58 protein-coding genes and 1 pseudogene (2 of these 59 running past the window's edge) are annotated in these 55,962 nt (G+C 55.5%); 28 read left to right on the top strand and 31 right to left on the bottom strand.

Going from position 1 to position 55,962, the window contains the following annotated elements:
- Together L1047_RS10440 and glyS are read left to right on the top strand one after the other, a co-directional pair.
- Window positions 1-1,823: the 3' portion of a cation:proton antiporter domain-containing protein gene (locus L1047_RS10440; RefSeq protein ID WP_235278791.1), read on the top strand. It extends 250 nt beyond the left edge of the window; the window shows 1,823 of its 2,073 coding nt (coding positions 251-2,073); its start codon lies beyond the left edge, outside the window; its stop codon occupies window positions 1,821-1,823.
- Between the two features lie 85 nt (window positions 1,824-1,908).
- Window positions 1,909-4,086: a glycine--tRNA ligase subunit beta gene (glyS, locus tag L1047_RS10435; RefSeq protein ID WP_235278942.1), complete on the top strand. Its 2,178-nt coding sequence runs from the start codon at window positions 1,909-1,911 to the stop codon at window positions 4,084-4,086.
- A gap of 28 nt (window positions 4,087-4,114) precedes the next feature.
- Here the strand turns inward: glyS and L1047_RS10430 are convergent, their stop codons facing one another.
- On the bottom strand, window positions 4,115-5,023 hold the full coding sequence (locus L1047_RS10430) for a fructosamine kinase family protein (RefSeq protein ID WP_235278790.1): 909 nt from the start codon (window positions 5,021-5,023) through the stop codon (window positions 4,115-4,117).
- 30 nt (window positions 5,024-5,053) lie between these two features.
- Window positions 5,054-5,503 (bottom strand): hypothetical protein, encoded by a 450-nt coding sequence (locus tag L1047_RS10425; RefSeq protein ID WP_235278941.1) that lies wholly within the window; start codon window positions 5,501-5,503, stop codon window positions 5,054-5,056.
- A 167-nt stretch (window positions 5,504-5,670) separates the two neighbouring features.
- On the opposite strand from L1047_RS10425, the gene gatA reads away from it, so the two are divergent.
- From gatA to L1047_RS10405, 4 genes are all read left to right on the top strand, one after another.
- Window positions 5,671-7,170 (top strand): Asp-tRNA(Asn)/Glu-tRNA(Gln) amidotransferase subunit GatA, encoded by a 1,500-nt coding sequence (gene gatA / locus L1047_RS10420; protein ID WP_235278789.1) that lies wholly within the window; start codon window positions 5,671-5,673, stop codon window positions 7,168-7,170.
- Between the two features lie 56 nt (window positions 7,171-7,226).
- Window positions 7,227-7,679, top strand: a complete 453-nt coding sequence (locus L1047_RS10415; RefSeq protein ID WP_235278788.1) for a helix-turn-helix domain-containing protein — start codon at window positions 7,227-7,229, stop codon at window positions 7,677-7,679.
- A gap of 26 nt (window positions 7,680-7,705) precedes the next feature.
- On the top strand, window positions 7,706-8,029 hold the full coding sequence (locus L1047_RS10410) for a hypothetical protein (RefSeq protein ID WP_235278787.1): 324 nt from the start codon (window positions 7,706-7,708) through the stop codon (window positions 8,027-8,029).
- 421 nt (window positions 8,030-8,450) lie between these two features.
- Window positions 8,451-9,275, top strand: coding sequence for an arylamine N-acetyltransferase family protein (locus L1047_RS10405; RefSeq protein ID WP_235278786.1), 825 nt, complete (start codon window positions 8,451-8,453; stop codon window positions 9,273-9,275).
- Between the two features lie 262 nt (window positions 9,276-9,537).
- Here the strand turns inward: L1047_RS10405 and L1047_RS16790 are convergent, their stop codons facing one another.
- Both L1047_RS16790 and L1047_RS10400 read right to left on the bottom strand, forming a co-directional pair.
- Window positions 9,538-9,798, bottom strand: a complete 261-nt coding sequence (locus L1047_RS16790; RefSeq protein WP_443081692.1) for an energy transducer TonB family protein — start codon at window positions 9,796-9,798, stop codon at window positions 9,538-9,540.
- Between the two features lie 27 nt (window positions 9,799-9,825).
- Complete coding sequence (locus L1047_RS10400; RefSeq protein ID WP_235278785.1) at window positions 9,826-10,026, bottom strand: hypothetical protein; 201 nt, start codon at window positions 10,024-10,026, stop codon at window positions 9,826-9,828.
- Window positions 10,027-10,355: 329 nt separating this feature from the next.
- Between L1047_RS10400 and L1047_RS10395 the strand changes: the two genes are divergently transcribed.
- On the top strand, window positions 10,356-11,996 hold the full coding sequence (locus L1047_RS10395) for a 2-isopropylmalate synthase (RefSeq protein ID WP_235278784.1): 1,641 nt from the start codon (window positions 10,356-10,358) through the stop codon (window positions 11,994-11,996).
- Between the two features lie 206 nt (window positions 11,997-12,202).
- Here the strand turns inward: L1047_RS10395 and L1047_RS10390 are convergent, their stop codons facing one another.
- From L1047_RS10390 to apcA, 4 genes are all read right to left on the bottom strand, one after another.
- Entirely contained in the window at window positions 12,203-13,246 is a 1,044-nt protein-coding gene (locus tag L1047_RS10390) for an ABC transporter ATP-binding protein (RefSeq protein ID WP_235278783.1), read from the bottom strand.
- A gap of 135 nt (window positions 13,247-13,381) precedes the next feature.
- Window positions 13,382-13,585, bottom strand: a complete 204-nt coding sequence (locus L1047_RS10385; protein ID WP_235278782.1) for a phycobilisome linker polypeptide — start codon at window positions 13,583-13,585, stop codon at window positions 13,382-13,384.
- 172 nt (window positions 13,586-13,757) lie between these two features.
- Window positions 13,758-14,243 carry an allophycocyanin subunit beta gene (apcB, locus tag L1047_RS10380; RefSeq protein ID WP_235278781.1) on the bottom strand — a complete coding sequence of 162 codons (486 nt, stop codon included), beginning with the start codon at window positions 14,241-14,243 and terminating at the stop codon, window positions 13,758-13,760.
- Window positions 14,244-14,306: 63 nt separating this feature from the next.
- Window positions 14,307-14,792, bottom strand: coding sequence for an allophycocyanin subunit alpha (gene apcA / locus L1047_RS10375; RefSeq protein WP_235278780.1), 486 nt, complete (start codon window positions 14,790-14,792; stop codon window positions 14,307-14,309).
- A gap of 258 nt (window positions 14,793-15,050) precedes the next feature.
- On the opposite strand from apcA, the gene hslO reads away from it, so the two are divergent.
- Window positions 15,051-16,010, top strand: coding sequence for an Hsp33 family molecular chaperone HslO (gene hslO, locus L1047_RS10370; protein WP_235278779.1), 960 nt, complete (start codon window positions 15,051-15,053; stop codon window positions 16,008-16,010).
- A gap of 40 nt (window positions 16,011-16,050) precedes the next feature.
- Window positions 16,051-17,055, top strand: coding sequence for a glycosyltransferase family 2 protein (locus L1047_RS10365; protein WP_235278778.1), 1,005 nt, complete (start codon window positions 16,051-16,053; stop codon window positions 17,053-17,055).
- A 30-nt stretch (window positions 17,056-17,085) separates the two neighbouring features.
- Here L1047_RS10365 and L1047_RS10360 read toward each other — a convergent pair whose 3' ends face one another.
- A complete protein-coding gene (locus L1047_RS10360; RefSeq protein ID WP_235278777.1) occupies window positions 17,086-18,336 on the bottom strand; it encodes a YcjF family protein in 1,251 nt (416 codons plus the stop codon).
- A gap of 130 nt (window positions 18,337-18,466) precedes the next feature.
- Window positions 18,467-20,539 carry a putative bifunctional diguanylate cyclase/phosphodiesterase gene (locus L1047_RS10355; protein ID WP_235278776.1) on the bottom strand — a complete coding sequence of 691 codons (2,073 nt, stop codon included), beginning with the start codon at window positions 20,537-20,539 and terminating at the stop codon, window positions 18,467-18,469.
- A gap of 345 nt (window positions 20,540-20,884) precedes the next feature.
- Here L1047_RS10355 and L1047_RS10350 point away from each other — a divergent pair, with 345 nt between their 5' ends.
- The 8 genes from L1047_RS10350 (at window position 20,885) to L1047_RS10320 (ending at window position 25,917) form a co-directional block, all read left to right on the top strand.
- A complete protein-coding gene (locus L1047_RS10350) occupies window positions 20,885-21,436 on the top strand; it encodes a Dps family protein (RefSeq protein ID WP_235278775.1) in 552 nt (183 codons plus the stop codon).
- Between the two features lie 179 nt (window positions 21,437-21,615).
- Complete coding sequence (locus L1047_RS10345) at window positions 21,616-21,903, top strand: Asr1405/Asl0597 family protein (RefSeq protein WP_235278774.1); 288 nt, start codon at window positions 21,616-21,618, stop codon at window positions 21,901-21,903.
- On the top strand, window positions 21,887-22,504 hold the full coding sequence (locus L1047_RS10340; RefSeq protein WP_235278773.1) for a (2Fe-2S) ferredoxin domain-containing protein: 618 nt from the start codon (window positions 21,887-21,889) through the stop codon (window positions 22,502-22,504). The genes L1047_RS10345 and L1047_RS10340 overlap by 17 nt, the downstream gene beginning before the upstream one ends.
- Window positions 22,505-22,662: 158 nt before the next feature.
- Window positions 22,663-22,785: a hypothetical protein gene (locus tag L1047_RS16520; protein ID WP_268836332.1), complete on the top strand. Its 123-nt coding sequence runs from the start codon at window positions 22,663-22,665 to the stop codon at window positions 22,783-22,785.
- Between the two features lie 110 nt (window positions 22,786-22,895).
- The gene (locus tag L1047_RS10335) at window positions 22,896-23,348 is read left to right on the top strand and encodes a hypothetical protein (RefSeq protein WP_235278772.1); all 453 of its coding nucleotides are present in this window, start codon (window positions 22,896-22,898) and stop codon (window positions 23,346-23,348) included.
- Between the two features lie 119 nt (window positions 23,349-23,467).
- On the top strand, window positions 23,468-24,796 hold the full coding sequence (locus tag L1047_RS10330; protein WP_235278771.1) for a gamma-glutamyl phosphate reductase: 1,329 nt from the start codon (window positions 23,468-23,470) through the stop codon (window positions 24,794-24,796).
- 94 nt (window positions 24,797-24,890) lie between these two features.
- Window positions 24,891-25,532: a hypothetical protein gene (locus L1047_RS10325; RefSeq protein ID WP_235278770.1), complete on the top strand. Its 642-nt coding sequence runs from the start codon at window positions 24,891-24,893 to the stop codon at window positions 25,530-25,532.
- A gap of 4 nt (window positions 25,533-25,536) precedes the next feature.
- Complete coding sequence (locus L1047_RS10320; protein WP_235278769.1) at window positions 25,537-25,917, top strand: DUF3493 domain-containing protein; 381 nt, start codon at window positions 25,537-25,539, stop codon at window positions 25,915-25,917.
- On the opposite strand, the gene L1047_RS10315 is transcribed toward L1047_RS10320, so the two are convergent.
- The gene (locus L1047_RS10315) at window positions 25,914-26,300 is read right to left on the bottom strand and encodes a hypothetical protein (protein ID WP_235278768.1); all 387 of its coding nucleotides are present in this window, start codon (window positions 26,298-26,300) and stop codon (window positions 25,914-25,916) included. The two genes, L1047_RS10320 and L1047_RS10315, sit on opposite strands and share 4 nt — an antisense overlap.
- Window positions 26,301-26,522: 222 nt before the next feature.
- On the opposite strand from L1047_RS10315, the gene psaC reads away from it, so the two are divergent.
- Complete coding sequence (gene psaC, locus L1047_RS10310) at window positions 26,523-26,771, top strand: photosystem I iron-sulfur center protein PsaC (protein ID WP_235278767.1); 249 nt, start codon at window positions 26,523-26,525, stop codon at window positions 26,769-26,771.
- Between the two features lie 76 nt (window positions 26,772-26,847).
- On the opposite strand, the gene nadD is transcribed toward psaC, so the two are convergent.
- Together nadD and ruvA are read right to left on the bottom strand one after the other, a co-directional pair.
- Entirely contained in the window at window positions 26,848-27,468 is a 621-nt protein-coding gene (gene nadD / locus L1047_RS10305; protein WP_235278766.1) for a nicotinate-nucleotide adenylyltransferase, read from the bottom strand.
- Window positions 27,465-28,079: a Holliday junction branch migration protein RuvA gene (gene ruvA, locus L1047_RS10300; RefSeq protein ID WP_235278765.1), complete on the bottom strand. Its 615-nt coding sequence runs from the start codon at window positions 28,077-28,079 to the stop codon at window positions 27,465-27,467. The genes nadD and ruvA overlap by 4 nt, the downstream gene beginning before the upstream one ends.
- Before the next feature lie 110 nt (window positions 28,080-28,189).
- Here ruvA and L1047_RS10295 point away from each other — a divergent pair, with 110 nt between their 5' ends.
- Window positions 28,190-29,125, top strand: a complete 936-nt coding sequence (locus tag L1047_RS10295; protein WP_235278764.1) for an alpha/beta fold hydrolase — start codon at window positions 28,190-28,192, stop codon at window positions 29,123-29,125.
- Here the strand turns inward: L1047_RS10295 and L1047_RS10290 are convergent.
- Both L1047_RS10290 and L1047_RS10285 read right to left on the bottom strand, forming a co-directional pair.
- Window positions 29,122-29,652, bottom strand: a complete 531-nt coding sequence (locus L1047_RS10290; protein ID WP_235278940.1) for an HNH endonuclease — start codon at window positions 29,650-29,652, stop codon at window positions 29,122-29,124. The genes L1047_RS10295 and L1047_RS10290 overlap by 4 nt on opposite strands.
- A 163-nt stretch (window positions 29,653-29,815) precedes the next feature.
- Window positions 29,816-31,276 carry a serine/threonine protein kinase gene (locus L1047_RS10285; RefSeq protein ID WP_235278763.1) on the bottom strand — a complete coding sequence of 487 codons (1,461 nt, stop codon included), beginning with the start codon at window positions 31,274-31,276 and terminating at the stop codon, window positions 29,816-29,818.
- Between the two features lie 188 nt (window positions 31,277-31,464).
- On the opposite strand from L1047_RS10285, the gene L1047_RS10280 reads away from it, so the two are divergent.
- Window positions 31,465-33,036, top strand: a complete 1,572-nt coding sequence (locus L1047_RS10280) for a photosystem II high light acclimation radical SAM protein (protein ID WP_235278762.1) — start codon at window positions 31,465-31,467, stop codon at window positions 33,034-33,036.
- A gap of 79 nt (window positions 33,037-33,115) precedes the next feature.
- The gene (locus L1047_RS10275) at window positions 33,116-34,006 is read left to right on the top strand and encodes a DnaJ domain-containing protein (RefSeq protein WP_235278761.1); all 891 of its coding nucleotides are present in this window, start codon (window positions 33,116-33,118) and stop codon (window positions 34,004-34,006) included.
- Here L1047_RS10275 and L1047_RS10270 read toward each other — a convergent pair.
- From L1047_RS10270 to L1047_RS10255, 4 genes are all read right to left on the bottom strand, one after another.
- A complete protein-coding gene (locus L1047_RS10270) occupies window positions 33,925-34,680 on the bottom strand; it encodes a chorismate pyruvate-lyase family protein (RefSeq protein WP_235278760.1) in 756 nt (251 codons plus the stop codon). The two genes, L1047_RS10275 and L1047_RS10270, sit on opposite strands and share 82 nt — an antisense overlap.
- 85 nt (window positions 34,681-34,765) lie before the next feature.
- Window positions 34,766-35,269: an AbrB family transcriptional regulator gene (locus L1047_RS10265; protein ID WP_235278759.1), complete on the bottom strand. Its 504-nt coding sequence runs from the start codon at window positions 35,267-35,269 to the stop codon at window positions 34,766-34,768.
- The gene (locus L1047_RS10260) at window positions 35,266-35,715 is read right to left on the bottom strand and encodes a Fur family transcriptional regulator (RefSeq protein ID WP_235278758.1); all 450 of its coding nucleotides are present in this window, start codon (window positions 35,713-35,715) and stop codon (window positions 35,266-35,268) included. The genes L1047_RS10265 and L1047_RS10260 overlap by 4 nt, the downstream gene beginning before the upstream one ends.
- Window positions 35,716-35,740: 25 nt before the next feature.
- On the bottom strand, window positions 35,741-36,064 hold the full coding sequence (locus tag L1047_RS10255; protein WP_235278757.1) for a DUF1825 family protein: 324 nt from the start codon (window positions 36,062-36,064) through the stop codon (window positions 35,741-35,743).
- Between the two features lie 131 nt (window positions 36,065-36,195).
- On the opposite strand from L1047_RS10255, the gene cobT reads away from it, so the two are divergent.
- Window positions 36,196-37,305 (top strand): nicotinate mononucleotide-dependent phosphoribosyltransferase CobT, encoded by a 1,110-nt coding sequence (gene cobT, locus L1047_RS10250; RefSeq protein ID WP_235278939.1) that lies wholly within the window; start codon window positions 36,196-36,198, stop codon window positions 37,303-37,305.
- Here cobT and clpS read toward each other — a convergent pair.
- From clpS to L1047_RS10235, 3 genes are all read right to left on the bottom strand, one after another.
- Window positions 37,266-37,571, bottom strand: coding sequence for an ATP-dependent Clp protease adapter ClpS (gene clpS / locus L1047_RS10245; RefSeq protein ID WP_235278756.1), 306 nt, complete (start codon window positions 37,569-37,571; stop codon window positions 37,266-37,268). The genes cobT and clpS overlap by 40 nt on opposite strands.
- A 120-nt stretch (window positions 37,572-37,691) precedes the next feature.
- Window positions 37,692-39,560 (bottom strand): hypothetical protein, encoded by a 1,869-nt coding sequence (locus tag L1047_RS10240; protein WP_235278755.1) that lies wholly within the window; start codon window positions 39,558-39,560, stop codon window positions 37,692-37,694.
- A 246-nt stretch (window positions 39,561-39,806) separates the two neighbouring features.
- The gene (locus tag L1047_RS10235; protein ID WP_235278754.1) at window positions 39,807-40,208 is read right to left on the bottom strand and encodes a hypothetical protein; all 402 of its coding nucleotides are present in this window, start codon (window positions 40,206-40,208) and stop codon (window positions 39,807-39,809) included.
- Between the two features lie 123 nt (window positions 40,209-40,331).
- Between L1047_RS10235 and L1047_RS10230 the strand changes: the two genes are divergently transcribed.
- From L1047_RS10230 to L1047_RS10220, 3 genes are all read left to right on the top strand, one after another.
- The gene (locus L1047_RS10230) at window positions 40,332-41,012 is read left to right on the top strand and encodes a RibD family protein (RefSeq protein WP_235278753.1); all 681 of its coding nucleotides are present in this window, start codon (window positions 40,332-40,334) and stop codon (window positions 41,010-41,012) included.
- A gap of 559 nt (window positions 41,013-41,571) precedes the next feature.
- Window positions 41,572-41,772: a DUF2811 domain-containing protein gene (locus L1047_RS10225; RefSeq protein ID WP_235278752.1), complete on the top strand. Its 201-nt coding sequence runs from the start codon at window positions 41,572-41,574 to the stop codon at window positions 41,770-41,772.
- Window positions 41,773-41,850: 78 nt separating this feature from the next.
- On the top strand, window positions 41,851-43,659 hold the full coding sequence (locus L1047_RS10220) for a tetratricopeptide repeat protein (RefSeq protein ID WP_235278751.1): 1,809 nt from the start codon (window positions 41,851-41,853) through the stop codon (window positions 43,657-43,659).
- Between the two features lie 15 nt (window positions 43,660-43,674).
- Here L1047_RS10220 and rpaB read toward each other — a convergent pair whose 3' ends face one another.
- The 3 genes from rpaB to deoC form a co-directional block, all read right to left on the bottom strand.
- Complete coding sequence (rpaB, locus tag L1047_RS10215; protein ID WP_235278750.1) at window positions 43,675-44,403, bottom strand: response regulator transcription factor RpaB; 729 nt, start codon at window positions 44,401-44,403, stop codon at window positions 43,675-43,677.
- Window positions 44,404-44,834: 431 nt separating this feature from the next.
- Window positions 44,835-45,737 carry a DNA repair protein RecO gene (recO, locus tag L1047_RS10210; RefSeq protein WP_235278749.1) on the bottom strand — a complete coding sequence of 301 codons (903 nt, stop codon included), beginning with the start codon at window positions 45,735-45,737 and terminating at the stop codon, window positions 44,835-44,837.
- Window positions 45,734-46,435, bottom strand: a complete 702-nt coding sequence (gene deoC / locus L1047_RS10205) for a deoxyribose-phosphate aldolase (RefSeq protein WP_235278748.1) — start codon at window positions 46,433-46,435, stop codon at window positions 45,734-45,736. The genes recO and deoC overlap by 4 nt, the downstream gene beginning before the upstream one ends.
- A 172-nt stretch (window positions 46,436-46,607) precedes the next feature.
- Here deoC and L1047_RS10200 point away from each other — a divergent pair, with 172 nt between their 5' ends.
- Window positions 46,608-47,651, top strand: a complete 1,044-nt coding sequence (locus L1047_RS10200) for an aromatic ring-hydroxylating dioxygenase subunit alpha (protein ID WP_235278747.1) — start codon at window positions 46,608-46,610, stop codon at window positions 47,649-47,651.
- A gap of 57 nt (window positions 47,652-47,708) precedes the next feature.
- On the opposite strand, the gene hemE is transcribed toward L1047_RS10200, so the two are convergent.
- Together hemE and L1047_RS10190 are read right to left on the bottom strand one after the other, a co-directional pair.
- Complete coding sequence (gene hemE / locus L1047_RS10195) at window positions 47,709-48,821, bottom strand: uroporphyrinogen decarboxylase (RefSeq protein WP_268836319.1); 1,113 nt, start codon at window positions 48,819-48,821, stop codon at window positions 47,709-47,711.
- Window positions 48,822-49,078: 257 nt separating this feature from the next.
- A complete protein-coding gene (locus L1047_RS10190; protein ID WP_235278746.1) occupies window positions 49,079-50,371 on the bottom strand; it encodes an RNA-guided endonuclease InsQ/TnpB family protein in 1,293 nt (430 codons plus the stop codon).
- A 33-nt stretch (window positions 50,372-50,404) separates the two neighbouring features.
- Here L1047_RS10190 and tnpA point away from each other — a divergent pair.
- Window positions 50,405-50,800: pseudogene (tnpA, locus tag L1047_RS10185) on the top strand (IS200/IS605 family transposase).
- Between the two features lie 164 nt (window positions 50,801-50,964).
- Here tnpA and L1047_RS10180 read toward each other — a convergent pair.
- From L1047_RS10180 to L1047_RS10165, 4 genes are all read right to left on the bottom strand, one after another.
- Entirely contained in the window at window positions 50,965-51,933 is a 969-nt protein-coding gene (locus tag L1047_RS10180) for an energy-coupling factor transporter transmembrane component T family protein (RefSeq protein ID WP_235278745.1), read from the bottom strand.
- A 60-nt stretch (window positions 51,934-51,993) separates the two neighbouring features.
- Window positions 51,994-54,015, bottom strand: a complete 2,022-nt coding sequence (locus tag L1047_RS10175) for an SH3 domain-containing protein (RefSeq protein ID WP_235278744.1) — start codon at window positions 54,013-54,015, stop codon at window positions 51,994-51,996.
- A 302-nt stretch (window positions 54,016-54,317) separates the two neighbouring features.
- Window positions 54,318-54,812 (bottom strand): DUF427 domain-containing protein, encoded by a 495-nt coding sequence (locus L1047_RS10170; protein WP_235278743.1) that lies wholly within the window; start codon window positions 54,810-54,812, stop codon window positions 54,318-54,320.
- 31 nt (window positions 54,813-54,843) lie between these two features.
- Window positions 54,844-55,584, bottom strand: coding sequence for a Crp/Fnr family transcriptional regulator (locus L1047_RS10165; RefSeq protein ID WP_235278742.1), 741 nt, complete (start codon window positions 55,582-55,584; stop codon window positions 54,844-54,846).
- A 307-nt stretch (window positions 55,585-55,891) separates the two neighbouring features.
- On the opposite strand from L1047_RS10165, the gene L1047_RS10160 reads away from it, so the two are divergent.
- Window positions 55,892-55,962, top strand: the 5' end (the start) of a protein-coding gene (locus L1047_RS10160) for a sigma-70 family RNA polymerase sigma factor (RefSeq protein WP_235278741.1). The gene runs 592 nt beyond the window's last position; only the first 71 of its 663 coding nucleotides appear in the window; the start codon lies at window positions 55,892-55,894; its stop codon lies beyond the right edge, outside the window.

Here is a 55,962-nt window from a genome sequence, read left to right as displayed (position 1 = left end):
TGATGTTCATGGCCGGTTTGGAGACCAGCCTGGAAGACTTAAAATTGAATGCCGGCAAAGCCAGTATTTTCGGGGCCCTCACCTTTTTGTTGCCGATGCTGATTGGCACCGGGGCCATGCTGGCGCTGGGCTACAACTTTTTGACAGCGGTGCTGGTAGCCTCTTGTTTTGCCTCCCACACACTGATTGGTCTGCCGATTGTCTCAAAGCTGGGGTTAATGCGCCTGCAAACGGTGACGGCAACTCTGGGGGCAACCTTGATCACCAACGTCTTGGCGTTGTTGGTGCTGGCAGTGGTGGTACGGGCCCATCAGGGGGAGCTGACACTGCAATTTTGGCTGACGCTGATCCCTTCAATTGCTCTCTACACCTTTGCCACGCTGTGGGGGGTGCCGAAGCTAGGCGGCTGGTTCTTTCAACGCTTCGGCCACGATGAGGGGGCGGAGTTTACCTTTGTTATCGCCACGCTGTTTGTGGTGGCCTATGGGGCGCAATTAATCGGCATTGAGCCAGTAGTGGGGGCCTTTTTGGCAGGGACGGCGATCACCCCGATTATCCCGCAGCTCAGCCCGCTGATGAACCGTATCCAGTTCATTGGCAATACTCTGTTTGTGCCTTTCTTTCTCATCTCGGTGGGGATGTTGATCAACCCTGGCATTCTTTTGGGGGAGTCGCGCTCTTTGCTGGTGGGGGGGGTGATGATTGGGGCGGAGGCAGTGAGCAAGTTTGGGGCCGCTTGGATCTCGGCGCAACTGTTTGGCTGGCGCTTTTCCAGCACCATGGTTATGTTTGGCCTGTCGGTGGCACAGGCGGCGGCAACATTGGCAGCGATCACAGTGGCCTTTGAAGTGGAGCTAGTGGATGAGCTAACAGTAAATGGCACCATCGCCATGATTTTGGTTACCTGTATTGCCTCTCCTTGGATTGTTGCCCACTGGGGGGATCAAATTCAGCCAACGGAAGTGGTGGCGGAATCCACCGAATTGCCCAAGCCCCAATGGGGAAGCCGTGTCTTGGTGCCGGTGGCCAACCCGGATACTGAGAATAACCTGCTGCGGCTGGCTTTGATTCTGACCAAGAAAGAAGGGGGGACGTTGTTGCCGCTGCATGTCCTCTCAGATCGCACGGGCATTTCATCAGGGGCGCTGTCTCAGCAGGAGCAATTGTTGGCCTTCGCAGAATCCTTTGCCCACGGTGCTGTGACGCGAGTGGAACCGATTCGACGGGTGGATGACTCCATCGACAAAGGGATCGTCCGCTCGGCCGCCGAACGGCAAGCTAGCTTGGTGGTGTTGGGGTGGAAGGGCTATTCCACCTATGCGGAGAACTTCTTTGGCAGCATTATCGACGCAGTGGTTCGGCAGGCCGGGATCCCGGTGTTGATCACCCGCTTTCCGTTGGCCATCGAGATGACTCAGCGCATTCTTCTGGCTGCGGCTGAGCCGGAGGTGTCAGCCCGCTCTTTACAAGAGACCGTCGGATTGGCCCAAACCTTGGCTAGCGAATTGAAAGCCGGTTTGCAGATTCTCTTGGTGCAAACTCGACCGGAAGGGGAACGAGTGGTTCCTAAGCCGAAGTTGGATGAAGCAGTATACCCAAATTTGCCGATCCAACGGGTACAGGGGGGTGTGGTGGCGGAAGTCCTTAAAGCTCTGCAGCCGGGGGATGTGTTGATGTTGATCCCGAGCGAAAATCGCAATCGTCCTCGTTTGGGTCGAGAACCCGAGATCATCGCCCGCAACCGACCAACACTGTCAATGATCGTGGTGCATGTGCCGCGGGATCCCGCCCATCGGGTGGCGACGGAGCAAACTTGGTATTGAGGCGTCTTGCCTGAACTGCTGCCCCAGCCTGCCTGATAGACTAAGGTGTCCCAGCTTTTGGGGCAATAGAGAGAAGGTGTTTGTGATCGATATGGTTGCTTATTTGCTGGAGGTCGGCTGCGAAGAACTCCCAGCTAGCTTTGTCGACTCAGCTTTGCAGCAGTGGCAAACCGGGATCCCTGCCTCTTTGGCGGAGGCTCATCTGCAAGCAGAGCAGATGCAGCTTTTCGGGACACCGCGCCGCTTGGCTGTTTTGTTACAGGGATTACCGAACCAGCAGCCGGATCGCACTTTAGAAGTGAAAGGCCCGCCCGCCCAGATCGCCTATCAAGAGGGTCAGCTTACCGCCACTGGAGAGAAATTTGCCCAGAAGCAGGGGGTGGATCCCGGCAGCCTGGAAATACGGCAAGTGGGCAAGGGATCCTTTGTGTTCGCGGTGCAAAAGGTGCGGGGACGACCGACAGCGGCGGTGATTCAAGAGCTGGCTCCCGGTTGGATTACGGGGTTAAGCGGCGAACGGCTGATGCGCTGGGCCTGTGGGGATTTGAAGTTCCCGCGTCCGATTCGTTGGTTGGTCTCTCTTTGGGATGATCAGGTGTTGCCTTTGCTGTTGCCCACCCATGAGGGAAATACCATTCCGGGATTGGTGGCGGGGCGGGTGAGCCGAGGGCACCGGGTGTTGGGGCCAGTAGCAGTCACACTGAAGCAAGCCGAGAGCTACAGCCAGCAGATGCAAGCCGCAGGGGTAAGCCCGGATCCGGCGGTACGGCAGGCGTTTATCCAGGAAGAGGTGGCCCAGTTGGCGACCCAGGTGAATGGAGAGGCCCAGATTCCTCCTGATTTGCTGCGGGAAGTGGTGCAACTGGTGGAATGGCCGACGGCGGTCTTAGGGCGCTTTGAACCGGAATTTTTGCGGTTACCGGCTGCGGTGATCGAGACGGTGATGATCACTCACCAACGCTACTTTCCGGTCAGGGATCGACGGGATCCCCAGAAACTGTTGCCCTACTTCATCACCATCTCCAACGGCGACCCCGAACAGTCGGAGCGGATCGGGGCGGGCAATAGCCGTGTGGTGCGGGCCCGGTTGTCGGATGCTCGCTTTTTCTACGAAGAAGATCAGCGGATCCCGTTGGCGGAGAAAGTCGAACGCCTAGAGGCCGTCACCTTTGCTGAAGGGTTGGGATCCGTGCGGGATAAGGTAGAACGCATCCGCCAGATCAGCCGCCTGATCGCCACAGCCTTGAATCTGGCTCCGCAAGAGCAAGCGCTGGTGGATCGCACGGCTCAACTGTGCAAGGCGGATTTGGTCACCCAGATGGTGTACGAGTTCCCAGAGCTGCAGGGGATCATGGGGGCCGACTATGCCCGTCAGGATGGGGAACCAGAAGCAGTGGCGGAGGGGATCGAGCAGCACTATTGGCCGCTAGGGGCGGGAGATACTCTGCCCAAAGCCCTGACGGGTCGAGTAGTGGGTTGGGCCGATCGCCTGGATACGCTGGTGGGCATGTTCCGTTTGGGACGGATCCCGACGGGATCTTCGGATCGGTTCGCTTTGCGGCGGGCGGCCAATAGCCTGGTGCTGATTGCTTGGGATGCCGAATGGGCTTTGGATGTGAATCAGCTGCTGCAGAGACTGGTTCAGGACTATGCCAATGGAGATGCCGAGACCTTGAGGGCGTTGCAGGAGTTTTTGGTTCAACGGCTGCAAACCCTTTTGCAGGAGGAAAAACAGATTGATTACGACCTGATCAAGGCGGTGTTGGGGGATCCGGAATCGCTGCGGGCCCAGGATCCCCAGCAGACGGATTTGACGTTGCGAGCCTTGAGTAACCTGCCCCTCACCCTATTGCGGGCTGAATATTTGCAACATCTGCGGGCAACCGGAGAATTGGCGGATCTGTACCCCACCTTGAATCGCTGTGCTCGCTTGGCCGTGCAAGGGAACTTGGGCTACGAGGTGGTCGATCCGGCGGCAGTGATTGATCCTCAGCAATTACAAAATCCGGCAGAACTTCAGCTTTACGAGGTCTGCGAAACAGTCTATCGCCGCGGCGTAGAGCCAGCCCTTCAAGGGGACTTTACCCCCTTGGTAGAAGCCCTCCAAGAGGCGGCCCCTCAAGTCGCTCAGTTTTTCGAAGCGGTCTTGGTGATGGATCCTGACCCAATCTGCCGGGCCAATCGCCTGAATTTGCTGGGGCTGTTGCGCAACCAATCGCGCCTTTTGGGGGATATGGGAGCAGTGGTGATGGCGGGGGAATAGCCATTATTCACTTATTCACACCTATTCACTAGAGGGCGCGCAGGCACTGCTCGAGGGTCTGGCTGACAGAACCCAGATAGCCTCCGCCAAATAAGTTGAGATGATTGAGCAGGTGGTAGAGCTGGTAAAGAGGTTTACGGCGGGAATAGCCGGGATGGAGGGGATAAGCCTGTTGGTAAGCTCGGTAAAACTCCGCTGGGAACCCCCCGAACAATTCCGTCATGGCCAGATCCGTCTCCCGATCCCCGTAGTATAGTGCCGGATCAAATATCACCGGAGATCCATCCGCTAGCGCCCCATAGTTGCCCCCCCACAAATCCCCGTGTAACAGAGCGGGATCCGGTTTGTAATCCTGAAAAAGGGTTTCCAGCTCCGCCATCACTCGTTCTGCTCCGGTGACCCACTGGCCACGATATCCCTGTTGACAAGCCAGCTTGACCTGATAGAGAAGCCGGTGCTCTCGGTAAAATTCCACCCAATCCTGCTTCCAAAGGTTGATCTGGGGAGTTGAGCCGATTGTGTTGTTGCGCTCCCAACCATAGCAGCCATTAGGGGAAAGAGTACGGTGCAACTGGGCCAACTGGGATCCCAGCAGGCTAGCCGTATGGGCGCGCGGAGAGCTTAGCTCCAGATACTCCAGCACCAAATAGGCTTGCTCCCCGATGGATCCCCAGATCAGCGGTTGTGGAACCCGAATCGCATCGGCTGCGGCTAAGGTCTGTAATCCAGCGGCTTCGGCAGCAAACATCTCCAAGGCTCCTATCGCCCCGCAGCTGCCCCCACGGGCCAATTTGACAAAAAAAGCCTGCCGCCCATCTGAAAGACGATAGGTGGCGTTGATGCTGCCCCCACCGATGGAGTGATACTGCAGGGGTTGCAAGGGATCCCCTGTCACTTCGCAAAGGCGCTGGGCAATGGCTTGCCAAACGGGCTGCATCGAAAAAGCCAAAGTTAGCGAACTTACCCTTTATTTCCCTTCCTTAGGTGCCGGGGCCTCCGGATCCAAAACCGCCCCTGCCCCATAAGAGTCGATATCTATGGCCTGGGATCCGCCCATCACCAAGAGCTCCAAAAGGGATCCCAATTGCCACCAGACTAAGCCTCCAGTAAACAACACTAGGATCCCGCCCACGAGACCAGCCAAAGCCAAAGATAGGCCAAACACGTACAGGCAGGCGGCCACGAAGCCAAAGGTAAATAGACAACAGAGACTGTAGGTGAGGATCACCCCAGGGGTGCGGTAGCGAATCTGGGGCTGGCTCTCCCGGTTCAGATGCCAAAAGGCCACCTGATATTCCAATTTGTCTTTGAAAATAATGCCGAAAATGACCGCAAAAAAGCTGAACAGGGCAATCGCAGAGTAAATAGGGGGATTGACAAAGGTATAGGAAAAGTCGCCGCCGTAAACCGATTCCATAGCGCGCACCTGATAGGATCCCAACATTGGTAGCTTAACATTTCTTAGTATCTTCCATCCCCAGGCCCACAGCCACAGAAGATACCAGGAAGGGATCCCATCTGGATTACCCTAGAGAGGGCTTTGTCTGGCCCAATCAGCGTTTGCCATTCCCTGCGAGTTTGTCTATGTCCGTGATCCGTGCCCTACATGCCCAGTTGGTCAATCAAGAGCGAACCACTGAGGAAATCGCCCGCGAATATCTAGAGCGCCTCACCCAACTGGAGCCGCAGCTGAAAAGTTTCATCACGGTGACGGAGGAGCTTGCTTTACAACAGGCCAAGGCTGTAGATGCCCAGATTCGGGCCGGCGAGGAAATTGGCCTTTTGGCAGGGATCCCGATCGCCCTGAAAGACAACCTCTGCACGCGGGGGATCCCTACTACCTGTGCCTCCAAAATCCTGCAGGGGTTTATCCCTCCCTATGAATCCACGGTGACGGCGCGACTGGCCGCTGCTGGTATGGTGACGGTGGGCAAAACCAACCTGGATGAGTTTGCCATGGGCAGTTCCACCGAAAATTCTGCCTTTCAACTCACCGCCAATCCCTGGGATCTGACCCGGGTACCGGGGGGATCCTCCGGTGGATCTGCGGCGGCGGTGGCTGCCGATCAAGCGGTGGTGGCTCTGGGTTCCGATACCGGCGGGTCGATCCGTCAACCGGCGGCCTTCTGTGGTGTGGTCGGCCTGAAACCTACCTACGGGTTGGTGTCTCGCTATGGGTTGGTGGCCTTTGCCTCCTCTCTGGATCAAATCGGGCCGTTCGGACGCACAGTTGAAGATGTGGCCTTGCTTTTACAGGGCATTGCCGGCCATGACCCGATGGATTCCACCAGTCTGAAGGTGCCCATTCCCAACTATAGCCAGGCTTTAATCCCAGATATCAAGGGCTTTAAGGTGGGGGTGATCCGCGATCTGTTGGGCGAAGGGTGTGGTGAGGAAACCCGCGCTGCTGTCCAAGCCGCCATTCAACACTTGCAAGAGCTGGGGGCTGAGATCCTCGAGATCGATTGTCCCAGCTTTCAGTACGGCCTAGCCACCTACTACATCATTGCCCCCTCCGAGGCTTCCGCCAATTTGGCCCGCTATGACGGGGTGAAATATGGACTGCGAGAACCTGCTGACTCGCTGGTGCCCATGTACGCCAAAACTCGGGATCATGGCTTTGGGCCGGAGGTGAAACGCCGCATTATGATCGGCACCTATGCTCTCTCCTCGGGCTATTACGATGCCTATTACCTGAAGGCTCAGAAGGTGCGCACCCTGATCAAACAGGACTTCCTCAATGCTTTCCAGAAGGTGGATGTGTTGATTAGCCCCACTACTCCGACCCCAGCCTTCAAAGCCGGCGAGCGGGAGGATCCCCTCAGTATGTACCTATGTGACCTGATGACGATCCCGGTGAATTTGGCGGGATTACCGGGGCTGAGCTTGCCCTGTGGTTTTGTAGATGGACTGCCGATTGGCCTGCAAATTGTGGGCAATGCCCTACAGGAAAGCAAAGTGCTACAGGTTGCCTACGCCTATGAGCAAAGCACTGACTGGCACAAACAGCGCCCCAGTCTTGTGCAGCAAACTACCAGGATCCGTCGCAGTGCTCCGCCCATACCCGAAGAGGTGCAGCAATAGTGTGAGGCTAAGAAACGCAATCGCACTTCTTAGGGTATAGCGGGATGATGCTTAACATGAGGTGGGAATTCAAGCTAGAGCCGGCTGCCAAGCAGGTTTCAGAGATTGAGAACACTTTGGAAGTGTGCCGCAATGTCTGGAACTCTGCGCTGCGGGAACGCAAGGACTGGCTGGATTCTCGTAGATGTCCTATCAACGCCTGTTCCATTCGGCAAGAGTTCATCCTGCCAGCAGATACTCGCTACGCTTGGCAGTGCAAGGCACTGACGGCAACAAAGGCCAGTTATCCCAGGCTCAAGACTGCTAACGCCCAAGTGCTGCAACAGGTTATTCGTAGCCTGGAGTCAGCCGTGGCGACTGAAGCGGTCAGGATTGCCACGGTTCAAAAAGCAGGGGCGGATGAGGCCATGCCTTTTCCCTCAAATGCTCAAGAACTGCATCACCCCGGATGGAATCAAACTGCCCCAACTGGGAACGGTCAAGGTGCGCTGGTCACGAAGGATCCCTGACTTGTTTCAGGTGAAGCAAGCCCGGATTGTCCATAAGGCATCCGGAAGAAGAGAGCTGGGCAGAGCGGAAAACAGCCTATCTTGAGCATTTGGAGCGGTTGGATCCGGAGCATCCCCTCAGCGCATCAGTGTTGTTGGTTTCTAATGCCGACAAATTGCACAATGCCCGGTCAATTTTGCGGGATTGGCAACAGGTGGGGGATGCGGTGTGGGAGCGGTTTACGGGCGGAAAACAGGGATCCCTGTGGTATTACCGGAGGCTGGCGGAGAGCTTTGGGCGGCAACCCTCGCCGTTGTCGGGGGAGTTGCAGCAGGTGGTGGAGCAGTTACACTCAAATGCCTACGTATAAACCTACGTATAAAATTGATAAAGCATGACCCAAAGGAGAATAGAGAGCAAAAATGGATTATCTAAACCAGTCCGATAACGATCCATCTTGAGACTGCTCTGGATCTCGTATCATCCCAGCTTCGACAGTAGCATACAGCCCTTTCCAGCGATACATACTACAGCCGATGCAGGCCAACCCTTTGTCCGACGAGAATTTCTTCTTTACCTTGTGTCGTACATGAAGTTGGCAAAGGCTGTAAGGTACTAAGCTCTGCAGTTTATGACGGTGTTTGCGGATAGCTTATTGGATCTTACTAAATCTTCCTGCAGTCGAAATTCGAGAGCTTGTGGAGTCTGATTTACACCATCGCCATGGTTATTTTTAGCAATACAAATCACCAGGAGACCTGTTAGGGTCAACATAAGCGTTCTTGACCCATATGGATGCTCTCACTCCCTCCCAAATCAGAGCCTATCTGGAACGGATTCGCTATTTTGGCCCCACCCAGCCCACCCTGCAAACCCTGCAACAGATCCATTTGGCCCACCTATTGACGGTGCCCTTCGAGAACCTGGATATCCATCGCGGTCGTCCGATTCGCTTAGAACGGGATCCCTTGTTTCAAAAGATCGTGGTGGAACGGCGGGGCGGATTCTGCTTCGAGTTGAATAGCCTTCTGGCTGCTGCACTGGCCGGAATGGGGTTTTCAGTACAGCTTTTGTCAGGGCAGGTGAGCCGGGCGGATGGCAGTTTTGGCCCGGAATGTGATCATCTAGCGTTACAGGTCACCATTGACGGCCAAGCTTGGCTAGCAGATGTCGGGTATGGGGATTCCTTTCAGCAGCCCTTGCGCTTCGGGGATCCCCCCCTTCAAACCCAGGAGCAGGGGCGCTACCGGTTCGTTCCCTGTCCGGATCCCTGTCCATCTACGCCCTCTCCTCGTCATTGGGTGGTGCAGCAGGAACAACCGAATCAAACCTGGAAAACCCTATTCCTTTTAGATCGGATCCCGCGCCAACTGTCGGAGTTCAAGTCGATGTGCCACTTTCATCAAACCTCCCCCGAATCGATGTTTACCCGCCTACGCCTCTGCACCCTGGCTACCCCTAATGGGCGCATTACCCTGACCGCCCGGGCCAACGGTTCAAACTCTTTTAGATGGATTGAAACCACCCCCGCCGGTAAACAAGAACGTACCCTCAAAGATGCAGAAGAATATTACCGGCTGCTGTCTTTAGCCTTCGGAATCCACTTGTTGGATTAGAATTAAATTAGCCAATTACATAAACTTTTTCTAGCTATGACACGAGGAAATTTTTAGGCGAAGTTATTTCTCACATTTCAACCAGAATTGCTGCACCGAGTTCCTGTCCGACAAAAACTAGTGCTCCGCACCACTGAGGTGATCTAGCTAACCTTACAGTCTTTTTCAGCGTTGTCTGATACAGCAGATTCAGGTCAATCCCTTACTCCATAAGGTTCTTTGCCTAGCTCAAGAGCCTGTGTGAAGTCGGAAAAGACTGTATCTAATTGATAACATTGATGTTGAACGAGAAGTTGACTGTAATCGAATCGGGAAAAGACTCTGGTAAAGGAGCTAAGGAAGAAGCATCTTGTACTGTATCAAGATCAGCTCTATCGACCAATTGATCTCTCGAGAACTCAGAGATTCGGGGGTTCTCGATATTTCCATCTCGCCTTACGGTGAAAGTTACTATTGTTTTTCTGCTGGAATCTGTTCTTGGCCAGTTCCATTTGCCATGAATTCTAGTTTTCAGGTCTTCCAAGCAAGCCGCTCGTTTTTCTCTTTGCTCTCAAGACAATCTATTTGCAAAATCTAAAACTTCAGGAGATGCTTTTCCTTGATAAGGTTTAATTCCATCCAAAAGCGGTGTAAAATTTGGAATTGGAGTCGACTCTTTTTGGGCATAGGCGGAATAAGGTGCCAAACTAGCAAGAGCAATAGAGAGTAATAAGGCACAGAGAGCGAAGTGATTGCCTAAGTTGTTTTTCATGCTTGACTCTGCCTAAGTAAGATTCAGAGTTTTGGATATTGAGGAAGCAGCTTCCCTCCCAAAATATATTTAAAACTTTATTGAACATCTGTCAATGATCTTGGCTGTCCAGTCCTTGTATATACTTGCGTAAGTATATTCTTATCCGCAAAACCCTATCATTTGGTAATGAATTATCCCTTTAGGGATCTGATCAGAAGCCGAGTATGTCACCTGACTGAGCCATGAGTTCAGCCAATCTAAGGAAAGTTCCCACTGCTTCTGCTGTAGTCTGTAGGTGGGCAGGATGTCACAATAAAGGGTGATGTTTCGTAGTCCTGGTTACGGTCATGAATTCTGCCTCGGTCTCTTCCTTTGATGGCCAAGCTCTCGATCATGTGTTAATCTTCGACACCACCCTGCGCGATGGCGAGCAGTGCCCCGGTGCCACCCTGAACACCGAAGAGAAACTGGCGATTGCCCGGCAACTGGCCCGACTGGGAGTAGATATCATCGAGGCGGGGTTTGCCTATGCCAGCCCCGGGGACTTTGAAGCGGTTCAGAAAGTAGCCGAACAGGTGGGATCCGCCGATGGCCCCGTGATTTGTAGCTTGGCCCGCGCCCTCGAACCGGACATTGAAGCAGCTGCCGAAGCTCTCAAGCCTGCCGCCAAACCCCGCATCCACACCTTCATTTCCACCTCCGACATTCACCTGCAATACCAGTTGCGCAAGAGCCGTGCCGAAGTCTTGCACATTGCCGAAGACATGGTGGCCTACGCCAAATCGTTTGTGGACGATGTAGAGTTCTCCATGATGGATGCCACCCGTTCCGACCCCGAATATCTTTACCAAGTGATTGAAGCAGCGATTCGGGCCGGGGCCAAAACCATCAACATCCCTGATACCGTCGGCTACGTTATGCCGGAGGAGTTCGGCCAACTGATTAAAGGGATCCGCGAGAATGTACCCAACATCAAGCAGGCAGTGCTTTCTGTGCATGGCCATGATGACTTGGGGGTATCGGTGGCCAACTTCCTAGAGGCGATCAAACAGGGGGTGCGCCAGGTAGAAGTGACCATCAACGGCATCGGCGAACGGGCCGGGAATACTGCTCTAGAAGAATTGGTGATGGCCCTGCATGTGCGGCGCAGCTACTACAACCCCTACTTTGGCCTGCCCATCGAATCAGAAAAACCCCTCACTCACATCAAAACCCAGGAGATCTACCGCACCTCTCGCATGGTCTCCAACCTGACCGGGATGTTGGTGCAGCCCAACAAAGCCATTGTGGGATCCAATGCCTTTGCCCACGAGTCGGGGATCCATCAGGATGGCATGCTGAAAAACCGCCAGACCTACGAAATTATGGATGCGCAGACCATCGGCCTGCAATCTAGCACCTTGGTATTGGGCAAGCACTCGGGCCGCAACGCCTTCCGCAATCGTCTACAAGAGTTGGGATTTCATCTTTCCGAGCAGGATCTGAACAAAGCTTTTGTCCGCTTCAAAGAACTGGCGGACAAGAAAAAAGAAATTTCTGACCTAGACTTGGAGGCCATTGTCAACGATGAAACCCGCCCGGTGCCAGAGCTCTACCGTCTGGAGCATGTGCAGGTGGTGTGCGGAGACAAGCAGGCCCCGACTGCCACGGTGCGCCTGATCACCCCCGATGGGAAGGAGCTTATGGATGCAGCGGTGGGGACTGGGCCCGTGGATGCCGTGTACAAAGCCATCAACCGCATTGTCGACATACCCAACAAGCTGATCGAGTTCTCGGTTCAGTCAGTCACCGCCGGGATCGACGCGATTGGAGAGGTCACCATCCGGTTGCGCCACGAGGAGCGGGTCTTTTCCGGCCATGCTGCCAATACCGACATCATCGTCGCTTCCGCCCAAGCTTACATGAATGCCCTCAATAAGCTCTACTTTGCTCTGCACGCGGTGCGCTCTACCCCTGAACAACTGGAGGCCGCTACCCAGAAAATCTGAGATTGAGGTTGGATCCCTCCCTCAGGGATCCCCAAAGATAGCCCTACCAGAACTACAGACTTTTCCAGCATTATCTGATACAGCAGATTCAGATTAATCCCTTGCTCCATCAGGTTTTTTGCCTAGCTTGAGGGCCTGCGTAAAGGCAGAAAAGGCTACAAACATGAATTGGGCTGAACTTTACTGATCATTACTGATTATGATGATTATGAGTCAGTCAGGGTCGGAATCCCTCCCTGAAACACGCGCCCGATCACCTCTTCGATCGGCGGATCCGTTACCGTCAGATCCAGCACCTCTAGATCTGCCAGCAGCTTCGCCACTGTCTGGGTAAGTTGCTCTCGCTGCACCCAAAGCCGCACCTCACAGACCCCTGCCCCGCCGGGATCCCGGTCGGTTCGCACTTCCCCATAGAACTCCAATTGGGGGATCGGACAAGGATGAGCCAATTCCAACTTGACCTCTCGGTAGGGGGCAAACTGCTCCAGCAGCTCGTCAAGGTCGCCATCGTAAATCAACCGCCCCGCATCGATCACCAACACCCGCTCACACAACGCCGTAATATCGGCCATGTAGTGACTGGTCAGCAGCACCGTGGCTCCGTAGCGCCGGTTATAATCCCGTAAAAATTGCCGCATACTGGCCTGCGCATTCACATCCAACCCCAGCGTCGGCTCATCCAAAAACAACACCTGCGGACGGTGTAACAAAGCCGCCAGCAACTCCGCCTTCATCCGTTCTCCCAAGGAGAGCTTGCGCATCGGTTGCGTCAGTTTGCCCTCCAGGTTCAGCAGCTCCGTCAGTTCCCCCACCCGCTCTTGAACGTCTTTTTCCGGGATCTCGTAGACAGCAGCATTAATCCGCAACGAATCCATCGCCGGCAGATCCCAGAGCAACTGCTGTTTTTGCCCCATCACCAGGGTAATTTGCTGCAAAAAAGCAGGATCCCGTTGATAGGGGGTGTGACCCACCACCTGCACGGTGCCCCCAGAAGGATGGATCAAACCGGTCAACATTTTTAAGGTCGTTGTTTTGCCCGCCCCATTAGGCCCGAGAAACCCCACCACCTCCCCCGGCTGGATCTGAAAGCTAATCGATTGCACCGCCGGAATGTAACGATAGGTGCGGCGAAAGAAATGTCGTAGCGTACCGAGGACTCCGGGATCCTTAAGGGCGACCGGGTAAACCTTGCTCAGCTCACGAGCCGTGATGATTGGCTCAAGCTGGGGTGACGGTACATGGGAGAACATGTCGGATCCTCACCCCCATGAAACAAGCAGACCCGCTGACCCAACCCCAAGGTAAAAGCCCCTGAAGCTGGATATACCGGATCTGGAGAGGGCTATTGCCAGTATCTGAGGAGAAAATACGAACGGATAGGGGAACTACAGCAGTCCTACATCAGTGCCGGGCTTACCTGTAGCCAATTCCACCTTAATGATGCGGCCACCGGATTTTTGGATGCGTTGCTGTTCCCGGAACCAGCTATCGTAGGGCACCAACTTCGTGAAGAAGGTATTTTGTAGCTCCCGTTGGGTGCGAATCCGGGTTTGGCTGGGCACACAGGCCGTGATCTTAAACATGCGCATGATAAGGGATCCCTGATCGACAACAAATGGGCTGAAATAATCTCGACCAGCAAAACAGGCGATCCACCTCAGAAAGCTCGCGTACCCTGATTAGCACACCAGATCCCTGCGGCAAATCGCCCGTCGTGCTCGTTGGACAATAGAACTCAAGCCAATCCAGCGACGCTAGCGTTTAGCTCAAGCCAGAGGAGATGTAGTCGAAGTACACGCCCATCTCTTTGCCGGCATCAGCACCCACCAAAGCCGCGGTCACTTCTTTCATGGCTTGGATGGCTTGGATGGTGGCGCCCACGGGCACGCCCAAAGAGTTGTAGGTTTCCTTCAACCCATTCAGCACCCGCTCATCCAGGATAGAGGTGTCGCCGGCCAGCATGGCATAGGTGGCATAGCGCAGGTAGTAGTCCATATCGCGGATGCAAGCAGCATAGCGACGGGTGGTGTACATGTTGCCACCGGGACGGGTCAGATCAGAGTACAACAGCGCCTTAGCAGCCGCATCCTTAACAATGGTGGAGGCATTGGCCGCGATGGTGGCAGCCGCCCGCACCCGCAACTCGCCTGTGGCGAAGAAGGACTTCAACTTGTCGATGGCAGAGTTGTCGAGATACTTGCCTTGGACGTCGTAGCTGTTGATCACAGCGGTAATCGCGTCTTGCATGATGAGCTTCCTAAATCCAAATCAGTGAACATCAAACAGTTGTGCAGTCAAAACAATGAGGGATTAGCCCATTGCTCCCACTACGAAGTCAAAGTAATAGCCAGCCTCAGCCGCATCATCGGGAGACAACAGACCACTGGCCACCTGCTTCATTTGACGCACGCTCTCAGCCACCGCCGGGATCGGGGTGCCCAAAGAGTTGTACATTTCCCGAACACCCACCAAGCCGATCTCTTCGATCGGGGTGACATCACCGGCGATGATGCCGTAGGTAACCAGGCGCAGGTAGTAGTCCATATCCCGCAAGCAAGTCGCAGTCATCTCTTCGCCGTAAGCATTGCCGCCAGGGGAGACAACATCAGGGCGCTTCTGGAAGAGTTGATCAGCAGCTTGCTTCACGATGCGCTCACGAGACTCGGTTAAGACTTGAGCGATGCGCAACCGCTTCTCACCGGAGGTGACAAAGGATTTGATCCGATCCAATTCCCCTGGACTCAGGTAGCGGGCTTCCGCGTCCGCATTCACAATCGATTTCGTGACAACGCTCATGGATATCTATCCTCAAGTCGATTTTTTTAAAGAGTATGACGAACATACCCGGATGCTATTTTCTGACATGGTAGCCATCCCCCATCTCAGATCTTCATACTTCTTAAGATGTCTCCCAGAAAAGGGGTACTCTCGCCCCTTCTGACTGAGCTGCGCTGCTCCGGTGGTTCTGCGGGAGAGTGGTTACAATTCAATATGGAGAAGTGAGTCGCCAGGGGATCCCGGTCACTTAGCTCCAGGACGCGCGTTGAGGTTGTGATGACGGATGCCTCTGGCTCAAAAGGAGCAAAGGGATCGAAAGCTGTTTCTGAGAGTCCGCCCCCCTCTCTTCCGGATCATCTGATCCGGGCCACGGCGGCAGAAGGCAAAATTCGGGTGGTGGGGTTGGTGTCCACCCAAGCGGTACAAGAGGCGCGGGAGCGGCACAAGCTTTCTTATGTGGCCACGGTGGCTTTGGGTCGGGCCATGAGCGCGGGGTTGCTGCTGGCGGCCAACCTGAAACGCCGTCAGGCGCGGATCAACCTGCAACTAAAGGGGGATGGCCCCCTGGGTAACATTTGGGTGGATGCTGGCTTGGATGGCACGGTGCGCGGGTATGTGGGCAACCCAGCGATTGAGCTCCCCCTCACCTCGGAAAGCAAGTTGGATGTGGGCCAGGCGATCGGGCGCTACGGCTATCTGCACGTGCTGCGGGATCTGGGGTACGGCCAACCCTACACCAGCGCGGTGGAGTTGGTGTCTGGAGAGGTGGGGGATGATGTCACCTACTATCTCTCCTCATCGGAGCAAACCCCGTCGGCGGTGCTTTTGGGGGTACATCTCGATTCGCATCGGGTACGGGCTGCCGGGGGCGTTTTGCTGCAAGTGATGCCAGGGGCGCCTGCTAGCTTAATCCCGGAGATGGAAACCCGCTTGGCCAAAGTGGAGGAGTTCAGCCCGATGTTGGCCTCTGGGGGTGGTTTGCGAGAGCTGTTGCAGATCTGCCTGGGGGATCTGAATCTGAAAATTGTGCCGGAGATGCGCACCATCCGGTTTTATTGCAAGTGCAATTCCGACCGGGTGAAAGGGGCTCTACGCATGTTGGGGCGGGATGAGCTGATCGATATGATCCACACCGATAGGGGGGCGGAGGCCGTCTGTCACTTCTGTAACGAGGTGTATCGCGTCTCGGAAGATGAGTTGCGCTCGATTGTGGCGGATATGTCGGCGACCGTATGATGTCGAAGGGATCCTTTTTTGCCCTTCTGGTTGCCCTTGGATGTTAGCTGAGCTGACTGCCCCTGAGCTATCCATCGTCATCCCCTGCAAAAACGAGGCGGATAACCTTGAGCATTTGTTTGGGCGCCTTACCCAAACTTTGGATCCGCTACAGCTCAGCTACGAATTGGTCTGCGTCAACGATGGCAGCCAAGACAATACCCTAGAAAAACTGCTCGCCTTTCACCAACGGGATCCCCGCATTAAGGTGCTCAACCTCTCCCGTTGTTTTGGCAAAGAGATTGCCCTCACCGCAGGGATCGATTACACCTCGGGAAGAGCCGTCATTCCCATCGATGCCGACCTACAGGATCCACCGGAACTGATCCCAGAGATGCTAGAGCTGTGGCGACAGGGCTACCAGGTGGTGTACGCGGTGCGGCGTAGCCGTCAGGGGGAAAGCTGGCTCAAACAATTTACCGCCAACGGGTTTTACCATGTCATTGATCAACTCAGTCAGGTGCGGATCCCACGCAACACGGGGGATTTTCGACTACTGGATCGACAGGTGGTAGAGGCCATCAAGCAAATGCGGGAGCGCACCCGCTTTATGAAAGGGATCTTTGCCTGGGTGGGCTATCGGCAAACGGCCATTTTTTACGATCGCGCTCCTCGGTTTCGGGGCAAAACCCAGTGGAATTATTGGCGCCTGTGGAATTTGGCGATGGAGGGGATCACGTCCTTCAGTTCTTGGCCACTACGGGTGTGGAGCTATTTGGGTCTAGGGATTTCATTGCTGGCTTTGCTCTATGGCCTCTTTTTGGTGATTCGCACGCTGTTATTTGGATCGGATGTCCCTGGGTATGCATCTTTGGCCGTGATCATGCTATTTCTGGGCGGGATCCAATTGATCAGCTTGGGGGTGATTGGGGAATACTTGGGCCGTATTTTTGAAGAGGTCAAAGGCCGCCCTCTCTACTTGGTACAAGGGGCATTTGGGTTTGACGGTACCCTCAGCCGCAGCAAGGTGGAAGCCAGCCCCAGTTCTACTTCGATCTCCAAATAACATCTCCAAGTAACATTCAACTTCAGCACTTCACTCCCAGTCCTCATCCCTGAGGTTGTTTCTTCCAGAAGCCGCATAGTCGCGGTACTGCTGCACAAATAGCTCTTGAATTTCCGATTGAGATAATTGGATCTCTTTAATTTCAGCGCGGGCAATCGCTTTCATCACCTCAATGTAGGCAAGGCCAATCGAGAGGGTGAGGGTGGCTGCCGTGGTGGATTGAAGGATCCCGCCCGCAATCGATCCAACACCCGGGATAAACTTGAGTAAGTTGGAAACAATCGCCCGCCCCGCCACCGTTGCTCCCCCAATTCCAGCCAAAGCCACCATCAGGGAGTAGTAAAAAGAAGGGGAAGTTTTGTAGCCAAAAATAAAGCTGATATTGGCGATCATGCCAATTTGTGCGGTCACCAACAGGGGTGCATCGGCAAAAGGGATGGGCACAGCTCCGATAAACGCAGCACTGGCCACGTAGCTCGATACATACTTAAGGGCGGCATCAGCTTTTAGATCCACCCGCAGCAGTTGTTGTCGAATAAAAGCGAGACGGGCGACTTCCGGCAGCAGTTCCAACGTACAGCCAATTAAGTGCTCCAATCCGTGGGCGGGAATAGTGATTTGCCGGGTAATTACTTTGTCGCGAGCCAAGAGCGGAACAATATAGCGCACTGGCGGGTTCTGGTGTTGCAAGTATTGCAGGAACTCGCTTTCTTCAGAGCCGTCTAAGTATTGGGTCAAAATTAAAATGACCGGTACATCTTTAAGTTCTAAAGCCCGCAACCAATCCAGTTCGGTTTCTTCTAGCCGATTGGCTTCATGATGGATGCAATACCAAATGATGTGGATGTGATGCTCGGGATCCTGTAGGCGCAGTTCATCAATACATTGGGCCACTTCTAGGCGGATACCAACATTTTGTTCTCCAGCCAATTCCATGCCCGGCGTATCGTAGATGGTGATCGGGCAATCTTGTTTGGAATATTTGCGAATGTGACGGGTCACGGGGCTGCCCACACCCGTTCGAGCCAGTTCATCCTTAAAGACAGCGTTCACCAGGGTGCTTTTGCCCACCCCTGTTTTGCCGATCACCATGACATTGCAGTGGCCCATCTCTGCCTCCGCTTCCAACAGGCTCTGTTTAACGCTCTCCTTGACTGGGTGACTGGCCCAATCCCAGGGTTGGGTTGAGCTGCTTTGGGCACGAGCAACGGTTTGATGGGTTAAGGTAATCAGCTTGTCGATCCAGGGTTGGCTGTCTGGATCAGGATCAATTGGGGGCATGGCTCTCTATTCCCAAGCCGGGATCCACAGGCGTATAACCTCAGTATGGCTCCTGCCGATACCCTGTAACGGGCTCGTCCCCTACCAAGAAGGGATCCCAGGGATCTCAAACCAAGACACTAGGCAGACATCAAGCCGCCAAGGATTCTGCCCCCAATAGGGATCCCATCTCACGAGGGGCTAGAGGCGGATAAAAGTGGGATCCCTGACCCGCCACACAGCCCATGCGCTGCAGGTAGAGGGCTTGTTCTGAAGTTTCAATGGCGGGGGCCGTCACGGGCAGATTCAGGGTCTCTGCCAGGCGTAGGGCCGCTAGCAGGGTTTTGTCCGGTTCCAATTGATGGGGGCCGATTGGCTGCACCAAGGATCCATCTAGCCGGATTCCCTGTAGGGGTAAGGTACTCAGGCGTTGCAAACAGACATAGCCACTACCAAACCGCTCCAACACCAACGCCACACCCAACAATTGCAATTGGTGCAGTTGCTGCTCCACTAGAGAACTGGCCTCCATCAACATGGTGCCCGTTAACCCAAGGTGCAACAGGGATCCAGAAAGTTGGAACTCCTGTAACCAGCGATGCAGGCGTTGGGCCAAATCCGGCTGGGCAAATTGCTGGGGAAGCAAGTTGAGGTGTAAAGGCAACTCCGACATCCAGGGATACTGCGCTCGCCACTGCTGCCACTGTCGCAGGGCAGCCTGAATAAACCAATCTGCCAAGGGCACCGCCAACCCAGCTTCTTCTGCCACCCCAAGAAACTCCCGCCCACTCAGCCAACCCCGCTCTGGGTGTTCCCAGTAGAGCAGGGCTTCTACTGCCTGCCAATCCCCTGTAGCCAAATTCACCATCGGTTGGTAACAGACCTGCCATTGTTCTTGGTCTAGGGCGTGCCGTAGCTCCTCTTCCCATTGGGCTCTGGCCTTGGCGTAGCGGTGCAAAAGCGGATCGAACACTTCGTACCGACTTGGCCCCTGTTGTTTGGCCCGATACATGGCGCTATCCGCCTGTTGCAGCAGTTGTTCGGGAGCCAACGCCTGAGAGCCAGCCAGGGCAATGCCAATGCTGGCGCTGATTGTGATTTCGTGGGACTGGATCTGGAACGGCACCTGCAAAGATTGGTGGATGCGTTCGGCAACCCGGGTGGCATCGCTCACCTGTTGGATCCCTTCTAGCAAAATGGCAAATTCGTCGCCGCCAAAACGCGCCAGAGTATCGATGGAGCGCACACAGGCCTCCAGACGCCGGGCCGTCCCCACCAACAGTTCGTCACCGGCATGATGGCCGAGGGTATCGTTCACCGACTTAAACCGGTTCAAATCCAAAAACAACACGGCAAAACGCTCCCCAGGGAGCCGCCGGGCCCGTTCCACCGCCCGTTGCAGCCGATCCATAAACAGGGCGCGATTGGGCAGCTCTGTCAGGGTATCGTGCAGGGCGCTGAGTAGCCCGTGGGGAGACTGTCGCACCGTCAGATCCCGCAGCACTAGGATTGATCCTTTCGGTTGGCCAGATTCATCCCGTAAGGGGGCGATGCCATTGGCCACCGGCACTTCCGCCCCATCCCGCGCCAAGAGCAATACCGCCTCGCCGGAGCCGAGCATCACCTGACCCCGCAGCGCTTCCCCCCAGGGATCCGGTAGAGGCTGATGGGTGCGGGCATCCACGATCCGAACAATTTCCGAGACGGGTTTGCCCAAAGATTCCCCGCGGCGCCAGCCAGTCAGAGCCTCGGCAACCGGGTTAATAAAGGTAATCCGCCCCTGCAAATCCGTGGAGATCACCGCATCCCCCACACTGGTCAAGCTGGAAACCAACCACTGTTCCAGACTTTTCAGTTTGTTCTCGGCCCGATGCTTGTACAAACAAAATTCGATCGCTGTTCGCAGCGCTTGAGCATCGGTGGGATCCGCCAGATATAAACCCGGTTCGATACCCCGCAGCCGTAACTGGGCTTGAGAGGGCAGCTCGGCAAGCCCGGAATCGAAGTAGATCAGCGGCAGCCCCTGTGGCGGGATCTCGGTCACATATCCCAAATCCAACAGAGCCAAATCCAATTGGCCAGCCGCCAGCTGCAAAGGCAAGGCATCCGCCGATTGGCCCACCCGCACCCGAAACCCCTGCAAGCGCAGCACCGGACATAGCCGAGAGGCTGTTTCCTGAGAAGCCACCAATAGCAGTTGCTCTGCTGCCACAGGCACGATCACCCCTTTACCCTACCTTTATAATATGAATCTGCCGAGCAAGACCGCTAATCCCTCCCTCAATTTAGAGTCGCGAACCGCTCAAAGCCAAGGTTACACGCTACCGATAGGGTTGGGTCGTATCCTTTAACGTATCTTGTCGTCTGTTTTCCCGTAGCCAGGAGTGCCAGACACAGACTCACCCTCTAACCCTTTCAATCAAAAACAAGGCTTATTGATAACAGTTCACAAATACGGCTCCTTTGTACTATGCTGAGGGTAAGGGTCAACAGCAAGGGATCCTAGGGTTTCTTTGTTAGGCTGGTTCTTGACCCATTTTCACTCACCTTCGCTGGAGAACCTTGAAGTATGTCTGAAACTTCAACTTTGCGCCAAGCACTTAGCAGCGTGCGGAACAATGCTGTCCTGCTCGGGGCTGAGGTGACCCAGCCGGTTTGTGAGGGTATGAATGCGCTCTTTGCCAGTTTTCAGGGGTTGTATCTGCAATACCAAAAGCATCACTTCGTGGTGGAAGGCACCGAGTTTTACTCTCTGCACGAATTCTTTAAAAATCATTATGAAGAGGTGAGTGAGCACGTTCACGATTTGGGAGAGCGTCTGGACGGGCTAGGGGGTGTGCCGGTGGCCACCTTTGCGACCTTGGCCCAGATGTGTTGCTTTACTCCAGAGCCAGATGGGGCCTTTGAGGCGCGGCAGATGTTGAGCAACGACTTAGCAGCAGAGCAGGCGATTATCGATCTGTTGCGGCGACAAGCTGCTCAGGCGGAAAGCCTTGGGGATCGGGCTACTCGCTATCTCTACGAGCAGATTTTGTTGAAAACTGAAGACCGTGCCTTTCACCTGAATCATTTCCTGGCCAACGATAGCCTGGTGTTTGGACTGATGAACGGTAAAGCCTAATCCACATCCCTATTTTCTAATCGGGACAGAAAGGATTGACAGGGGTTAGATAGCTTGGCCGGGATACTCGTGGAGCTGATGCAGTTTATCAATTCACCCTCCCGGTTTTTTTTGATCACTTATTGAGAAAATTTCTACTTTATCTTTTATTCTTCGACTTGGAGGTGTTGATTTCAGCTATGAACTCGGTTTCTCTGCTCCCTGATTTGTCCTCTGGCAGCTATCGTTTGGATATCCCCTTTGGGGAGCGCTGGCGCATTTGTCGTCGGCTGCTGGAGTTGGGGATCCCGTCGGTGTGTACGGGCGATGGTGGCCTACAGGTGGAAATGAATACGCTATTAGCAGCCCTGCAGGTGCGGAGTGTGATCCGGCAGCATACCGCCCGTCGGCAGGAGCTGGTGCAGGGTCTGGAAACCTGCTGGCAATTGAACATTCAAGCAGGGGGGCAAGATGGGCAAGTCGCATAAGCAAGGGATCCCATTTGAATGGGAAGGCCGATTTTTGGGGTTTGTGCCCTCCTCAGATGGCAAATTGAAGTATTTGCGCTGGCAGACGGGATCCGACCTCTTTACTGGCAAGATCCCAAAACCGATTCGCTCTGAGCTATATCGCACCCTGCGACCCGGCGATGCCATCCAAATTTGGGGCGAACGGGAGGTGGATCTGCGCAAAGGGCAGGAGAAGTGGGTGCTCTACCGAGTGGTGCCCAGCCCAGCTCAGTCCTCTTTAGAGCCTGCACTTCAGACCGGATCTTCAGCAGGGGATCCCAGCCCAAAACCCAAGGGCACCGTACTCGTCTGCCAAAAGTCCGATTGTTGTCGGCGGGGCGCTGGGGAGGTGATCCAAGCCTTGAAGACCCATTTGGCCACCTACCCCGATGCTATCCGCGTGCAGGGGGTGGGCTGTATGAAAGAGTGCAAGCGGGGCCCAAACGTTGTGTTTATGCCCGACAAAGCCCGCTACAGCGGGGTCTCGGCACAAGGAATCCCGGCTTTGTTGGAGCGCCATTTTCCTTCTCCATCTGAGCCAAGTGCTGAACGAAATCGCGTCAGTCCCCTAGCTCTGTAGCCGGAGGAAATAGAGCGGGCGGACTTGGAGTACCACCCCTGTGGGTGGACGACAAACCACCCCAAGTTCAAAGCATCCCGTCGTTATTCAGGGTGGACATATCCCTGTCGTTCAGGCTGGAAAGCCCATACAACTGGCAAGCATGGTGCATTAGCCTTGTGTTTCCAGAGGTGGATATCCTCACCTTGATCCCAGAACGGGTGGGACAAGCTTTTGAAGCGGGTACCAGCCAAATGTTGCGGGAATTTCAGGCCTGGCTACAAACGTCTTCAGCACTCTAATCAGAGCGTTTGGGCGGGTTGTTTTGTCAGGGATCCGCCACCAAGCTCGGATCCAGCGGAGACTGTGAAGATAGGATGTGAGGGATCCCGACTCCTCCTCACCGAGACCTGTGGCGTTTTCTTCTCCCCGCAAGTTTCCCCGCCAAAAACCGGTGCTGCGTGTCGCCCAAGCGATCGAGCCCACCAAGATTTACCCCTGTCCCTGTTGTCATCAGGGCCAATTGCGTCTGATTACGTTAACGGAGGCGCTCGGATGCAGCCGTTGTCAACACATTTTTGCCATTACCCCCGATCAGCTGCACATTGAGCAATTGGCGGTATCCTATCCCTATCGCAAAATTTGGTTTTGGAACGGTTATCAGTGGGTGCTGAAGCGGGAAAACACCCCGCAGGGATCCGCTCTCCTGGGCCTTACCCTCAGCTTGGGGGTAGTGCTGGTGGTGGGGTTCATCGGCGCGATGCTCTTCCCGAATCAAACTCAGTTGCTCAGTTGGTTCATCATTCTTTGCCTGTTGCTAACCCTGCTGATGGTGACTGCGATCCTGCTTTTGCAGCGGCCTTGAGGCTTTGCGTATCGCAGCAAAGAGTGACTCCGTATCCTCAACACTTGTGAACAGGGTCATTTCCTGTTAGCAGTGGTCTGGGGAAACCAGCGGATCTGTCTCCACCGGGAGAAGTTGCAGTGGCAGATTTCGAGCAAGATTTTGACTTGGGCACGACTCTGCGACAGGTGCGCCGTCTGTTACCGCAGTTGCAGCGCCTCAGTAGCCAAACCAAACGTCAGGCGCTGTTGGCTCTATCTGAAGCATTGTTGGAGCGCTCCGCTTTGCTTCTGGAGGCCAATACCCTGGATTTGGAAAACTGCCGTGAGCAAACCGTGCCCGAGTGGATCCTAAATGGCATGAAGCTCACCCCCGAGCGCCTACAACGAGCAGCCCAGTTGCTGACCCGTTTGGCCCAACAACCGGATCCCATTGGCAGACTGGAGGGAGGGTATCGACAGGAAAATGGTCTGCTGATAAACCGTTACCGCGTGCCTTTGGGGTTAATCGCCCTAGTTTATGAGATTTATCCAGAATTTGCCTTGAATGGCATTGGTATGGCTCTAAAAACCGGGAATGGCGTGATTGTGGCGGGGAATGGCCCAATCCAAAAAACCCACCAAGCCATTGTGGAGCTACTGGCAGAGACTGCCTACGAACATGGGATCCCCGAAGGGGCAATTCAATCGTACTCCGCACGACCCGGAGGGTCATCATTACCTGCTCGGGATTTGACGGCGAGCCCGCAAGAGGATTCCTCCCTGTTGCTGCTGCTCCAGCAAACGCGCTATTTGGATCTGGTGATTCCCTGCGGTCGTCCTGGCTGGGTAGAGTTTCTGTTGCAAGCAAGCAAAGTCCCGATTTTGGTGACCCACTTGGGCTATGGCCATATCTATCTGGATCGCACCGCTCCTTGGCCTTTGGTGAAATCGGTCTTGCTGGATCATCTGGCTCAGTACGGCTCGGAAGGGATCCCGATCTACCAACCCCTCACCCTCTGGCTGTTGCTCCACCCCGACTGGGCGGCGGCTCATTTGGCCCAACTGATCGAGGCATTGCTCAGCCAAGGGATCGATATTCAAGCGGCAGCCCCGATTCTAGAACAGTTCCCGGACTTGCACCCGATTGGAGAAGGGTTCGATTCTACCGAACGCCCCCACCTGCGCCTGCAACCAATCTCCGATCTGGCGGAGGCGATCACCTGGATTAACAAAAACGGCTACCATCAATCAGAAACGATCCTCACCGATAGCCAATCGGCGGCACAGCGCTTCTTGCAGGAGGTGGATGCAGCTTTGATCCACATCAATACCTCTCCTCTGTCGGCAGGGCGAGGGGCGGGGATCCCCACCTTGGGGGCGTTTTGGGATTTATCTCTGGGCATTTCGACCCAACGGCTGCATGTGCGTGGCCCAGTTGATGTCGAAGCCTTGACAACCGTAAAGGTAGTGGCCCAGGGTGGCTTGTAGTGAGGGATCCGAATCTCGGTTCAAGCCTATCCCGCGGGGATGATCCGCCCGCTAGAGAACCGATCAGCGTCCAGTTTGCAAGGGGAGCACTTTTTTGGGGATTGACCTGCGCAGTTACGTGTTTTTGGATCGCCTGCAGCCACAATATGCTGCCTATCTGGGTACAGTAGCCTACGGTTTTTTGCCCTTGCCCGGTGACACCTCCCTGTGGATCGAGATTTCCCCTGGCATCGAGATCAACCGCATCATGGATGTTGCCCTCAAGTCCACCTCAGTCAAGCCGGGGCTGCAGGTGGTGGAGCGCCTTTATGGCCTTTTGGAGGTGCACTCCAGCAACCAAGGGGATACTCGCACTGCCGGTCGCGCCATTTTGGCGGCTTTGGGAGTAAGAGAACAGGAGCGCCTCAAGCCACGCATCATCTCCAGCCAGATCATCCGCAACATCGACCCCCACCAAACCCAGTTGATCAACCGCTCCCGCCGTGGTCAGATGCTCTTGGCCGGCCAAACCCTCTACATTCTGGAGGTGCAACCGGCAGGTTATGCTCCCCTTGCTGCCAACGAAGCGGAAAAATCCGCCCAGATCAACATCTTGGAAGTGATGCCCTTTGGAAGCTTTGGCCGCGTCTATTTGGGGGGAGAAGAGCGGGACATTCTGGCCGCCTGTCGGGCTTCGGAAGAAATTTTGGCGGGGGTTTCCGGGCGGGATCCCCTCTTGTCTGAGGCGGAGGTGTAACCCTATGGCTGAATCGGATCCCAAGCCCTCCCCCAAAGTATCGCCTCTGCTGCAGCGCAGCGATCTGTCTAAAGCGGATCGGGTGAAGCTGTTGACCGAGCTGGCCTCGCCCTACCGAGGCTTGCGCCGATTTATCTACCTGGCGGTGGGATCCTCAGCCACCATCGGGGCGTTTGTGTTTTTCTTTCAGGCTCTGGCAGGTCGAGACCTAAGTGCGACTTTGCCCAGTTTGGCTCTGCAGGTGGGAATCCTAGCCGGCATGCTTGGCCTGAATCATTTGGAAAACCGTTCTCGCAAACGGCTGGTCGGGCGGGTGGAGCAGCGTTTGGGCGTAAACCCTTCTCAACCCTCTGCTAAACCGGCCTCTCCTGAGCCAGATCGCTAGCCGAGGTCGGGGTCGTCATCGTATTCCTGATCCTCAGCAGCGCTGCGCAAATAGCGACGCTCGGTACGACGATAGGGATCCGGCTGTTGCCACCGGGGCCATTTTTTGCTGATTTGGATGGCGAGAAAGGCAATCAGAGCGACCAAAGCCACCAAGGTGAGAATCGGAATCACCAAGACCACAACGGCCACCAGCACATAGATGGCCACCTTTGGCAGGGCCGGATCTACCCCCAGCCGTCGGCTGCGCACCCAATCGGTGAGCCGTTGATCCCATTCCCGCAAGCGGGGCTTACTGTCTTCGAAGATCTCCCCCAAAATCGGCCAGAGGCGACTCAGATTACCCTGAGTTTGCGTCCTAAAATCCCGCATCGAGCGCCCCATAAGGATCCTCTGCCAGCTTCAGCCCTATCCTAGCCCACGGCCAGATGCCACCCATAACTCAAATAAGGCCACCTGCTCGGATGTAAATTTGTTTGAATATTTGAATCTGAGATTTTGGAGGCTTCCCAGGACTACAGTACACTGAGGGCACTTGCGCAGTGGTGTTGCTGCCACGCCAATTCAGTAAACTCTTTTTTCAACCTGCTCGACTGGAGAACGCTAATGGCTCACTCGGTCAAGATCTACGACACCTGCATCGGCTGTACTCAGTGTGTACGGGCTTGCCCCACCGATGTGTTGGAGATGGTGCCCTGGAAGGGTAGCAATAAGGCCGGGATGATCGCGGCCTCCCCTCGCACCGAAGATTGTGTTGGCTGCAAACGCTGTGAAACTGCTTGCCCCACTGATTTCTTGAGTATCCGGGTCTATCTTGGCCCTGAAACCACCCGCAGCATGGGCTTGGCCTACTGAGCCGATTGGCAATTGCCAGTTTTACCCACGATGAGCTTAGTTGGGGGGATCCATTCCCCCTATTTTCGTGACTGAGTTACCGATAGAGTTGGTGTTGGCGGATGTACTGCTCGACGGCGGTGGGCACCAAGTAGCGGATGGATCCCCCTTTTTGGATTTGTTCCCGCAAGTAGGTGGACGATAGCGTCAGGGTCGGGGCCTCCAGCAATTCTGCTTGTAGCATCGGCAGCTTTTGAGCAACCATCTGCAACACCTCAGGAGCATCGCCAGCATCCACCCGAGGGGCGACGATCCAATGGCAGATCTGGGCCAATTCCTGAGCTTGGTGCCACTGGGGCAGATCCCGCAAGGCATCGACGCCAATGATCCAGTACCACTGGGTGTCGGGTTGTTCTTGCATGAGACTGCGCAGCGTCTCGATGGTGTAGGAACGCCCTTGGCGGTGGATTTCCAACTCCGAGCAGGCAAAGCGCTCGTGGTCGGCAATAGCCAGCTTCACCATCGCCAGGCGATCGGCGGTGCTAGCACCGGCAGTTAGGGGTTTGTGAGGGGGATCCCCAGCGGGCATCCACAGGATTTGATCCAAATGAAACTGCCAAAGGGCTTGCTCGGCCATGATCAGGTGGCCATGGTGGACGGGGTTAAAGGTGCCTCCCAAAATGGCAATGCGTGGACACTTCGGCGCAGAAAGATTCATGGCTGCTGGCTCAGGTAGGTGATGGCGGCACGCAGCCAGTCTTCGGTTTGGCGCGGCTGAGGGGGTAGTGCTTGTAGGGCCGCATGAATTTCGCTGGGGCTATAGCCGAGGGCCAGCAAAGCCATTTCCACCTCTTCACGGATGGGCATGGGGGGGCCACCAGCTAAGGTTGGATCGCCCACTCCCGCCCCCTGTCGCCAGTTGGCCAATTTGGTTTTCAGCTCTAGCGCCAGCCTTTGGGCAGTTTTGTGGCCCACTCCGGGTGTGAGGCAAAGCACTCGTACATTGTCGGTCACCACTGCCTGTACCAATTCCGGCAGGCTGAGGGTATTCAGCAGGGCCAAACCCAGCGCTGGCCCCACTCCCGAAACCTTAATCAGTTCCACAAACAAGTCTCGCTCAGCCCCCGAGCCAAACCCATACAACAAGAGTTCCGTTTCCCGCACCACCAAGTGAGTGAACACCTGGATCGACTCTCCCAAAGCCGGTAATTGCTTGAGAAAACGCTCCGGGGCCTTGACCCGATAGCCGATCCCCTGCACCTCCACCGTGAGGCTACTGCGCTCCCCCAGTTCGATGGCGGCCAGCTGGCCAATTAAAAACGAGATCATGCTGTGAATCCAATCCGTGTTTAGGATACTGCCAGGCCAAAGCTGAGGATCAACACCTGGGGGAAGGGCAAAGGAGAATCTAGAATGAAAGAGGCTTGCGGGCGGTCATTATGACTTCAACATCGGCATCGGCCACTCCTACCTCGGCACGCTGGATTTGGCGAGGACAGTCGGTTCATTACGTCAAGCAGGGTGAGCACGGGCAGCCTTTGCTCTTGGTGCATGGCTTCGGGGCTTCCACCGACCACTGGCGCAAAAACATTCCTGAACTGGCCCAACACTACCAGGTTTATGCCATCGATCTGCTGGGGTTTGGTCGTTCTGCCAAACCCAACTGGGATTACCGCACCGAGATTTGGCGGGATCAACTGCGGGACTTTTGCCAACAGGTGGTGCGTCGGCCTGTGGTGGCGATTGGCAATTCCCTCGGGGGCTATGTGGTGCTCAGTTTGGCGGCAGAGTGGCCGGAATGGATTCGCGGCGTAGTGCTGTTGAATGGAGCGGGTGGCTTTTCGACGCTGGGGGGATCCCCAACAGGATGGAAGCAGTGGCTAGGCGGTCTGGTGGGTTGGGGCTTGCGCCAGCGCTTGGTGTCTTATCTGTTGTTCCAGTATTTGCGGCAGCCCCGCGTGATTCGGGAAAAGTTGAAGCAGGTTTATTATGACCCTGCGGCAGTGACCGATCAGCTGGTTGCAGATATCCATCGCCCCAGTCTGGAGCCGGGAGCGGCGGATGTGTTCGCCGCCTTGATGCGAGGAGGCCAGAAGGGCCGTTATGTGGATGAGCTGCTGCGCAGTTTGGTGCGTCCGCTGTTATTGATCTGGGGAGAACGGGATCCCTGGATGCGGGCCCGCGATCGCTCCAAGCTCTACCGCGCCCACTATCCGCAGTTGGTGGAACATTTTCTAGAGGCGGGCCACTGCCCCCACGATGAGCGCCCGGAACTGGTGAATCCCTTGATCCACGATTGGATCGAGACCGGGATCCCGGCCACCACCTCTCCCCCGATTTCCAAGGTTGCCCCTGTATCGGAATTGCATCCCTAGCTCCCTAGCACCTCCTCCTCCAACCCCCCTTCCAAGCCGATGGTGTATTTCGACCATTCTCGATGGGTGCCACTGCCCACTGCTTTGGAGATCTCGAAGTAGAGGGTGCTGTGGGGTTGACGGGGTTGGCGCAACAGCGGCATAGCGGCTTCGCGGGGGGTACGATTTCCCTTTTTGACATTGCAGCGCACACAGGCACTAACCACATTTTCCCAGGTATCCCCGCCGCCACGGGAACGGGGAATAATGTGATCGAGGGTAAGATCTTCTCCGGAACAACCACAGTATTGGCAGCGATGGGCATCCCGATACAAAACATTGCGTCGAGTCAGGGGGATCTCTTTGTGGGGAATGTGGACGTAGTGGCGCAGCCGAATAACGGTGGGCAGAGGCATGTTACCGTAGACGACCCTGCCGTTGTGCTCAATTTGTTCTGCTTTACCCTTGAGTAACAGAATGACCGCCCTGCGCCAACTGGTGATGTTGAGCGGCTCGTAGGAGGCATTCAAAACTAAGACTTTGCCCATAGTGCTACGCACCGCTGACGGGATCCCAAGCCCGATCCCAGAGGGGTCAGCTCCTTAAGTTATGCAAGATGTTAACACAGCTTCAACCGTTGTCATCCGTTGTCAAGGTCTTGTTCAGGACTTGCTTCTGGGAAGGAGCTGACTTTATCTACATCTATTGAATCTATTGACTAGGGAGCTGTTGATCCTTTGGAGGCATTCTGGAAGGGATTTTTTCTTTAAAAACCCCCTGGTTCGCCGAGGTAACGGGTATTTTTAACCAACGGCTCAGCTCCGAGGCCAACCACTCCAACTCCGGTTCTTGCAAGGGGATCCCGGCTCCCAGCTCGTACTTGCGGTTGCCCGCCCAGATATTCAACTGGGGCTTCACCTCCACCTGATCCCCATCAGAATCTCGTTTGTGATGCCGGGGCACCAGCTCTAGACGGTCAATATCTCGTCGCCAACTGCGGGGCACTTTGCGAAAGCGCAGGCCAAACACTTCGTGGGTGAGGCCAATTCGGTCTTGGTCGATGTGCAAGTGAGCCTTGCCGAATAGGGCGTAGAGGATCCCGCCCACCATCCCCAACCCTACCGTCCAGAAGGGCAGCGTGAACAGGCCAAACACCACATTGGCCGGAAAAGGGGCAACCCCCACCGACAGAATGGTGAAAAAGGTGATGAAGGAGTTCCAGGCGATGGCAAAAGGCAACAAAACCAGAGCACCCAGTTGTTTGGCCGGGATCACCAGCTGAAAGGTTTGTTCGGACTTGCTCAGTTGAATAAGGCTGCCTGCCGGTTGCCGAGTCGGGACGGTTGCGGCTTCTAGCCGGAGCAAACCAGGGTGATGTTCCAGGTTCTCAAGGGCTTCTAGGGCTTGCTGGGCTGAAGCCGGGCGATCCCCCACCAACGGCTCTGTGATCCAGCGCAACCAATCCCGAAAGGGCACGCTCAGTTGTACCGCCTGCTCGAACAGCACTCGGGATCCCTCTTGGGGTAAGTCTGCCGGATGTTGTCCGGTCAGCAAATGAATTAAGGTGGCACCTAAGCTGTAGAGATCTGAGGCGGGGACGGTTCTACCACCAAATTGCTCTAGAGGCATATAGCCATAGCTCCCCACTACGGTATAGGATCCCTGTTCTCGTGGGGCGGCAGCCTGAACCGAGCCAAAATCCACCAAATAAACCTGCTGATCGGATCCCAAAAGAATGTTGCTGGGCTTGAGATCGCGGTGAATAACGGGGGGGTGCAGCCTGTGCAGGTAGGTAAGGATCCCGAGCAGCGCTTTGGCTAGCGTTCGCACCTCGGGTTCCGTGAAGTGCTGCCCTTGATCTATCCACTCCTGTAAAGAAGGGGCTTCGATGTAGGTTTGTACCAGTGCTAGCCCACGCCCACCCTCAAGGGTGATCTCAAAGTGATCACGGTATTGGGGAATAGCAGGATGAGAGAGGGTTTGTAGGATCTGGGCTTCTCGCTGGAAAAGGTTGAGGTCGGCCCAATCAAAATCTGGCCCGAAGAACAAAAACTTGAGGATCACCGGTTCTGATCGGGTCAGATCTTGAGCCAGCCAGGTTTGTCGACCGCTGCGCTTACTCAGTTGCCGCTCCGGTTGGTACCGCTGGTTCCAGAGAGTAGGGCCATTCATCCGTTGGGGTTGTGGCAGGGAGAAAGAGTGGGAACTTGACAAGTGTGGGTTGTGTTCGCTGGCCGAAAGGATCAACTTCAACAATCTATCTGATAGGAACTAGATTTGACTTGGGCCCGACATGAAACCCAACATGAAGACAGAAATGGCAGTAAGGTGAAGGTATGTAAACGAGCTTCTCAGGTTGTATGGCCTCGAACCTGAAGATTCAAAAAATTCTCTACGTGCGGCTGCCCTGCAACCCAATTTTCCCGATTGGAGCGGTTTATCTGGCGGATCACGTCCACAAGCTGTTTCCCACTGTCGAGCAGCGCATTTTTGACATGGGCACTTTCCCGCCCTTAGATTATCGTCGCCGCATGTTAGAGCAGATCGACCACTTTCAGCCGGATTTACTGGTGTTCTCCTGGCGGGATATTCAGGTTTATGCCCCGGTGAATGGGCGGGCTGGGAATCTATTGCAGCACTCCTTCGAGTTTCTCTATGCCCGCAATCCTCTGAAAAAATTACGGGGATCCCTGAATAGCCTCAAGTTGGTGCTGGCCTACTACGGCGAGATCTGGCGGAATACCCGCCTGGTCTGGCAAGGGATCCGCCGGGCAAGGCGCTACAAACCCCAAGCCGAGGTGGTGTTGGGGGGTGGGGCAGTGAGTGTCTTTTATGAACAGTTGGGCCGTTCTCTGCCCAAGGGCACGATTATCTCGGTCGGGGAAGGGGAAACGCTGCTAGAAAAAGTAATCCAAGGACAAAGCCTGGCGGCTGAGCGCTGCTATCGGGCCAAACTGGAACAACCGCGCCGGGGTATGGTGCATGAGCTGCCGCAACCGCTGCAAAAAAACGCCTGTGACTACACTTACATCGAGGAGATTTGGCCGGAAATTGAGTATTACTTAGAGGGGGGAGATTTTTACATTGGGGTGCAAACCAAACGGGGGTGTCCCCACAATTGTTGTTATTGTATCTACACTGTCATCGAAGGTAAACAGGTGCGGATCAACCCTGCTGACGAAGTGATCCGAGAGATGCTGCAGCTCTATGAGCGAGGGGTGCGCAATTTCTGGTTTACAGATGCACAGTTTATTCCTGCTCGCCGCTACATTGAAGATGCGGTGGAATTACTGAAAAAGATCCTCGCAGCTGGCATGACGGATATTCGGTGGGCCGCCTACATTCGCGCCGATAACCTCACCCCAGAGCTGGCGGAGCTGATGGTGAAAACCGGCATGAGCTACTTTGAGATCGGCATTACCAGTGGATCCCAGGAGCTGGTGCGCAAAATGCGTATGGGCTATAATCTGCGCACGGTACTGGACAGTTGCCGCTATCTTAAACAGGCAGGTTTTAATGATCTGGTGTCGGTCAATTACTCTTTTAATGTCATCGACGAACGCCCCAAAACCATTCGACAAACATTACGGTATCACCGGGAGTTGGAAGCTATTTTTGGTCGAGACAAAGTGGAGCCAGCCATTTTCTTTATCGGCCTACAACCCCACACCCATCTAGAAGAATATGCTCGCAAAATAGGGGTGATTGACGATCACTTTAACCCCATGAATATGACCCCCTGGACAGCTCGCAAATTACTCTGGAACCCGGAGCCGATGGGATCCTTTTTTGGAGAGGTCTGTCTAGAAGCCTGGGATCGTAACCCTAATGACTTTGGCCGTGAGGTGATGGATATCTTAGAGCGGCGGCTGGGTCTGGCGGAGTTGGAGGAGGCCCTGAGCGCGCCTTTGGCTGGAGTTTACGTGTCGTGACATCCCCCCGGAAGCCTTCCGGGAATGAGCAGGATATGCTGGTCGAAGCGGGGAGGGATCCCGTTTCTCTGCTTTGGTAATGAATGTTCTGCTACTCCTAGCTCCCATGCCGACTCCGCCACCCACCTACTATCAACAGTTGGGCCTTTCCCCTCAAGCCAGCCTGGAAGAGATCAAAGCTGCCTACCGCAACCGGGCCCGCCAAGTTCACCCCGACAGTTTGCCTGCGGAAACGCCGGAGTATCTGCGTCAATTGGCCCAGCGGGAATTTCTGCAGTTACAGCGTGCCTACCGGGTCTTAAGCGATAGTCAGCAGCGGCAGGCTTACGATCTCAGCCTCAAACCCAAACCCTTACCCCCTCCTCCGCCGGTGGTGCCTGTGCCGGAGCCGATTCCTCCTACCCCCAGTTGGTCAACTTTGTTGAGTGCTGGGTTGGCGGGGGCTGCCCTTTGTTTGGCGGGTTTGGCTCTTTGGAACGGCTTAAGGCCGGCCCCAAGTTTGGATATGGCCAGCAAAACGGCTGTCGCCGATGCCCTAGAATCTTCTGCCAACCCGGAAGTGGCCTTGGCAGCATCCTCGCCTGGGGTGACTATTGTCAGCAGCTCTCAATTGGATGGGGCTTTACCTTCAGACTCCCCTTCAAGCCCCGTAGAAGCCGCAAGCCTAGTCCAAGCTCCCCTCCCTGAGCCGGAGGCTCCCTTTCAACCTTCCCCCGAGCAGATCAATCGCTTTGCCCGTACCCTCTTGCAGGTACAACCCCTCCTAGAGGCTACCCAAAATCGCCTCGAACAGGCCAATGGCAGCGAAGAACGTCAGCAAATCGAACAACAGTTTGAAACTGCCGCCAGTAAGGTGATTGCCGCCAATCAACTGACTCCCGAAGAGTATCACCGCATCTCCGCCAGCGCCCAATCGGATCCGCAAGTGGCGGCCTCGGTAACCGCAGCGGTGCGCCGTTGGATGCCCTGAATCCCGAGCCGTGGAGAGAACACCTCGTAGATCACAGTTAAGGGCTTGCCCTTGTGCAACAAAAGATAATGCCTAGCCCAGAAGGGGCCAGAACAACCCAGCAAATGGGCAATTGGGTCTGCCTGACCAAAGTAGAGGTTGCACAACTCCCGAAAGGTTTCTAGCCGTTCTTGGATCAGGTTTTGACCAATGGGCTTTGTGGGATCCGGCAAATGTTCTAAAAGGTGCTCGGGGTTCCACCAGGAGGTGGCATAGAGCAAGGGATGTCGAGAGGTAGTCCCACTCAGCCAAACGCGCCGCCGCATTAGGGGGGATCCCATCTGGGCCAGATCTTGAGCCAGCCTCTGCATTTGAGCCGGTAGGGTTCCCAGTTCAGCTACCAGCTCGACCGAGCCATTGTCGATCAAATGGGATTGAATCCTGTCCCGCGTCAGGCAGGCGAGGTTACGAGTGGTAAAACCATCTCCCAGGAGCAATAGACGTAAGACCGGATCTACCTTTGCCAGTTCAGGTGCAGAGGGATCCGCCTCCCCTTGCCAGAGCAGGTGTAAGGGCCACCAGTTGGCAGCGGTGCTGCTGGAATACCCTTCAGATGGAAAGCCTGCAGCCACCGAGGCATAGGTGGATCCCACTTCAACGACATCATGTTCTGGTGGAGAGGGGAAGCGTTCCAAGATGGCGGCTCAGTTGTTAAGTTCTGTATCGCCTCTTCAGTTTAACCCACCAGCTGGCTGCTGTTGTCGTTCTTGTGGGTTCTATCTAACTGGTGCCCGGTTGCACCAGCAGCCGCACCATCCAAGGCACCACCACGATGACGCTGATCAGTCGCGCTAGGTGCATGACCATCACCGTACTGGTTTGCGCCCCCATATCCAGCGCGATCAAGCTCATATCAGAAATGCCCCCTGGTGCTGTGCCCAACAAAGCTGTCAGGCGCTCAATGCCCAGCCAACGGGAGATCAAATACCCGGATAGCACGCCGGTGCTGACGGCAATGACGGTGCAAAGCAGCGCCGGTCGCCACAGATCCTTCAGGGCAACCACAGTATCGGCCGTGAGCTTGGTGCCCAGAATCGTACCCAAGACCAACTGCATGGCGAAGCGGATCCCGGCTGGAGGGGTGGCAATCGGGATCATCCCCCAGACATTCACCAAACCTACCGCCACCATCGACCCCACCAAAGCTCCTGCCGGAAGCTTGAGTTTCACCCCAATCAGGGCACCGGCCAACCCGATCAACAATGTCCAGAGATAGCTCATCATTTTGGCTTGGCCTGTAGAAGTGCGGATCCCTGTGAGCCAGACTCAGGCCCACCTTCGCCACGGCATTGAGCACAGGTGCCGTAGAAGTCAAGCACATGGTACTCGATCACAAATTGATACTGTCCAGAAAGTTGGGACTCCAAATCGCCCACTGGACAGCCGGGTAGGGGTATCACCTGGCGACATTGGGTGCAAATCAAATGATGGCGATTATGGCCGTTGCTGGGCAAGACCTGATAGTAGGTCTGTGGATCCCCAAGGTTGACCGATTGCAGTTTGCCCTCATTGCGTAGCGCATCCAGAACCCGATAAACCGTAGCTAACCCAACGGTGTGGTTGGCATTACGTAACTCCAGGAAAATTTCCTGAGCCGAAAGCGGCTGGGACTGATGCTGAAGCACCTCCAGGATCAATTTCTGGTTACGGGTTTGGCGAGAGGAGGACATGATCAACCCTTCTAAATCCTTCGGGTCAGCGCTCAGATTCCGCCTCAGCCTTCATGCGCTCTAGCGTCCGATTCATGTGGTCAAACATTTGGCTGGGGGAGACCCCAAAGCCCCCTAGTTGGGTTTGCAATTGTTTGATGGTCATTTGGGCCATAAAGTCATCGGAGAGTTCCAGTCGCTTCATGAAAATGCGTTGGCGCTCCAGCAGTTCCTCCATCTGTTCGATGAAGATTTTTTTGCCTTCCCGATCGAATTGGCCGTATTGTCCGCCAAGCTGCATCAGGTTTTGGAAATCCTGAAATAGCTTCTTGGCTTCCTCTTGCACGATCTCAGAGTCGAAGAAGCTCATGGTCTTCCGTCTGCCCTGGATAAACTGTATGTGGTGTTCTCATCCTATCCGATCCAAGCTGCCTTCCTGCGAGTACGGGATCCCGCTCTGGGGCAGGGTAGATTTTGGGCTTGTCTGGCGCGGTGTTTGCCATGTTCCCGTTTCCTTGTGTTAAGGCTTACACTCAGCTGTCTTTAGCCCGGCAGTGGTGTGAACGGGTGCAGGGATCCCAACCTCTGTTTCTGGCCTGTCTGGGGTTTACGGAAACCGCTCTGATCCCAGGTATCTCTGCTGCCGGAGCCACCCCTTCCTTGCGTCGCTATACCGCCCTTGCGGATGGGGAACTGCTGCTAGAGGGGTATTCTCATCGGTTGCCCACTTCCCCGGATGGTTACCCCTCTCCGGTGGTGATCAGCCGTGCCATTCTGACAGAGTTGGGGATCCCCTACCGGGTGTTCAATTGTGGCCTGCCGGATCCCTTGCCAGGGGCAGAAACTGTGGTCTCCGGGGGAATAGCCCGCTGCTTAAGTACAGGACAGGCTTTGTCTGTAGAGCGGGTGGGATCCCTGTGGCAGGAGGGATATGACCGGGGATCCCACTTGGCATCAGGCTACTGGGTGATTGGGGAATGTGTGGCGGGGGGCACCACTACGGCTCTGGCGCTGTTGCTGGGGTTGGGCTGGGGGGCGGAGGGTATGGTGAACAGCAGCCACCCGGTCTGTAACCACGCGCAAAAGTTAGCTTTGGTGCGGCAGGGGTTGGCAAATCTGCCCTCAGGAGCTTCTGCTCTGGAGGTGGTGGCCGCAGTGGGAGATCCGATGCAGCCGTTTGTGGCGGGGCTGGCGATGGGGGCGGCCCAGCGGGGTAGGGTGCTCTTGGCGGGGGGTACCCAAATGCTGGCGGTGGTGGCTCTGATGATGCGCTTGGGGGTGGAGCAGGGGATCCCTTGGCCCCCAGAGAATGTAGCAGTGGGAACAACCCGTTGGGTCGCGGAGGATCCCTCGGGCAATACGGTGGCCTTGGCACAACTGCTGGGTTCGGTGCCTCTTTTGGCCACCCAGCTGAGCTTTGCCAGCAGCCGCTATGCCCCTTTACAAGCCTATGAACGGGGTTACGTGAAAGAAGGCGTTGGTGCAGGCGGATTGGCCATTGCCAGCAGCCTTCACGCCGCCTGGGGTCAAGGGGAGTTGTTGGCGGCAATCGAACGCAGCTACGAAACCCTTCAAGCCGCCTCGAGGGGAGCCATGGTCAAGCCCTCCTGAAGCAGTTGCTGATGGTAGAGCTCCGCCTGTTCTTGGGGGCCGACCCAAACGATCGCCTGCCCTTCGGCATCCACCTGTACCGTCAGCTGCCGCGCCAGGGGCAGGGTCATGCCAGGGATATATTTCAACAAACATTCGGTGACGTGCTGGAAGGTATTGAAGTCGTCATCCAGGACGATCACCTTGAACTGAGGGTAGGGTTGGCGAACCTGTGTTCTCGACGGAGACGACTGCTGTGCGGGCAGGGTTGGGGCTTCCGTAGTCATAGCAGAAGGAATCGAGACAAAACTTGATGAGCAGCTTCCTAAATCTAAGGGATAGGGATCACCCTTTATGTTTGCATCATAATTCATCGGCCTGCCTTTCCCCAACTGGCTGGGGATCTTCTAGCTCAGTTCCTCTCGCAGCGAGCGGCGGGGCTTTTGTCCCCCGAAGTTGCGCTCAAAATAGAGGGCAGTGGCGCGATGCAGGATTCCGGCTTGGGCGAGAGCGTGACACAGGGATCCGCCTGGGGGCAGGTGTTCTTGGGCCTGTTGGATTTGGGCGGTGCTGACCAATCCAGAAGCCATGAGATAGTCGGCCACATGACGTCCTCCCGACAAAGCGACTGAGTATCCCCCTTCGCTGAAAAACTTGACGGTCTCAGGTTTGAGGTGGCTGTGGTGAGCCAGCACGTCCGTGAAGGTGCCCCCTTCCCTTTCCCAGGCATGGATCACCGTTTCGATGCCAGGGTTATCGATGAGAGCAGCAGCACGCAGTTGCGTCAAAACCCGCTGTACCCAGGGGGTGGCCCGCTGCAACGCTTCCAGATCCTCTTCGCCTAGATACACCTGCGGGGGCAGATCTGTAGGTTCGGCTACGGGGGTGCTCATCCCGGCGGCTAACTCGGCAATGGTCAGTTCTTCGATTTCCTCGGTCTCAGGTTCTATCTGGGCTAGGGCAATTGGGGTAGGGGCAGTGGATGCTGGCGGCGATGGGATCTGCTTCGCTTGGGCTAGAGCAGTGGTCAGGGTACGGTTTTCCTCCTGGACTTTTTGCAGCTGGGCTTGCAGTTGGCGCACTTGGGCTTGGGCTTTTTGCAGTTGCGTTTGGGCCTCTTGATACTGCACCTGTAGGTGGTGAGTTGCCTCAGCAGTTTCTTTTCGGGCCTGAGCCAGGTCGGAAACCAAACGATTTTTGGTGGATTGGGCCAGTTGCAGCTGGTGTTGGTGTTCCTGAAGGGTGTGGTTGAGGGCAGCTACTTGGGCTTGGGCCTGCTGAAGTTGCTCCTGGAGCTGGGCTTGGGCCTGTTGGGCCTGGGCTTGTTGCACTTGTTGCTGGTGCTGCAGTTGGGATCCCAGCTCTTGGAACTTGTGTTTGGCCTGCGATTGCCGCTCCGTCAGTTCGTGGCAGCGGTGGCGCAGGGTTTCCAGTTCTGTTCGGGCGGTTTGCAGTTGCTCAGTCAGGGCCTGGGCTTGGGCGGATCCCTGGGTTTGCTGAGCTTGGAGTTGGTCTGCTAGCTCCTGAATGCGTTGTTGATCAGCAGCTTGTTGCTGAGCTGCCTGTGCGATTTGGGCGGCTAGCTGAGCTTCCAATTCGGCAATGCGCTGTTGCTGCTCATGCTGGCGGGCCTGATAGTCGGCGATTTGCTGCACCGATTGGCCGGCCATGGCCCGTTGTTGTTCTCGCTGTTGCTCCAGTTGTGTCTCGAGGGTGGCAACTTGCTCTTTGTAGCTCGCCAGCTGGGCTTTGTACTGCAGGGTGGCTTTATAGGCTCCACGGGCAGCCTGTAAAGGAGAGCTATACAGGGGGGCTTGATCGGGAATGGTAGACCAATGCTCCAGCATCACTTCCCAACTGTTGCCCGCTCCCGCCTGGCGACGCAGTTGTTGCTGTTTGTCGAGTGCCCAGTCCAACCAGTGGGATTGCACCCAGCCGTGTTCCACCAAGATCTCCCCAAGTTTCCGTTGGGGTTGTTGTTTTTGGTAGGTCAGAGCCTCATGAATTTGCTCCAGCTTTAGATAGCCGTGCAACATGAGAACCTCGCCGATGCGCACCAATTCGACTGGGATGAGGGGGTAAAGATCTTCGGGGGCAACCCAGCTGTGCTCCATACACAGCTCCCCCAACATCAAGGGGTTGTCCGCTTTTTCCCACATGGCCTGTGCCAGTTGGGCCGGAGTGAGCAGTCCAGCTTTGTTGAGAGCCTCTCCTAAGCGGATCTCGAATTTTTCCCGGTCAATCGCGACTGGGGCGGGGCTGGTCGACCGATTCATCGGGACTCTCCGATACAGGGAGAAAATTTCGTTACAGCCATCATAGTGGAAAACCCTCAGAGAGACGGAATGTAACTGCTGTGGTCAACAAGTTACAGCCTTTTCCGACTTCACTCAGGCTCTTGAGCTAGACAAGAAGCCTTATAGAGCAAGGGATTGACCTGAATCTGCTGTATCAGATAACGCTGGAAAAGGCTGTAGTCAGCGGTTCACTTGGATTCTAATGGATCTCTAAATTTTCCTAAATTATCTTGATGGCTTGGGTTGTTCTTGACTCTGAGCGAACTGCTGTAGCTGCCGCAGGATCAACAACTGTCCCATGCCCAAAGGTAAAAGAGAAACAGCCTCCACCCGCAACTGTACCCAGCCATTCCCCCATAGCCAATCGCAGTAGCCATCGGCTCCTCCCCACATCAGCAAACGCAAGCGCTCCGGTAGAAGGGTTTCCACCTGATGCATGATCGAGATAGGGCCACATTGGGCATTGAAGGTGCTGCCCATTGCTAGGCTTTCGGGTAGGGATCCCTGTAGCTGCTGAGGCCAGATCCACTGACGCAACAGATCCACTTCTGTTAAGCAACGCCGCAACGTCGATGAACCCGCCTCGACCTCAACCCGAATGGTAGATGATTGTAGAGTTCCTAACATAGCTATCCCGCGTGGATCATCTTATAACTTGTCAGCAGTCTGTGCCTCTGTCCTCTCAGCACAGCCTGACTCTATTCTGGTCAATTTGCGGGGTTTGCCTACTCTTTCCCAAAGATTCTGTCCTTGAAGGCTTCTCGTCCCCATCTAGTTGCCATCTTCGCCCAAAGCTTGGATGGGAAAATCGCCTCTGATCGCTTGCAGCGCCCCTCCTTTGGTAGCCGAGAGGATTATCGGCACCTAGAAACCCAAGCTGCCCAGCAACAGGCTTTGATCATGGGGGCAGCCACCCTGCGGGCCTATGGCACCAGCCTGCGCCTCAGGGATCCAGAACTCTTGCGGCAACGAGTTGTACAGGGCTTACCCCCCCAACCCCTGACGATCATCTGTTCTGCCAGTGGGGAGCTATCCCCCGATTTGCCTTTTTTCCGACAACCCCTGACCCGCTGGCTCTGGACGACTCCATCAGGAGCGGGAGCATGGCCTCGGGGATCCGGCTTTGAAGAGGTCTGGGTGGCTCCGGATTGGGATTTACCGGCTCGACTGCTCCGCCTCAAGACCCTGGGCTTTGATCGGGTGGGGGTGTTGGGAGGGGGACGACTGCTGGGGGCTTTTCTGCAGGCTCAAGCACTGGATGAGTTGTGGGTAACCTTGGCCCCGGTACTCCTCAGTGGATATCCTGATCCGCCCGCCAGTATTGAGGGTTGGCAAGTGGAGGGATCCCCACCCCAGCTAGAACTGCTGGAGTGCCGTCAGGGATCTGTAGAGCTGTTTTTGCGCTACCGGCTGGACTGGCGGAATCCCTAAGCAAATTTTTGTTCAAATCCAGACTTCCAAAATATCCACAGGTTTTCCCCATGTTTTCCACAGCTTTTGGGGTGGTTTTCCACAGGTGGATTCCCTTCATTGCGGCCATCGGGGGGTTCTGTGGAAAAGTGAAGACAAAAAGGTTCAGGCGAATACACTCGCGAAAAAGTAACAAGATAAGGCTGTTTTTCCCGATTTCATCATTGACAAAACTGAGGTTTCCGTAACATTTTCGCTCTGGACTGGGATTGACATCCCCCATGGGGCAGAGGGCAGAATAGCCCCACCTGCGGATGAAGGATGCGGTGGTTTTCCCCAACCGGATCCCCAGAGTCAGCCAGTTTTGGATATGGGACTCCGTCCCGTTCAGGCAAACGGTCGTTTTTGCTCTTGTATCCCTCGGGCTATGAGTAGCCTGATGTCTCTTCGTTTTTCTCCAGCCACTTAGTCGTTTTGGGCTGTTTTGTCGCGGCTCTGTTTCTGTCGAGCAGTTCCGGCTCTGCCTGTGGCAACAAGTCCATCTGTTCCCGCCCTTTTTGACCCGGAGTGAGTATTTTTTATGAGTTCTCCCAATGTCAGTATTTTGAGCGAAATTCCGGAGGAGCTGCATGATACCCTCAAGGGCTACCTCTCTCGGCATCCCGACTGGGATCAGGATCGGGTGGTCACGGCGGCACTCTCGCTGTTCCTGCTGCAAAACGGGGATACCGACCGACGGGCGGCACGCATTTATTTGGACAGCCTGTTTCGTCGTAGCTGAGCCTTAAAATTGGCCGGTAGAAGCTGTTTGCTAGCCTGAGCTAGGGATCCAAATCCAAAAGGGATGAGGAATAACGACGTGCCGCGCGGCTTTGGGCTTGGGAAAAATGTTGGAAAGAGCAAAAACCAGTCTGGGGGGCAGGGATCCCCTTCAGCTCCCATTCCCCCTGCAGATGCGTTGGCCTTGGCCCGTCAATATCAGGAATCGGGACAGTTGGGTGCCGCCCTGCGCCTCTGCCAGCAGGTGATCCGCGCCCATCCTGACCGGTTTGAAGCCCAGGCTTTGCTGGGATCCCTCTATCTCGAAATAGGGGATCCCCGGCAAGCCCTGACCCACCTGCAACTGGCCTTGCATGGATGTGGAGATTGGATCCCGGCTTGGCGAGAGTTGGGCAAGATCTGGATGATGCTGGGCAATCTGGAGGAAGCGGTGCGGGCCTATGAGCAAGGGTTGGCTGTGGCCCCACAGGATGGGGAGTTACTCTCGGGCTTGGGCAGTGGTTTACTGGCGCAAGGAAACCTTCCGCAAGCGATTGCGGTGTTGGAACGAGCGGTAGAAACCCAGCCTCCTCCGGTTTATGCCTTGGCCAGTTTGGGCAATGCCCTGCTGTTGAACGGTCAACTTCCCCAAGCTGAAACGTACTTTCGCCAAGCCCTGGCCCTGAAACCCGCAGAGGGACGGATCCTGGTGAATCTCAGCCACTGCCTCCATCTCCAGGATCGCCTTGAGGAGGCCGCCGATTATCTGAAGCAGGCGATACCGTTGTTGCCAGGGGATCCTCAGCCTCACAACAATCTGGGCACGGTTTTGCAGGAGCAGAACCAGCTCCAGGCTGCTATCGAGTGCTACCGGCACAGTTTACGCTTAGCCCCCAACCTGGCGGAAACCCACTGGAACCTGGGTACGGCTTTGCTCACGTTGGGCCATTACGCCGAGGGTTGGCAAGAGTATGAGTGGCGATTGCGACAGCGGGGGGCAAACTATCCCACTTTTGCCCAGCCCCTCTGGAGGGGATCCCCCCTAGGTCAGAGAACCCTGCTGATCCATGCTGAGCAGGGACTGGGGGATACGATTCAGTTTGTGCGCTATCTGCCTTTGCTGGCTCAGGCCCATCCCGAAGCTCAAATCCGGCTGCGCTGCCAGAAATCTTTGGTAGAACTCCTGAAGAGCCATTTCCAGAGCCGCCACCTCCAGGTATTCTCAGAACAGGATCCCTTGCCACCCTTCGACTGCCATGTTCCTCTGCTCAGCTTGCCCCAGCGGCTGGGAACAACGCTAGAAACCATTCCGAACCGGATCCCCTATCTCTTCAATCTTAGCCCAGGTATCTCACCGGTCACCTCATGGATGGAAGAGTGGATCGAAGGCCTCCCAGAGCCTTCCCAGCAGATCTTTCCAAAAGTGGGCTTAGTGTGGGCCAGTGGCCGGCGGGCGGATCCGGAGCTGAACCGCATTCAACGGCTGAAAAGTTGCCCAGTTGAACAGATGCTTTCCCAGCTTCAACTCCCCGGGATCCGGTGGGTGAGTCTGCAGGTGGGGGAAGATCTAGGCAAGATCGGATCCCTGTTGGAGCAGCATCGGGTGCTGGAGGTGGGATCCCGTTTTCGCAGTTTTGTCGATACAGCAGCAGCAGTAGCCCAGTTGGATTTGGTGATCAGCGTCGATACGGCGGTGGCGCATTTGGCCGGAGCGATGGGCAAGCCTGTGTGGGTGTTGCTTCCGTTTGCTGCCGATTGGCGTTGGTTGCTGGAACGACCGGATAGCCCCTGGTACCCAAACGTGATGCGCCTCTTCCGACAAGCAGCACCGGGAGATTGGACTGGGGTATTGGAGCAAGTGCGAGTGTCTCTCCGGAGTTGGCTAGAAGGGATCCCTGTCACCGAGTAGAGCCCTAAATCGGAGCTACTCATCCCCTTGAATGATGCGCTGAAACAGATAGCCCGTACCTCGTGCTGTCAGGATCAATTCTGGATTGCTCGGGTCATCTTCTAGTTTTGCCCGCAGCCGAGAAATATGCACATCCACGACGCGGGTATCCACATGGCGCTCAGGGGTATAGCCCCACACCTCTTGCAAAATTTCCGAGCGAGAAAATGCCTCACCCGACCGGCTGACCAACAATTCCAGCAAGCTGAACTCCATGCCCGTCAGACGAATACGATCGTCCCGCTTATAGACTTGGCGCTTGTTGGTATCAATACGGATATCCCCCACCTGGATCACCCCAGAACTGGGGATCCCCTCATGGGCTGCCCGTGCCACCCGCCGCAGCACCGAACGGATGCGTGCTTCTAACTCTTTGGGCGAAAAGGGCTTGACCACATAATCATCGGCCCCCAGCTCCAACCCTGTGATCCGATCCGCCACATCCCCCAAGGCAGTCAGCATGATGATCGGAATGTCCGACTCTTTGCGCAGCTCCTGACAAACCCCGTACCCATCCAGCTTCGGCATCATTACATCCAGTACTACCAAATCCGGATCCTGTTTGTGAAAGGCATCCAGCGCTTCTTCTCCATCTGAGGCCGTAACCACGTCATACCCAATCATGGAAAGACGGGTTTCCAGAATGCGGCGAATACTGGCCTCATCATCGACCACGAGAATCCGTTCTTTACGCTGTACTTCCACGATGCTGCAACTCCTGAACTTCTAAAGGGATCCGCAAAAAGTGAGGGCTAGAGCCGACGGAGAGCTGGCCAGTCCGAAGGGCTTAGACCGTTAAAAGCAAGCCAACCTCATAAACTTCAACGTCCTCAAAACACTGCTTGATAATCACCAATTCAGCACCTAGCCCCCCTGCCTGCCGGGGAAACGAACGGAAAGTTCTTCGGAGAGTTCGTTCAATCTTATTAAAGGCTCCAACTTCAATTTTACCTAGTAGTCACTAACAACAAATGCAAATCACCCCTCTATAGGAACCATTGCCTTTGGCTATCATCAAGTCTGAGAAGTCTTCGCAAGAAGTTACTTTCCACAACCTAATTTATCATCCAGAACCGGCTGCCAACCGAACTTAGCGTTTCATTTTCCGATTGTTTTACCAATCTTGATACATACCTTCACAACTTCTTCAGATTGCCGCCGTTTTGTCCAGCAAAAACCTCAGGCAGCGCCATCCCCACATCAGGGGATCCCTGGCCGTTTGAAAGGGGGACTGACTCTTCAGAAAGGGCAACGGCATAACAACTGGCCAACAGTCCGGCGGAGCGGATTTCCCGTTCGGCATGGTGCTCCAAAATGCGCCGCAACAGACGCTCTGTCCCTAACCAAGCTGCCAAAGGCAGGGCATCTTCCAAGACAGGCAATGTGGGGTTGGGAAGGGATCCTAGCGCCCCTAGAACCACAGCTGAGACCAAAGAGATGGGGTTAGGTCGTTGTGCCACCCGACAGGGCTCACAGACCATACCTCCCGACTTGGGGCTAAAAAAAACATCGCCTGCTAGCTCCCCCCGACAGTAGTGGCAAGCTTGAACCTGGGGGGCAAACCCCGCCAAAGCCAGCAGATGATACAACCCGTGGGTGAGCAGAGGCAAGACAACTTGAGGGTCAGGGGCCTGTTCCAAACGCTCCAGATGTTCCACCAGCAGCACGAATAGATCGTCTTGGGTTTGATCTGACAGGGCCAAAATTAAAGTCACCTCCGCCAGATACTGGGCTGCCGTCAGATGGGCCAAGCTGCGGCTGAGGCGGGGGAAACTCTGTAGGGTTTCGGCTTGGGCAATGCGTTGTAGCCGTTGGGAAGCATCCGTTTGGGCCGGCCAACGTCCGCGGGCAATGAGCAGATCGTTGATTACAAACTGTTCCATTCGCCCCCCCAGTTTGGAAGGCTGTTTGCGGGATCCCTTGGCCACGGCCCGAATTAACCCCTGCTCCCGGGTCAGAATGGTGATGATCCGATCCGACTCTCCCAGTGGGATCCCTTTTAAGTTGATGCCGGTCACTCGATAGGTGCGCCCACTCATGCTCTAGCCGATCCTTTGGCGTGGAGTTCTTGCATCAGATCCAAACCCCAAGAGGTGCCAAGGCGGTTAGCTCCTGCCTCGATCATCGCCTCTGCCTGGGCCACCGTCCGAATTCCTCCCGATGCCTTGATCGCTACTTTCCCTTGGCTCAGTTGCCACAGTAGTTGCACATCGGCCACCGTGGCTCCCCCCATCCAGCCGGTTGAGGTCATCAAAAAGGCCACTCCGGCATCAATGCACACTTCCCCAGCTAATTTTTTCTCTTCTTGCGTGAGCAGGGCGGTTTCCAAGATCGCTTTTACACAGACTCCCGTCTCTTCCACCAGTTGGGCGATCTCGGCATGGAGGCGATCCAGTTCTCCTGCTTTGAGCCAGGCCAAGTTGATGCGCACATCCAGCTCTTGGCAGCCCTGTTCCACCGCCAATTGAGCCTCGTAGAGCTTGACCTCTGCCGTCGCCGTGCCCATGGGAAACCCGACCACCGTGCTGACCTGTACCGGGGATCCGTGCAGGCGTTCCACGGCCAGAGGCACATAGCAGGGAGGGATGCAGAGGCTGGGGAAACGATAGCGCAGAGCCACTTCACATCCTTGATCGAACTGCTCTGGGGTGAGCATCGGCAACAGCAGGGTGTGGTCAATATATTCCGCCAAGTTGATCGAGCCATCCACAGCGTCCTTCGGCTCCAATGAGAGCATCTGTTCAGTCCCCCGTTTTGACGATCTCCACTCTAGCGCCAGCCTTCAGCCGCGGGGATCCGGAACCAGGGAAGCAGCTTCTGTCCCTTTTTGGATGCAACAGTAGCAAGCACAACTACTGTGGTTGAAAGAATCGGCTACTTTTCCCCATAACCTTGGCTGATTTGATGCGATGCTGGTCACCCAACAACCTGTCCTGAAGCGATTTTGGTATCCCGTCATCCCAGTGAGCCACTTCCAAAAGGGGCAGACTGGGGGTCAGCCCTCGCGGCCACAACCCTTTGAGTTGCTGGGGCAGCGCATTGTGCTCTGGTTGGATCAGGCGGGAACCCCTGCTGCAGTGGAGGATCGCTGTTGCCACCGCACGGCGCAACTCTCTAAAGGCTGTGTGGTGGAAGGGACGATTCAGTGCCCCTATCACGGTTGGCAATTCGATGGCTCAGGGGCCTGTGTCCAGGTGCCTCAGTTGCGAACGGACGAGCGGATCCCGGGCAGCTATAGAGTGAAAGCCTTCCAAGCCCAAATTCGCTACGACTACGTTTGGGTGTGCCTGCATGATCAACCTTTGCAGCCGATTCCAGATTTTCCTGAAGCCGAGGATCCCAGGTTTCGGGTGATCCACCACTTCTACCAACGTTTTCCGTGCAGCGGCCTACGCATGATGGAAAATCTCTTGGACAACGCCCACTTCAGCATCGTCCACACCCAAACCTTCGGAGACACCAGCAACCCCATCCCACCCCAGATGGAGCTAGAAGAGCTGGAATGGGGTTTACGGGCCCGCACCGCCATACCCGCCACCAACCCACCCTTACAACAGAAAAATCTGGGCATTTTCGAGGAGAAAACCGTTCGTTATACCGATGCCACCTGGTTTATGCCGTTTGTGCATCGAGGCCGCATTACCTATCCCAATGGGTTAATTGCGGTGCTGTTTATGGCGGCTACCCCCATCAACGACCGCGAGTCTCAGTTGGTGCATTTCTGGATTCGCAGCGACCGCGAAGAAGATATTCCTGCCGCAGGGATCATCGAGTTCAACCGCATGGTGGTTCAAGAAGACGAGGCCATCCTGCAAACCACCGATTGGGATACCCCCCTCAGTATCGAAGCCGAACAACATCTGGCTGCCGATAAGCCCGGGATCCTGATGCGGCGCAAATTGGCTGCCCTACTCAAGGCCCACGGAGAGACGGAGCAAAGGCGCAAAGCCTAAGGGCAAGCATCTTGGATCAGTACAGTTGGACCAGTACAGCAATTCAAAACCTAGCAATCAAAGGGCTTTCAACAGCTCTGGCGAGTGGCGCACCGTTTCGAAGAAATGATGCACACTGGCTTCTGGGGTGGTTTGGTGAATGCCATGGCCGAGGTTCATAATGTGGCCCTGAGGGCCAGCTTTTTGAATGACCTCTAGAGTCCGTTGGCGAATCAACTGCGGGGATCCCAGCAACACCATCGGGTCAAGATTACCCTGTACGGCCAGGGATCCCAAGCGGGCCCGTGCCTCGGCCATATCGCTCATCCAGTCAAGGCTGAAAATGTCGATCCCAGCTCGACCCACCCGTTCTAGCAACGCAGCACTGCCATTGATGTAGAGCACCAGCGGCACCTGCGGATATAGGGCTTTCACGTGATCCACAATTTGCTTCTGGTAAGGCAAAGCCCAACGCTCGTAGTCGACGGGGCTGAGTTGCCCGGCCCAGGTATCGAACAACTGCACCACCTGCGCGCCGCACTCGATCTGGTAAACAACGTAACGGGCAATGCTATCCGCCAGCTTGCTGAGCAGTTGATGCAACAGCTCCGGCTGCGTAAAGGCCAAGCTCTTGATATGGGCGTAATCTTTGGAGCTGCGCCCCTCGACGGCATAGCAGGCCAGCGTCCACGGGGATCCGACAAACCCCAACAGGGTGGCTTTCCCTTCGACCTCTTGCCGTAGCGTCTTCAAAATGGTTTTGATGAAGGGCAGGCTTTCCTCCGGCTCCAACACCCGAATCTGGTCAATTTGTGCTTGTGAGCGAATGGGCGGGTCAATCACCGGCCCTTGGTGCTCCACCAATTCGAACGGGATCCCCATCCCTTCGAGGGGGGTGAGGATATCGCTGAACATGATCACCCCATCGGGGGCAAAAGCTCGAAACGGTTGCAACGAGATCTCAATGGCCAGCTCTGGGATCTCACAGCGCTGCTTAAAGGTGTATTTGCTCTGCAACTCCCGATAAACGGCCATGTAGCGACCCGCCTGCCGCATCATCCACACCGGAGGGCGATCCAACACTTCTCCCCGAGCTGCCCGCAGCAAACGACTCTGCGGACTGGCTCCTAGTCCGTCGCCATCGCTGGCCGTAGAAAGGGTGGGGCTGGGCATAACGGGTGAGTGCGACATGGAAGGGCAATCCGAGTAAAGGGCCTTACGAATCGTGACATTGTGGCGGCAACAGTCGCAAGGCTTCGGCGGGGGATCCCTGCGGTTTCTTCATGGGTTGCAATCTGCTGTTACAGCTTTTGAAGCAGCAGTCTCGCCCCGTTGCGTAGCAACCATGCCGACAGCAGGCTGTGCCAACGATCCCCCCCGAAATCGAGCCACAATCTTTTCCAGGCATTCGCCACAAAGGTGAACTACTCCCGACGCTCATGCTGTGCCTAGGGCAGGCTTGTGCCAACGCATAGAGCGCGGGCTTCTTTCCGAGCCGTAGCCCTTTGAGCTTTTTTGAGTGAGGCGAGTCCCAACCCCACTTTTTTGATCAGCACCCCAGAATTTGTATCGCGTGGCATTTCTGCTTTGCATTCTGGGCAGGAGTGCCACCTGTCCGACAACTCTTTCGGGACACGGTTCAGGCAAACACAGCAATGCTGGCTTGTGCCAGTCGGATTAACCTTAATCCTTCTCTTTCCAGCTTTTTCAGCTTTGAAAGGTAGGATTTGGTTCACGAACTGACTGATTCCAGCATCAGCGAAAGACTTGTTCAGTCCTGCTTTTGCCGCTTGTCCATTGGGTAGAAACGTTCCATTTTCGTCCTGCTTTGGTTTGCACCGCTTCGTCATATTGCTGAGGTTAAAGTCTTCAACAAAGACCACATCAGCTTTGATAAGCAACTGATTCGCCGTCTCGCAGTGAAACTGATATCGCTGTCTTGCAATTTTCTGATGCAGTCGTGCAATCCTTTGACTCAGCTTCTTTCGGGCGACGCTGCCTTTGGGGCGAGCATCACACTTTTGCTGCAACTTGGCAAGCTTGGATTTTGCCTGCCTCAGGAAACGAGGATAGTCAATCAATTCACCCTCTGAATCTGCCACAAAATGCTCTAGCCCCATATCCAAGCCAATGGAGTTATCCCAATTTGGGACAACGTCAATCGTTTGTTCAGGAACCGAATCATCCTGCAATGACAGCGTGATATACCAGCCGTCAGCTTTCCGACTCAGAATTGCGCTTTTGACCTCAAACCCTGGAGGTAATGGACGATGCCAAACGACTTTCACTGCTCCAATTTTGGGCAGTTCGATTTTGTTGCTATCAATCCAGTCAATCGAAGCTTGAGGGTAGGTGAACGAACGATACCGATTTACACCCTTAAACCGAAGCTTGCCCGATCTTTTGCCGTTGCAGTCCCCTTTCAGGTAACGGGCAAAAGCGAGTTTGACCCGCTTCACCATATCTTGTAGCACTTGAGAATGAATCTCTTTGTACCAGGGTCTATCCCGCTTCAGCCTTACCAGAGAGCGTTTCTGTCCGTAGTATTCAGGCTTTTCTCTGGGTTCAGCGATGTTGCAAACCAGGGGGCAAGCATTGACAAGACAGCGATTCATTTCCCACCAATCAAACCAATCTGCCAGCATCCAGTTGTACTGCTGCCGAAGCATATCAAGCCAACGATTCATCGTGACAAGTTGCAAAGTGGATGGCAGTAGCTTGTATTGATAGGCAATTCTCATAGATTGAGTGTAGCATAAACAAAAAACAGTGATATACACAACGATTTTGTTTCAAGTGGTAGAGCCATGTCCGACCTGAAAGCTCATTTGGTGTTAACAACCAAGTACAGACGTAAGGTACTGACGGGGGAAATGCTGACTCGCATGGGAGAACTCATGAATGACCTGTGCCAAAAGTGGCAGTGCAAGTTGATTGAGTTCAATGGGAAAGAAAATCATATCCATTTGTTGCTTCAGTACCTCCCACAAACAGAACTTCCAAAGTTCATCGGTAATTTGAAGTCTCTAACCAGTCGTAAGATTTGCAGTGAGTTCCCGGAAGAAGTTGATAAAGTGTATTGGAAGAATGTTCTTTAGAATGAATCGTACTTCATCGCATCCTGTGGGGGCGTGACAGTTTCAGTCTTGAAAAAGTACATCGAAAACTAAGATGCCCCAGACTGATTCGTTGGGTAGGGCTTGTTGAGTGCGGCATCGTTGGCATAGCCTGCTGTAAGCATTGCCACACTCAACAAGCACGGCTTTCATCCCGACACTGACCTGAAGGTACAGTGCGGGGCTAGGAACGACCTGCGGTCTACCCGCCAATCAAGCTAAACCTGGCTGAAGCCCGCTATCCGTACCAGCCAAAACAGTGGTAGTAGAACCAGCATCCAGCGATCCAGTCGTCGCAGTTGCAGGGGATGCCAGCGCAGCGGGTGATCCGGGCCTGTTAAGCCTCGTGCCTGCATTGCTGTAGCCGTTTGTTCAGCCCGCAAAAGCAGATTTTCAAAAAACCGTTCCACCAAGGCCAGCAAAGTTTGGATCCCGCCCCGGAAGCTGAGGGATCCCCAGCGCACATCCCGAGTTCGCACTGCCCGCACCAAGTTTTGCACCTCCTCCATCACCAGGGGCAGGAAGCGCAGGGCCAAGGTCAGGGTGAGGATCACCTCCGCGATCGGTAGTCCCCAACCTTTCAAGGGCTGCAACAGTCGCCCGATTCCTTCTGTAATCTCTTCAGAAGCGGTGGTGAGCAAAAATAAGTTGGTGGCATAAAGCAGTGTGAACATCAAAGTCCCCAGTCGCAGCGCTACCGACAAAGACCGTCGGGAAACCTGAAAAGTGCGCCCAAACCCAGAAAAGCGGACCAGACGGTAGCGGTAAGGAGTTGGCCATTGGCGAGTTTGAGCCATCCACGCTCGGGTTGCCTCTTCAACTGCAGAACTAACTTCAGAATCGGGGATCCCGGTCAACCCATAGCCCACTACCTGTACATCCTGTCGTTGCGGATGCGGCGAAACCCCCAACCCATCCGGGGCCAAACTGGTGATCCCGAAAGTGAGCAGGCTCAAGGTCAGCACCAACGAGAGCTGGCGTGACCAGACCCGGCGCGGCAAGCGGGCCACAGCAGTCAGCAACAACAGCGCAACCACCACAGCTAAGCGCCAGACATTGCTGGCCAAAATGGGGCTGAGCAACACACTCAGCAGCCAGATCAGCTTGACACGAGGATCGAGGCGATGCAGCCAAGTCCGAGGTTCTTCCAGATAGACCCCAAGCGGGGCATTGCGCAGAATATCCACAAGACCAGAAAAGGGGTACTATCTATCCCGAGAGAGGAGCAGAACCTAGGCCACAGACCATCAGGGCCGTTCCACCAAACGAGTTGTGCCCGATTGTGCGGCAATCCAACCGCCTGGAGCCCCATCCCGCTCAATGCGCAACCACACGGGAACTTGTCCTTCTCCAGCCTGTACCTCCACCACCCGCAGCAGGGCTTGACGGGGGGCAGCCCCGACAATCGCTCCCGTCAGGCTAGGTTGCTGGCGAATGTTGATGCCATCATTCGAGATGACGCGCACCTGTTGCACACCCTGCCATTCGGCTAGGGGGCCGGTCAACTCTGGCTCAGGGGGAGGAGTCGGTTCTGGCTGGGCGGGGTCGCTAATGGCAACCGGGGGTTGATCCAGTTGCACCTGCGGCTGTTCAATCGGCGGTGCTGGGGGTGGCGTGAACAGGCCCCGTAACATCTGCCAAATCACGATTAAAGAGATGATGCCGATGCTAACCACCCCTGCGAGGCGAACCACAGCAGGAATGGCAGGGCGATAGGGATCCCCTCCACCAGCACGACTGCGGTTTCTTCTGGGCCCAGAGCGGTTGCGACGGTGACCCTCCGAGTCGTAAGAGGCACGGTTGCGGGCCGGAGGAATCTCATTTCTATCCGAGTAGGGGCTACCTTCCAGCCCATTTGCCCCCGGATAGACGGGTAGATCCGCCATCCGGGGGGTGTCCATGGCGGGTGGCGACAGGGTTCCTCCCCGTTGCAGAGTGCCTGGGGGGCGATTCAACTCTTGCGTTTGTTCCGTCATCCGGGAGCCAACCATGACGGGCAAATGGGGCTGAGGCGGGCTGGGAGACTGGGGAGATAACATCCCAGGGATCCCTTCCGGAGGATCCTCGCGGCTGGGCATCTCATCCAGGTAAGCCTGAACCTGCGGATTATCGAAATAAGCTTGCAGAGTCGCTTGGGCCGTTTCCAAACCACGAAATTCCGGGAAGACTTCCACTTCAAACCACTTTTCCGTGAAGCGGCACAGCCCCGGCAGTTGGTCAGGAGACCCAGTGGAGTGCTCCTCGATAAATTGCAACGCCTCTTCCTCTTGGGCCGATTGTAGATGCTCTAGGGCTTCCTCGGTGCGACCCAGCAACAGGCTGCAGATGGCTTGCTCCAGATGCACATCCTGCCGTTGCGCCAGCCGAGCCAGGTGGCCACGGGCCCGCCTGACCAAAGCTGGGCGATTGTCCAGGTATCCTGCCGCCAGCAACACCTGCACCGCCAAGTAGACCGCCACCATGGAGGGCCGCTCTGCCTCCCGCTCAAACAGCTCCTGTTGCTCCTTGAGGGTGAGTTGACGGCGCACCCGTTGGATAAAGCGCAGGAAATCTTCGGTACTGAGTCCGGAACCATCTTGGCCGGTGCCCTCAATGCCTCGCCGTTCATCTAACATGGCCTTGAGGAGGGTGAGGCCCTGTTGCCGCACCAAGGCCGGATCCCCTAACGATCCCTTGCTGGTTTCCGAATCGGACTCGTGGCTGAGAAGTTGCAAAATGCGGTAGGGGCGCAGCTTGCCCAGATCCACCCGGATCTCCGCCTGCATTTGTGGAAAAGCCTGATACTCCTCTAGCTCTGCCAAACCCGCTTGCAAAGAGCGGGCGGCCTCTTCGTAGGATCCCTGTTGCCAGGCTTCCCGACCCAACTCCAACCGACCGATGGCCCGCGACAAAATGGCGTCGGAACGGGCAGGGTGGCCTTGATCCAACATCGCTTGTGCCAAATCCAAGGCGGCTTGATACTCCCCGGATTCGCAGTGCAAACACAGCACGCCAGGTAGGAGTGAGTCTTCCACCATCAAAGTGGGATCTGCCGGGGTGAGGTGTTCGTCGTAGTTTCTTCTTGTTTCTGGGTTAAGCAACACAGCGGCTGCTTCCTGGATCAGCTGTGCCCGGCTTCCCACTGCCTCAGGAGAGAACCCCAGCAACCAAGAACGCTCTCCCGGCTTGAGATCGATCCGTTCCTGATAAGCTTGCTCAATCTGATGCTCATCTGCCCGTGCCGATAGCATCAAAACTCGATAGTAGTCGAGGGCCACCCGCACCGTCATGGTTTTTGTCTGCTCTCCTGTTGAATCACCGGAAGCTTGTCCTCCCCTTTCTTTGGCCCCAGGACACCCTATGGCAACGCGATAGCGATGTACAAGACTCTGTTTCTGTGGGACAGCACTAAAACAGCACTCAATGGGTTGAACCACCCCTAGCGGGATCCCTTGGTCGAGGACAACTTAACTCGAATCAGATTTACTTTAGTCCTTTTCGTCGGCAAAAGGGATCCCCTCCCTGCGAATCGATATCATAACCATGGATTAACCATGGATCCCGGCTGGACAGATTGGGGTCAACTCCGGACTTACCAACCCCAACTGCCCGGCCCGCCCTTGAAGGGGCCCACCACTCTACGGGTGATCCAGCCGCCATAAAAGCCCTCCGGTTGCGGCTGCACCAGTTCTCCATCCACCCGGCACTCTTGCATACGGTCTGGATAGAAAGCCAGATAGTCGCGGAGGGGCAAAAACGCCGGGCTGGGATCCGGGTAGCTCCAGGCAGCATCGATGGCTATTTGGGAACCGACCTGTACGATCCAGTAGCGAGCGGATCCCTTGAACTCGCAGAAGGAGGTGCGCAGGCTGGGCTGGAGATACTGCAGTTGAATATCGGCGGGAGGAATATAGTACACCGGCGGGTGACTGGTCTCCAAAACCCGATAGCAGCTTTGGCTTTTGGCGATCAGCTGATCGTTAAAGAGAACCTCTACCCATTCTGAGGTGGGTTGTAGGCGTGGGGGCCGAGGATAATCCCAGACGGATTCCTGACCGGGTTGAGGAGGGATGGGTTGTGGGCGCATGACAGGCTTGTGAAAGTTCTTCTGAAAACCTCTACAGCAGACGGATGGCTTCCGTCAGCTTGGCGTACTGCACCAACAGAAGAGCATTTTCCTTCGTCAACACCTTGAGAACCCCCTGTTGAATCAAGCGATCCAACACGGCCGTCGCTGCTTCCAGGCTGACCTGGCTGATATCCGCCAAATCCTGTATGGGTGGGTGAAAGATGCGCACCCCCTGGGGGGTTTTCTCTCCAAAGGCTTCCCCCAGTTGCACCAGCGTATGCACCAGGCGTACCGGCGGGCTTTGCTGACTGAGATCCGCCTGCAGGTTGGTCAGGCGCAGGCGGCGGGAGAGGCTACAGGCCAGTTGGTAACACAATTGCGGCTCCTGCACCATCAATTCACTGAAAATCGCCGCCGGAATCCCGGCGGCCCGCACCCTCGTCAGGGCCAAGACATCCCGAGACCGGGGGGCTTCATCCAAAACAGCCATTTCCCCCACCCAAGAGCCTGGCCCCAAAATAGCGAGGGTTTTGGAGTTATCTTGCACCGACTCCCCGTTGCGTACCCGCAAAGCCCGCCGCACCTTCGCCCAGCCGGAGAGAATCAGATAGACAACACTGCCCCAGGCATCCTGCATGAACAGCACTTGTCCAGCCGAGACCTCCCGCACCTTCACCTGGGATCCCAGCCATTGCAAAGAGGCCGCCGAGACCGCCGCCAACATTGGTGCTGCTCTTAGCTCTGAAAGAACAGCAGCCAGAGAATCAGGGGGAGGAAAATCAGAAGTCATGCGGTGTCGGGCTTTCAGACACAGAGCAAGCCCACTGTAGCCCAGTCATGGGGCCAAGGGCTATCCTGCAAAGGTGCTCTCAGTGGGTCAGCCCACAGCCTCGCAGTTTGCGCCAAGATCCGGGAGGGAATGCTCTTGTCCATGTGGTCTTGTCAGTACGGTTCTGTAGCCATTGCTCCTGCACCTGCCCTGGGGGGTAGGTTCTGGAATGAGGGGGGGAACTCCGTCTCTGCCAGTTCGTCCAGGAAACAGAGGTTCTGCCTAGGAGGGGATCCCTCCGTTTTTGCTTCTCACTCCATGGATGCCTATGAATGCTGCCCTCAGCGAAATCAGCTGCCAGCCCTGGTCGGTTTTGGTGACGAGTGTGCCTGTGCGGCC

Origin of the sequence: Synechococcus sp. Nb3U1, from assembly GCF_021533835.1 — a bacterium.
Classification (GTDB): domain Bacteria; phylum Cyanobacteriota; class Cyanobacteriia; order Thermostichales; family Thermostichaceae; genus Thermostichus.
Note: the sequence above shows the minus strand (reverse complement) of the source record. Positions and strands in the feature narration are given on the sequence as shown.

Bases quoted from the DNA above. Each gene is read 5' to 3' on its own strand.
- L1047_RS10430 (WP_235278790.1), bottom strand. From the start codon at position 5,023: ATGCAGCCCGTTTGGCAAGCCATTGCCCAGCGCCTTTGCGAAGTGACA.
- L1047_RS10425 (WP_235278941.1), bottom strand. From the start codon at position 5,503: ATGGAATCGGTTTACGGCGGCGACTTTTCCTATACCTTTGTCAATCCC.
- gatA (WP_235278789.1), top strand. From the start codon at position 5,671: ATGTCCGTGATCCGTGCCCTACATGCCCAGTTGGTCAATCAAGAGCGA.
- L1047_RS10415 (WP_235278788.1), top strand. From the start codon at position 7,227: ATGAGGTGGGAATTCAAGCTAGAGCCGGCTGCCAAGCAGGTTTCAGAG.
- L1047_RS10405 (WP_235278786.1), top strand. From the start codon at position 8,451: ATGGATGCTCTCACTCCCTCCCAAATCAGAGCCTATCTGGAACGGATT.
- L1047_RS10400 (WP_235278785.1), bottom strand. From the start codon at position 10,026: ATGAAAAACAACTTAGGCAATCACTTCGCTCTCTGTGCCTTATTACTC.
- L1047_RS10395 (WP_235278784.1), top strand. From the start codon at position 10,356: ATGAATTCTGCCTCGGTCTCTTCCTTTGATGGCCAAGCTCTCGATCAT.
- L1047_RS10390 (WP_235278783.1), bottom strand. From the start codon at position 13,246: ATGTTCTCCCATGTACCGTCACCCCAGCTTGAGCCAATCATCACGGCT.
- L1047_RS10385 (WP_235278782.1), bottom strand. From the start codon at position 13,585: ATGCGCATGTTTAAGATCACGGCCTGTGTGCCCAGCCAAACCCGGATT.
- apcB (WP_235278781.1), bottom strand. From the start codon at position 14,243: ATGCAAGACGCGATTACCGCTGTGATCAACAGCTACGACGTCCAAGGC.
- apcA (WP_235278780.1), bottom strand. From the start codon at position 14,792: ATGAGCGTTGTCACGAAATCGATTGTGAATGCGGACGCGGAAGCCCGC.
- hslO (WP_235278779.1), top strand. From the start codon at position 15,051: ATGACGGATGCCTCTGGCTCAAAAGGAGCAAAGGGATCGAAAGCTGTT.
- L1047_RS10365 (WP_235278778.1), top strand. From the start codon at position 16,051: ATGTTAGCTGAGCTGACTGCCCCTGAGCTATCCATCGTCATCCCCTGC.
- L1047_RS10360 (WP_235278777.1), bottom strand. From the start codon at position 18,336: ATGCCCCCAATTGATCCTGATCCAGACAGCCAACCCTGGATCGACAAG.
- L1047_RS10350 (WP_235278775.1), top strand. From the start codon at position 20,885: ATGTCTGAAACTTCAACTTTGCGCCAAGCACTTAGCAGCGTGCGGAAC.
- L1047_RS10345 (WP_235278774.1), top strand. From the start codon at position 21,616: ATGAACTCGGTTTCTCTGCTCCCTGATTTGTCCTCTGGCAGCTATCGT.
- L1047_RS10340 (WP_235278773.1), top strand. From the start codon at position 21,887: ATGGGCAAGTCGCATAAGCAAGGGATCCCATTTGAATGGGAAGGCCGA.
- L1047_RS10320 (WP_235278769.1), top strand. From the start codon at position 25,537: ATGGCTGAATCGGATCCCAAGCCCTCCCCCAAAGTATCGCCTCTGCTG.
- L1047_RS10315 (WP_235278768.1), bottom strand. From the start codon at position 26,300: ATGGGGCGCTCGATGCGGGATTTTAGGACGCAAACTCAGGGTAATCTG.
- psaC (WP_235278767.1), top strand. From the start codon at position 26,523: ATGGCTCACTCGGTCAAGATCTACGACACCTGCATCGGCTGTACTCAG.
- nadD (WP_235278766.1), bottom strand. From the start codon at position 27,468: ATGAATCTTTCTGCGCCGAAGTGTCCACGCATTGCCATTTTGGGAGGC.
- ruvA (WP_235278765.1), bottom strand. From the start codon at position 28,079: ATGATCTCGTTTTTAATTGGCCAGCTGGCCGCCATCGAACTGGGGGAG.
- L1047_RS10295 (WP_235278764.1), top strand. From the start codon at position 28,190: ATGACTTCAACATCGGCATCGGCCACTCCTACCTCGGCACGCTGGATT.
- L1047_RS10290 (WP_235278940.1), bottom strand. From the start codon at position 29,652: ATGGGCAAAGTCTTAGTTTTGAATGCCTCCTACGAGCCGCTCAACATC.
- L1047_RS10285 (WP_235278763.1), bottom strand. From the start codon at position 31,276: ATGAATGGCCCTACTCTCTGGAACCAGCGGTACCAACCGGAGCGGCAA.
- L1047_RS10280 (WP_235278762.1), top strand. From the start codon at position 31,465: ATGGCCTCGAACCTGAAGATTCAAAAAATTCTCTACGTGCGGCTGCCC.
- L1047_RS10275 (WP_235278761.1), top strand. From the start codon at position 33,116: ATGAATGTTCTGCTACTCCTAGCTCCCATGCCGACTCCGCCACCCACC.
- L1047_RS10265 (WP_235278759.1), bottom strand. From the start codon at position 35,269: ATGATGAGCTATCTCTGGACATTGTTGATCGGGTTGGCCGGTGCCCTG.
- L1047_RS10260 (WP_235278758.1), bottom strand. From the start codon at position 35,715: ATGTCCTCCTCTCGCCAAACCCGTAACCAGAAATTGATCCTGGAGGTG.
- L1047_RS10255 (WP_235278757.1), bottom strand. From the start codon at position 36,064: ATGAGCTTCTTCGACTCTGAGATCGTGCAAGAGGAAGCCAAGAAGCTA.
- cobT (WP_235278939.1), top strand. From the start codon at position 36,196: ATGTTCCCGTTTCCTTGTGTTAAGGCTTACACTCAGCTGTCTTTAGCC.
- clpS (WP_235278756.1), bottom strand. From the start codon at position 37,571: ATGACTACGGAAGCCCCAACCCTGCCCGCACAGCAGTCGTCTCCGTCG.
- L1047_RS10240 (WP_235278755.1), bottom strand. From the start codon at position 39,560: ATGAATCGGTCGACCAGCCCCGCCCCAGTCGCGATTGACCGGGAAAAA.
- L1047_RS10235 (WP_235278754.1), bottom strand. From the start codon at position 40,208: ATGTTAGGAACTCTACAATCATCTACCATTCGGGTTGAGGTCGAGGCG.
- L1047_RS10225 (WP_235278752.1), top strand. From the start codon at position 41,572: ATGAGTTCTCCCAATGTCAGTATTTTGAGCGAAATTCCGGAGGAGCTG.
- recO (WP_235278749.1), bottom strand. From the start codon at position 45,737: ATGAGTGGGCGCACCTATCGAGTGACCGGCATCAACTTAAAAGGGATC.
- deoC (WP_235278748.1), bottom strand. From the start codon at position 46,435: ATGCTCTCATTGGAGCCGAAGGACGCTGTGGATGGCTCGATCAACTTG.
- L1047_RS10200 (WP_235278747.1), top strand. From the start codon at position 46,608: ATGCTGGTCACCCAACAACCTGTCCTGAAGCGATTTTGGTATCCCGTC.
- hemE (WP_268836319.1), bottom strand. From the start codon at position 48,821: ATGTCGCACTCACCCGTTATGCCCAGCCCCACCCTTTCTACGGCCAGC.
- L1047_RS10190 (WP_235278746.1), bottom strand. From the start codon at position 50,371: ATGAGAATTGCCTATCAATACAAGCTACTGCCATCCACTTTGCAACTT.
- L1047_RS10175 (WP_235278744.1), bottom strand. From the start codon at position 54,015: ATGACGGTGCGGGTGGCCCTCGACTACTATCGAGTTTTGATGCTATCG.
- L1047_RS10170 (WP_235278743.1), bottom strand. From the start codon at position 54,812: ATGCGCCCACAACCCATCCCTCCTCAACCCGGTCAGGAATCCGTCTGG.
- L1047_RS10165 (WP_235278742.1), bottom strand. From the start codon at position 55,584: ATGACTTCTGATTTTCCTCCCCCTGATTCTCTGGCTGCTGTTCTTTCA.